The following is a 57,164-nucleotide window of genomic DNA, read 5'->3' on the forward strand; positions in this document are numbered from 1 at the left end:
TCAGCGCAACTGCCACGACGAACACCGACTTCCAGCCATAGGTCGCCGAGATCACGCTTGCGAGCGGTACCAGCAGCGAGGCGGTGCCCTTCGCGGTGTAGAGCATGCCGTTGTTGGTGGTTGCGAACTTCGAACCAAAGGTGTCGCCGCAGGTTGCGGGGAACAGCGAGTAGATCTCACCGAACACGCCGAAGTACACCGCCGTCGCGAGCACGAACACGATCGGCACGTGGCCATAGGCCGACAGCGTCAGCAGCATCAGGGCGGCCGTGCCGAAGGCGATGAACATGGTGTGCTCACGGCCGATATTGTCGGAGACCCAGCCGAAGAACGGCCGGCCGAAACCGTCGAAGATGCGGTCGAGCGAGATCGCGAAGGTCAGCGCCGCCATCTGGAAGCCGGCGAGCGTGACCGGCGTGTTGGCGATGTTGAAGTCGTGTGCGATCGGCGCGATCTGGGCCGCAGTCATCAGGCCGCCGGAGGCAACCATCACGAACACCACGTACATCACCCAGAAAATCGGGCTGCGCAGCACCTGCGGCGGGGTGAAGTCGATCTTGGTCTGCGGCAGGTTGAGCTTCTTCTTCTTCGGCGGCACGAAGATCGACGGCGGCTGGATGAAGAAGGCGAGCAGGAAAACGATCAGCCCCTGGCCGATGCCGAAGGTGAAGAATGCGCTCTGGTAGCCGCTCGAGGCGATCATGCTGGCGATCGGCACGACGGTGATCGCGGCGCCTGCGCCGAAGCCTGCGGCGGTCGCGCCGGCAGCAAGACCGCGGCGGTCGGGGAACCATTTCAGCGCGTTGCCGACGCAGGTGCCGTACACCGCGCCCGCACCCATGCCGCCGACGACCGCAGCGGCATACAGGAAGGTGAGCGATTCAGCGTAGGAGTTGAGCACCCAGGACAGCGCGATCATCACGCCGCCGAACATGATCACGATGCGTGGGCCGTATTTGTCGACGAACCAGGCTTCGATCGGCACCAGCCAGGTTTCGGTCACCACGAAAATCGTGAAAGCGAGCTGGATCGCGGCGCGACCCCAGTGATGCTTGGCGTCGATCGGATCGACGAACAGCGTCCATCCATATTGCAGGTTGGCGATCATCGCCATGCAGACGATGCCCATCACGAGCTGGAGCCAACGGAAACCACTTCGAAGAGGCGCGGCCGTGACGGCGCCGTCCGTGCTGGAAATCATCAACAACCTCCCAAGGCGCCTGTCTGTTGTTATCCACGCCGGCAAGACGGCGGAGTGTCGCAAATCTTGTGGCGTATCGTCGCAAGCGCGGCGCGCACCTTGGTATACCACATCCCAGAATGCAAGCCCTATCTTGTCATGCGTCGCAGCAAAATGCATTGGCGCCTTCGGATTATGTGAAATCGGAACCGGTCTCCAAAAAACGAAAACGCCCGGCCCCAGGGGGCCGGGCGCAACACGCAGATGGAAGAGGTAAAGTCTTACGCAGTCGCCTGCGCGACCACAGTCTTGCGCCAGGGTTTCAGCACCAGGATCGCAAGCAGTGAGGCAAGGATGTTGGCGCCGGCCGCGATGATGAAGACGTTGTCCCAATGGCCCGAGGTCTGCTGCACGTAGTTCGCGAGCGGAACAAGAAGTGCGGCTGTGCCCTTCGCAGTGTAGAGCAGGCCCGCATTGGTGGTCGCGAACTTTGCGCCGAACGTGTCGGTGCAGGTCGAGGGGAACAGCGAGTAGATCTCACCCCAGGCGAAAAACACGAAGCCCGACAGCAGCACGAACCAGACGGGATCGTGGCCCCAGAGGTAGAGCATCCAGATGCCGATGCCCTCCATGCCGAAGGCGATGAACATCGTGTTCTCGCGGCCGATCATGTCGGAGATCCAGCCGAAGAACGGACGCGTCAGGCCATTGAGCACGCGGTCGATGGTCGCCGCGAAGGTCACCGCCGTCATGGTCATGCCGACGAGCGTGACCGGAATGGCGTCGACCTTCCAGTCGACCGCGATCGGCTTCAGGTTCGCCGTCACCATCAGGCCGCCGGCGCCGACGATCATGAACATGAAGTACATCAGCCAGAAGATCGGCTGTCGCAGCACTTCGGTCGGCTGATAGTTGCGGCGGCTCTGCACCAGCGCTGCATTCTGCACCACGTTTGGCACCTGGCCCGGCTTCGGCGCGAGCAGGAAGAAGGCGAGAATGCAGATGATGATGCCTTGGCCGAGGCCGAAATAGAGGAAGGTGGACTGGAATCCTGAGTCCTTGATCATCGCCTGGATCGGCGCGACCGTGAGCGCGGAGCCTGCGCCGAAGCCGGCCGCGGTGAGGCCGGCGGCAAGGCCGCGCTTGTCCGGAAACCATTTCAGCGCGTTGCCGACGCAGGTGCCGTAGACGGCGCCGGCGCCGATGCCCGCGACGATCATGCCGAGATAGTAACCGTTCAGCGTGGTGGCCTTGGCGTTGATCACCCAGCCGATCGCGCATAGCACGCCGCCGACGAGCACGACGATGCGCGGGCCGTATTTGTCGACGAACCATCCCTCGACCGGCACGAGCCAGGTCTCGAACAGCACGAACAACGTAAAGGCCCATTGGATCGAGGCGCGATCCCAGCCGAACGTTTTCTGGATGTCGGGGACGAAGAACGTCCATCCGTATTGGTAGTTCGCGATCATCACCATCGCGGCTACGCCGATCGCGAGTTGAGCCCAGCGAAAGGTGTCGCTGACGCGAGCGGCCGCTGGGGCCGTTGTTGCGTGCACCATGTCCGTCATGAATCCTCCAGAGGCGCTTCTCTTTGTTGCGAGCGCTGTAGAGGCATTCTTGTATTCATTATGCCAAGCTTCAAGCGCCCGACGGCTCGCCGTGCGCTTATGCCGCAACCGTCTTGAATCGAGGTCGCGCAACGAGCCGTGGGCACAAATAGAAATGGCCCCGCGGAGAGGGGCCATTCATCGAAAGTCGCAATTCGGGAGATTTAAACTCGGCGCGACAATACGACGCGCTGAAGGTCTTAAAGGCCAAAGCGCGGCTGGTCGCCATTGCGAATGGAGATCTCGGCGCTCGCCATCAACAGGCGGTCGATCGCGGCCACGAGGCGGCTGATCAGAGAGCTGGAGGGCTGGAGCGCAACGGCGGCGGACTTGGACATCGGAAGTTCCCTTTCTCAAGGCGGCCAGTGTGCCGTCTCATCTTCGAAGGGCAACTTATGTATGCCAGATGCCAGAAACAATCGATTTGTTTGCATAGCAGCATTTGTCATCCTGCATTGCAGCATAACTTTCCCTTAAAGCGGCCGTTTCGGGCATAAGGATGCGGAAATGGAGCAAAGCGGGGCGGTTTCCGTTGCTCTGATCATCTCGAGCCCGATCGGCACCACCATGTTGACGCGGTGGGCGCGAGGGTCTTTATTCGCCTAACGGGGATGTGCGATCTCCCCGTGAGGCGACATGCCCAAGAATCGCGTCCTGACTTCTCGAGGACGCCGCATGTCAGCTTACATCCCGACTTCACCTGACAAACGATCCCGACTTGCCGGCAGCTCGAGCGCGCCGGCACACGTTGAGGCGCGCTGTCTCCGCGGAGCCGCGCCTGTTGCCCTGGGGCAGGACACAACCAGGAGAACACTCATGCGCAAATCCATCATCTCTTGTGCGACCCTGCTGCTGGCGGTCGTGGGCAGCCTTTCACTTGCGTGGGCGCAGGACGTCGACTGGCAGAGGATCGATGACACGCTGGGCCGAAAGCCGACGGTTGCCGGCGACGTGCATCGTTACGGCTTTCCGCGCAGCGATCTTGCCGTGACGCTCGATGGCGTGACCATCAAGCCGGCGCTCGCGCTCGGCGGCTGGATCGCGTTCAAGCCCGCGCATGGCGGCGCGATGATCATGGGCGATCTGGTGCTGCTCGAATCCGAGATCAATCCGGTGATGGCGAAGATGATCGAAAGCGGGCTCGAGATATCAGCCGTGCATAATCATCTCCTGCGCGCGAGCCCGGCGACGTTCTACATACATGTCGCCGGGCATGGCGATCCCAGCAGACTCGCCGCGGCCATCCACGATGCGCTCGCCGAGAGCAAGACGCCGCTTACCATCGCCGCGCCGGCCGGCCCGCCGCCTGCGGTCGATCTCGATACGGCGCAGCTCGATCAGATCATCGGCGCCAAGGGACAGGCTAATGGCGGCGTCTACGCGTTCACCGTGCCGCGTCGCGATCCCATCAGCGAAGGCGGCATGCCGCTCAATCCGGTGGGACCGCTGGGGGTTGCGACCGGCATCAACTTCCAGCCGACCGGCGGCGGCAAGGCCGCCATCACCGGCGATTTCGTCCTGACGGGCGAGGAGGTGAACCCGGTGATTGCGGCGCTCAGGGCGAACGGCATCGAGGTGACGGCGCTGCACAGCCACATGCTGGACGAGCAGCCGCGGCTGTTCTTCATGCATTTCTGGGCCAACGACGATGCGATCAAGCTCGCCAAGGGCCTGCGCGCCGCGATCGACAAGACCGCAAGCACGAAGAGCTGACGTACGGCACAGACGGAATTCGACATGCAAAGCGCTCCGCCACACTAGCTCGACGACGTTGGGGACATGCAGGCCTCCCCGTCAGATGGACATCCATCCAAGAGCTCGCGACCTCGTTCGGGGGGAGTGACCCTGTGGATGGACTTGCCTTCGCGCTGTTTGCATTGGCCGCGCTCGGCGGCGGCTTCGTCAGTGGCTTCTCCGGCTTTGCCATGGGCCTCGTCGTATCCGGCATCTGGCTGCACATCATCACGCCGATGCAGACCGCCACGCTGATCGCCGGCTATGGCCTGCTCACGCAGGGCTACGGCATCTTCAAGCTGCGGCATGTGCTCGACCTCAGGAAGGCCTGGCCGCTAGCGCTGGGCACCGTCATCGGCATCCCGATCGGCGTCAGCATTCTCGCCTATCTCAATCCGACGCACCTGCGCTTCGGCGTCGGCATCTTGCTGATGCTCTATGCGATCTACGGGCTGACTCGACCCGTGTTCGCTCCGATGAAGATCGGCACCGGGGCCGACATCGCGATCGGAATCTCCAACGGCCTGCTCGGCGGCCTGACCGGGCTCGGCGGCATCATCTCGACGATCTCCTGTCAATGGCGCGGATGGCCCAAGGACGTGCAGCGCGCCGTGTTTCAGCCGGTCCTGTTCGTGGCCTTCGTCGTCATCTCGCTGTCCCAGGCCGCCGCTGGCACCATCACCAGGGATACGCTGGTGCTGTACGCGCTGGGCGTGCCGTTCATGGTCGCCGGTCTTTGGTCGGGTTTCAGGCTGTTTGGAAAGATCGACGACGAGACTTTTCGCAAGATGGTGCTGGTGCTGCTGCTGTTCGCGGGACTGTCGCTGATCGTCTCGGTGCTGCCGGTTGCCTTTCGCTGACTTCACGAGGTCATCATGTCACTCAGAACTCTTGGCGTCATCGCCATACCCGACGGATCGAACAGCGACTTCGACCATGCCGCCTTCGATCCCAGAACCCGCCGCGTCTTCATCGCCCACACCGCGCGCGACTGCATCGAGGTGATCGATCACGACACGCACAAGCACATCGCGACGCTTCCGGGCTTTCCGGGGGTGGCAGGTGCCGTAGCCGATGACGGCGAAATTCTCACCACCAATCGCGGGGCGGCCACGGTCTCCTGGCTGGACGCCGCGACTTACGACATCAAAGGTGTCCTCCCGTCGGGGCCACGTCCGAACGGTGCAGCGATCGTCAGGCGCAAGGGGATCGGCATCGCCGCCTGCATCGGCGATGCGCAGCAAGGGCCGACGTTGCAATGCATCGATCTGAAGGACGTCACGCAGCGCACGATCGATCTGCCGGGTCGGCCGCGCTGGTGCGTCACGAATGCCGCCGCCGAGCGGGTGTTTCTCTGCATCCGCGAGCCCTCGATGATTTTGTCGGCCCGGCTGCCCGATCTCGGCGACGTCGTGCATTGGCCATTGCCATCAGGCGGTGCGCATGGTCTCGACATCGATCATATCAGCCACCGGCTCTACGCCGCCTGCGATGACGGCGAGCTGGTGGAGGTCGACAGCACGTCCGGAAAGGTGACCAACGTCTGGCCGATCGCGGGCGCGCCCGACGTGACCTTCTTCAATCCGGCCACCGGTCGCGTCCATGTGGCGATCGGCGAGCCCGGTGTGATCGAGACGATCGATCCGAAGACGGGTGCGAGATCACGGACCACGACCGGGGAGGGGGCACACACAACCGCGTTGGTCGCGCCCGACCAGCTCTATGTGATTTCGCCTCGCCACGGCGGAGTTCTGGTTTTGGCTGACGGATGACGGCATTTCAGTGGTGGATCGGGGACTTGGCAGGGCAGTTCAAAGCCGCTAATGGTCTGCCCCCTTTTCCAAGCATCTGTCAGAGTGGTTTATGTCGAGCGCCTCGCCCGCCGTCTCGATCGGCATCGATTTTGGGACCAGCAATACGGTCGTCGCGCTCGCGACGGACGACCGTAGGGTCGAGGCCATCCGCTTCGATCATGGCGGACAACGCCACAGCGTCTTTGTGTCGGCCCTGTGCTTCTGGGAGGATCGGCCGGGAGCGGGAGCGCAGGCTGAAGGCGGCCCGTGGGCGATCGAACAGTTTCTCGAAGGACGCCACGTCTACCGCTTCCTGCAGTCGTTCAAGACCTTCGCGGCCAGCAGCAGCTTCAATTCCACCCAGGTGTTCCGGCAGCGCTACAAGTTCGAGGATATTTTGGCGGCGTTCCTGCGCACGCTGGCGCGCCATGGCGGAGACAGGTTCGGCTTCGAGGCGGCAAGCATCACGGTCGGACGGCCGGTGCGCTTTGCCGGTGGCAATCCCGACGAGGCGCTGGCGATGCAGCGCTATCGGGCCGCGTTCGAACGCCTGGGCGCCGGCCACGCGCGCTATGTCTACGAGCCGGTGGGAGCAGCGTTCTCCTTCGCCCGCCGGCTGGAGCGCGATGCCACCGTGCTGGTTGCGGATTTCGGCGGCGGCACCAGCGATTTCTCCGTGATGCGTTTTTCGCGAACAGGCGGGGCTTTGCGCTCCGAGCCGCTCGGCCATGCCGGCATCGGGATTGCGGGCGACACGTTCGATTACCGCATCGTCGATCACGTCGTCTCGCCGCGGCTGGGCAAAGGCACCAGCTTCCGATCATTCGACAAGGTGCTGCCGATCCCCAACAGCCACTACACCAACCTCGCGCGCTGGCATCAGCTCGCGATGATGAAGAGCAACGGCGATCTGCGCGAGCTCCGGGAGCTTTCGCGCACCGCGCTGAAGCCGGCTCTGCTTCAGGATTTCATCACCATCGTCGATCTCGACCTGGGCTTTTCGCTGTACCGCGCGGTATCCGATGCCAAGGTCGCGTTGTCGACCCAGGATCAGGTGGACTTCCGCTTCAATCGCGGCGGGGTCGACATTGGCTCGACCATCACCCGGAAAAATTTCGAAGCCTGGATTGCCGACGATATCGCGAGGTTAGGGGCGACCATCGACAAGGTGCTGGGCGAGGCCGGCATCACCGCGCGCGAAGTAGAAAAGGTGTTCTTGACCGGCGGGACCTCCTTCGTGCCCGCGGTGCGGCGGCTATTCGCCGAGCGGTTCGGCAACGAACGGCTGATGTCGGGCGACCAGTTCGAGTCGATCGCTTACGGCCTCGCCCTGATCGGACACAGCCCCGATCCGGACCGCTGGGCCGCTAGCGGCGGGCTCACGTCGAGAGCGAGCGCGTAGAGCGCGATCGGATTAGGCTTGATTGTTGCCACGAAGGAAGTGTGCCCCTGCCACGTCCTGGCGCAGAATATTTCCGATCGGTCCGGGCGAGAAAGCGGCCCGGAGGGTCGGGGAGACTTCCGGGCCGAGCGTTTCCTCCACTAAAGACCCCCTCGTGCGGCGAGGAGGCTACGCTTCCATGGAAACACCAAGATGTAGCAACCGCAGATCACGCGCCGCTGCAAATATCTTTTCGGTAAGGCAGATTAACTCGCCGCAAGCTTGATCCGTTTTAGTGCACGACCAATACCGGCACGCTTCCGTCGGCCAGGACCTCCGATGTTTGACTTCCCAGGAATAGCTTCCTGAGGCCGCGACGCCCATGAGAGCCCATGACGATCAAGTCGCAGCCCCCCGACTTTGCTGTTTCTATGATCGTAGTGGCTGGGTGCGCATTCGGAACATGCAAGAGCTCTGCAGATATTCCGACCTGCTCCGCCATAGCTCGAGCTTCGCCGAGCAACTTGTCCGCGCGTTCCTTGCAGGCTGCGTCGAAGTGATCAAACTCTTCCTGCGAGGGAATCCAACCCCCGGCGTGTCCGCCCCCATAGTCGACTGGCAGCGGTTCCGTTACGGTGATCACCGTCACTTTGGCGTTCAAGGCCTTTGCCAGGGCAATTCCATGCTCAAGGCCTTTTCTCGCGACATCCGATCCATCCGTGCTCAAGAGAATATTGGCGTACATTGGGGGCTCCCTTGCTCGTCGAACATTTTGAGTGGCGCTTACTTGTATAGCCCGATCGTCGCCGTCCGCGTCTCGCTACGTTAGTGAGCGACCCCCATCAGGGCGGCGATCCGCAGTGAGTAATGGATCACGATCAGCGCGCCGATGATGAACGCCGCGACGCCGATCACACCCCACCATTTGATCCTTCTGGTCATCGGGCCCTCCATTCTGCCGATGCTACTGCGCGTCGTGGCCGCTTTGCCCGGTCATGGACCCGGCACGCAATGCGAACACTTTGGAAATGACATTGGGGCCAATGCCGCGCGGTGATCATGGGAAGCTCGAGGCGCCGCTGCTGATCATCGAAGGAGATTCCGGAGTGTTGTGTACTTACCAGAAAAGAGCGCTCCTCGCTATGGATCGAGTGCTGCTCCCGCGCGAGTGAAACGCCGGTCGCGATGATCTCGGCATTGGACGAGCCGGGCGAACCCACGGCGATGCGTCTGTCACACAAAAAGGGCCGCCTCAACAGGCGGCCCTTTCGTCTGACGTCAAAGCGGTTCAGCTCACTCCGCGGCCTACTGATTGATCTCAGGCTCGACGAGCCTTGCCAGGTTCCGCAGCGACTCCTGCCAGCCGAGATAGCAGGCCTCAGGCGGAATGGCGTCCGGTATGCCTGCCTGCGTGATATCCAGCTCGGTGCCGACCGATACTTTCTTCAGGATCACGGTCACCTGGATTTCGCCCGGCAAATTGGGATCGTCGAATTTGTCGGTGTAGCGCAGCCGCTCGCCCGGAACGAGCTCGACATATTCGCCACCAAAGGCGTGGCCGTTGCCGGTCGTGAAGTTCCGAAAGGACATTCTGAATGTGCCGCCGACCTTCGGCTCCAGGTGATGCACGGTGCAGGTAAAGCCGTTGGGCGGAAGCCATTTCGCCAGTGCGTCCGCCTCGAGGAAGGCGCGATAGATCTTCTCGGGGCTGGTCGCCAGGACGCGGTGCAGGCGTACAGTGCTAGGCATGCTCGTTAATCCTCCTTGAAGTGATGGGTCCGACGCGGACGTCCGTTGCCCATTCATAACCCGAGGACGAACGGGAGGTAGCCGGCCCGACGCGACATCTCAGATTTTTTGCTGGCTTTGTTGGGAGCCCGGCGGCGGATCGTCTGGCCGGCACTGCTAAACTGCCGCACATCCAGTGGCGTCATCGTGAACGCCGGCCTGCAGTGGCCGAACGGTTGCTCCGGCGCCTGGAGGAATTCTTCTGACCTTGCGCGCTCAAGGCAGTTGGGACGGCCGCCTCCGACGGACAATTGTCTTTAGGGACAATTGCATGCTTCATTTCCGTCGCATTTTATTGGGGGGCGTATCGGCAACCCGATACGCGTCGCACCAATGGTCCCGTAGCGGCCGCCCGTTGCGGGACCGTTGGTGCGGATCGGGACGGCTTGCCGATCCGACCATCACGGACGAACAGCGGCGGATGCCCACTCGGATTTCTGGCGTTGGAGCAGCCGAAAGACGTACCCAAAACGGAAAGCGCTCTCACGGAAAGCGCGGCGATGATCGAGGCGTAACATTTTAAGCACCGGCGGCAAATTCATCTCTCGCCATAACATCTCCAATGAAGTCGGCTCGGCCCTGGTTGAAGCTACGGGGTTGGCGCTCATGACGTTGAGCTTTGGCAGGGTAAGCAAGAAATCGCGGTCCTTTCTCGGACAGTGAGCAGATGCAGCAGTGAAGCAGAAGGAAGTGATAGTATGGCGACGGGTACGGTGAAGTGGTTTAATGGTCAAAAAGGGTTTGGATTCATCGCTCCGGACGATGGCGGCAACGATATCTTCGTTCACATCAGCGCGGTCCAACGCGCGGGTCTTTCTGGCTTGGCAGAAGGCCAAAAGATCTCTTACGAAGTCAAAGTCGACCCCAAGCGTGGCAAAAGCAGCGCGGAAAACCTGAGGGTCTGACACGCCCACTGACGACTGATCTCCGGCAGAAATAGCCAAGGCGACCAGGCTGCGGCTTCCCCCAAAGCGTGATGGGATTAGGATGAATCGTCATCGCGCTTTAGGTTGCTGTTTGGGCATGATCTCCGCGCAAACGCGTTCCGCGTTTGTCGCGAGGGAAAACCGCCTCACACCTTGCGCTAACGCGGCCTTTCGGGTCCGGATCACGTTGCCGAAGACGCAGCGAACAAGATGGGAGCCCGGGAGTGGGGAGGGGCATTCACGGTGCCGGCCTCATCCCCGACCGTTATCCTCGTCCACCACCAGCCGGCGCCGCGTCGGGAATAGCGTCAGGTCGTAATGTTCGGAGACGAGGCCCCAGAGGCCGCGCGGCGCGAACAGCATGACGAGGATGCCAAGCGTGCCCAGCAGGATGAGATACCAGGCGCCGAAATCGGCGAGATAGCGCTGCATCAGATAGAAGATGATCGCGCCGATGACAGGGCCTTCCATCGTGCCGATGCCGCCGATGACGACGATGAAGACGACGTAGGCGGTCCAGTCGAGCACCGAGAAGGCGGCGTCCGGCGAGATGCGCGCCTTCTGAAGGTAGATCAGCGCGCCGACCATGCCGGTCATCGCGGCGGTCGCGACATAGACGGTGAGCTTGATGCGCTCGATGTCGACGCCGAGGCTCGCAGCCGCGGCCTCGCGGTCGTGGATCGCGCCCAAGGCAAGGCCGCGGCGTGAGCGCAGCACGAGATAGACGAAGGCGAGCGTGCCGGCCATCAAGGCCAGCGCAAGCCAGTAGGAGGCGATGTCGCGCGCCGCCGGCGTGCGCACATCGAGCAGCGCCTTGATCCACTCGATGCCGGGCACGGAGGAGGTGACGGATGGGGAGAGCGAGGTTCCCGTGCCGCCGCCGACCGCCTTCACCTGCGCGAAAGCCAGACGGTAGACTTCGGCCACGACCCAGGTGCCGATCGCGAAATAGGCGCCGCGCAGGCGGAAGACGATCAGCGCGGTCGGCAAAGCCAGTGTCGCCGACACGATGCCCGCAACGGGGATTGCGAGTAACGGATTGACGCCGCCGATGAGCGTCAGCGTGAAGAGCACATAACCACCCAGTCCGACGAAAGCCTGCTGGCCGACCGAGATCAGGCCGGCGTAGCCCGCAAGCAGGTTCCAGCATTGCGCCAGGGCCAGCATGTAGAACAGGAAGATCAGATCCTGGATGAGATTGCGGCCGGCGAAGACCGGGAGCATTACCAGCATGAGCAGGACGATACAGGCGACAATTGCCGAGGAGCGCGAAAGTCGATCGGCGGTCTCGATGTGAAACACCCGCGTCGGCCTCGCTGCGCCCGTATCCATCATCGCGGCTCCTCAATCGACCGCGCGCGGAAACAGGCCGCGCGGCCTGATCGCCAGCACCACGAGGAAGGCGAGATGGCCGGACAGGATCTGCCATTCCGGGTCGATTCGCGCGCCGATGGTCTGGGCGAGGCCGAGCACGATGCCGCCCGCCAGCGTGCCCCAGAAGCTGCCGAGCCCGCCGATGATCACGGCCTCGAAGGCATAGAGCAGTCGCGCCGGACCGATGGTGGGATCGAAATTGGCCCGCAGGCCCAAATAGAGCGCCGCGATCGCGATTACGACGAAGGCAAGGCCCATCGCAATCGCAAAGGTGCGGTTGACGTCGATCCCCATGAGCTGCGCGACGTCGAGATCGTCAGAAGTAGCGCGGAACACTCGGCCGATCGCGGTGCGATAGAAGATGATGTTGAGGAGCACGATCACCGCGATGGCAGACGCGAGCGTCAGCAGCGGCACAACGCCCACCGCGATATCGCCACCGAGCGACACCGAGGCCGTCTCGATCGCGCCGGAGCGCAGGCGACGGCTGTCGGCGGAGAATGTCTGCAACAGCCCGTTCTGGATGATGATCGAGAGGCCGAAGGTAACGAGCAGCGGTGGCAGGAGGTCGCGTCCGAGCGTACGGTTCAACAATACGTGCTGAAGCGCAAAGCCGAGCACAAACAGGATCGGAGCTGCGACAGCGACCGCAACGAAGGGATCGAGCCCAAGCTTCTCCGTCACCACGAAAATGGCAAAGGCTGCGAGCACGATGAAGTCGCCATGGGCGAGATTGACGAGCCGCATCACGCCGAACATCAGCGAGAGCCCGGTGGCGAACAGGGCATAGAGGCCGCCGAGCAGGATGCCCTGGATGATCGCGTCGAGAAAGCCGGTCATCGCATTCAACCAAAATAAGCGCGGTGGATCTGGTCGCGCGAGAGCGCGCCGGGACGGCCCTCCAGGGAGACGCGACCTTCCTGGAAGCAGTAGACGCGATCGGCGGCCTTCATCGCCTGCACGATGTCCTGTTCGACCAGCACGACGCTGGTGCCTTCGGCCTTGATCCGCGGCAGGGCCGCGTAGATGTCGGCAATGACGATCGGCGCAAGCCCGAGGCTGATCTCGTCGCACAAGAGCACGCGGGGATTGGACATCAGGGCGCGGCCGATCGCGGCCATCTGCTGCTGGCCGCCCGACAGGATGGGCGCGGGCGACGTCCGCCGCTCCTTCAGCATAGGGAAGAGGGCGTAGACGCGATCGAGCGTCCAGGGGCCAGCGAGCTTGCGGCCGTAGCCGCCGATCAGGAGATTCTCCTCCACGGTGAGCGAGGGAAATAGCCGTCGTCCTTCCGGCACCAGCGCGACGCCAAGCTTGACGATGTCGGCAGCACGCTTTGCGCCGATCCGCAGGCCGTCGAGCAACACGCTGTCGGCCGCACCGGGAATCAGGCCCGCGATTGCTTTCAGGAAGGTCGACTTGCCTGCGCCGTTTGCGCCGATGATCGCGATGGTCTCGCTCGCCTCGAGGCTTGTATCGACGCCATACAGCGCCTGGAAGTCGCCATAGAAGGCCGTGAGCTTCTGTGTCCTGAGCAGCGGCATGCCTCACGCCTCGATGCCGATATAGATCTGATGCACGTCGGGCCGTTGCATCACCTCCTTCGGCGCGCCTTCCGCGATCTTGCGTCCGAAATTGAGCACGACCAGTCGGTCGATCACGGCAAACAAAGCATGGACGACGTGCTCGATCCACAGGATCGCGACGCCGGTCTTGCGGATTTCACCGATGGTCGCGACGAGCTCGGCGCATTCGCCCTCGGTCAAGCCGCCGGCAATCTCGTCGAGCAGCAGAAGCTTTGGCGCCGTCGCAAGCGCGCGAGCCATTTCCAGACGCTTGCGCTCGAGCAATGTGAGAGAACCCGCGAGCGTGTTGGCACGCTTGAGCAGCCCAAGCTGGTCGAGAATCTCGCCGCAGGATTGCGCGACCTCACGTTCGGTCTTGCGCTGGCCATGGACCGCGCCGACGAGCAGGTTTTCGAATACCGTGAGATTTTCGAACGGCTGCGGGATCTGGTGGGTGCGGCCGATGCCGGCGTGGCAACGGCCCTGCGGCGGCAACCCGGCGAGGTCGCTGCCGTCGAAGCGGATGTGGCCTGCGCTCGGCGACAGGCCGCCGGCGATCAGGTTGAACAATGTGGTCTTGCCCGCGCCGTTCGGACCGATGATGCCGACGGCCTCGGAAGGCGCGATCGTCAGGTCGAGATCGTCGGCGACGACGATCGACCCGAAGCTCTTCTTAAGGCCGGCGACTTCCAGCAGCATGGTTTTTCAACGCGCCGCCCGATCAGGCAATCGGCTCCATCTTGCCGCCGACCGGAATGGCCGGCGCCGTCCGGTTGTCGGTGACGACGATGTCGTATTTGCCGTCCTTGAACCGCCACTGTCCGCCGACGAGCGGCGTCTTGGCGACGTTCTTGGCGGCAAACGGCGGCAGGTTCGCAGATCCCCACTGCACCTTGCCGACGACGGTGTCGAGATCGGTCGCGGCGATCGTCGTGGCGATCGCCTTGCCGTCGCGATCGGGCGCGCGCTTCAAGACATCGACCGCGACCTCGAACAGCGCGTGGACGAAGCCGATCGGCTGCGTCCATTGCCTCTTGGTCGCGCCCTCATAGGCCGTGGCGAGATCCTTCGCGCTCATGCCCGTGAGCGAAGATTTGAACGGATGGTTTGGCGTCCACCACACCTCCGAGGACAAGTTGTGACCGTCCTTGCCGAGCGCCTCGACCGCGACGGGGAACAGGATCGCCTTGCCGACCGAGGCGACCTTGGGCTTGAAACCTTGCTGGAGCGCTTGTTTCCAGAAGGTGGTGAAGTCCGGCGGCAGCACCACGCCGGTGATGATCTCGCAATTCGCCGCTTTGAACGCGCCGATCTGTGCCGAGAAATTGTCGGTGAGATTCTGGTAGCGGCCCGGATCGGTGAGCTTGTAGCCGTCCTTCTCGAGCACTGGCGGGAAGCCGACGACCTTGTCGCCCCATGCGTTGCCGTCGCCGTCATTGGGAAAGAGACCGCCGACCGATTTGTTGGTCGCGACCTGGCTCCACATGTTGGTGAAGACGGCGATGACGTCTTCGAGCCCCCAGAAGAAATGATAGGTGTAGTTGAAGCCCTTCCACGCCGGCGGTCCGCCGCCGGGATTGGCCTGGCGGCCAATGAACCAGGGCTGCCACGGCGCAACCGTGGAGATGCACGGCACCTCCTCGATCTCGCATTGGGTCGAGACCGGATTGGTGGTCTCCGGTGTCGATGCCACCAGCATCAGATCGATCTTGTCCTGGACGATGAGATCCTTGGCGACCTCGGCGGCGCGGTTCGGATTGGACTGGCTGTCCTTGACCACCACTTCGACCGGCACGGTGGCATTGCCGACCTTGATGCCCGCCTTGGTCGCCTCCTTGAAATTGGCGAGGATGAAATTGTCGGCCTCGGCAAAGGCGGCGAGGGGGCCTGTGAGCGGGGAGACATAGCCGAGCTTGATCGCGCGCGTTTGCGCGATCGCCGGCGACTTCAATCCGACCGAGAGGGCCGCGCCCGTTGCAGCGGAGTATTTCAGGAGCGTGCGGCGATCGACGGAATGACGATGAGTCGAGCTGATCTTGCGGCAGGTCATCTGCGCGTCCTCCCCTCTGGATGCGCCGGATTCTCATCGTGGATCGATTGACACACGGGCCGGCGTTCGATATTCGAACAGTAGTTCGTAATTCGACCAGTTTCCGCCAGCGCCCAGATGGAGTCAACAGGCCGCGTCATGACGCAAGCATCCGAGCGCCACAAGGCCGACCCCGGGCATCGCAAGGGCGAGCCCGACGACAAGGAGTTTATGACGACACTCGCCAAGGGCCTGGCGGTGCTCGGCGCGTTCGGTCGTCAGCGGCCGACCATGACGCTGTCGGAAGCAGCCGTGGTTGCCGATCTCTCGCGTGCCACCGCGCGGCGGGTGCTGCGTACGCTCACCCAGCTTGGTTATGTCGTGCAGGACGGCCGGACCTTCGCGCTGTCGCCGCAGATCCTGGATCTCGGCTTCGCTTACCTGTCGACGCAGAGCTGGATCGATCGCGCCCTGCCCCTGATGCGCGAGCTCAGCGAGCGTCTCGCCGAATCCTGCTCGGCCGCTATCTTGCAAGGCAACGACATCGTCTATGTCGCCCGCGTGCCCGCAAGGCGCATCATGTCGGCTGCGTTGTCGGTCGGGAGCCGGCTGCCGGCGCTGCACACGGCGCTCGGCCGCGTGCTGTTCGGCTATCTCGACGAGGCCGAGATCTGGCGGCGGCTGAAGTCGCAGCGGATCGAGGCCTACACGCCGCAGACCATCACCGATCTTCAGGCGCTGTTCGACCGCATTCGCGCCGACCGCGCCCAAAAATTCTCCATCGTCGACGAGGAGCTAGAGCGCGGCCTGCGTGCGATCGCCGTGCCGGTGTTCGATCGCGCCGGCCAGGTCGTCGGCGCCATCAACCTGTCGACGCATTCGACGCGAACGACGCGCAATGAAATGCGCGAGCATTTCCTGCCCGAGCTCAATCGCATCAGCGAGCAGGTCTCCTCAATGACCGTCTGAGGGACGTGTCCGGCTCTTGCCATCGAGGCGGGCCGGCCGTATCGTCGCGATAAGTTCGAAATACGGACACTAGTTCGATTATCGAACGATTCCTAAAGGGGAGATCGCGCGATGGCAGGCAAGGCGCAGGCAGCGGTGGCAATTCCGCCGGAGCACACCGGCAACGTCAAAGTCACGCGTCCGCAAACAGGCGCGGAATATCTAGACTCGCTGCGCGACGATCGCACCGTCTACATCTATGGCGAGCGGGTGAAGGACGTCACCAGGCACCCGGCCTTCCGCAACACCGCACGCATGGTCGCGCGTCTCTACGACGCGCTCCACGACGACAAGCGCAAGGACAGGCTCCTGCTGCCGACCGAGACCGGCAATGGCGGCGTGACGCACGCGTTCTTCAAGGCGCCGAAGACGATGGACGATCTTCTCGCCGGCCGTAACGCGATCGCCGAATGGGCGAAGATCACCTATGGCTGGATGGGCCGGGCGCCGGACTACAAGGCCGCGTTTCTCGCGACGCTGGGTGCCAACGCGGATTTCTACGAGCCGTACCAGGACAATGCCAAGCGCTGGTACAAGTTCAGCCAGGAGCGCGTGCCCTTCATCAACCACGCCATCATCCATCCGCCGGTCGACCGCGACCGTCCGCCGAACGAAGTCGCCGACGTCTGCTGCCATGTCGAGAAGGAGACCGATGCCGGCATCATCGTCTCCGGCGCCAAGGTGGTCGCGACCGGATCCGTGCTGACGAACTATACCTTCGTCGCGCATCACGGGCTCATTCCGCTGCAAGACAAGAAGTTCGCCGTCGTGTTCATGGTGCCGACCAACGCGCCCGGCGTGAAGTTCATCTGCCGCACCTCCTACGAGATGAGTGCGAGCGTGATGGGCAGCCCGTTCGACTATCCGATCTCGAGCCGGCTCGACGAGAACGACGCCGTGTTCATCATGGACAAGGTGCTGGTGCCCTGGGAGAACGTCTTCGTCTACGGCGACATCGACAAGGCGAACAATTTCTTCCCGCGCACCGGATTCCTGCCGCGCTTCGTCGTGCATGGCTGCACGCGGCTTGCGGTCAAGCTCGACTTCATCAGCGGACTGTTGTTGAAGGCGACGGAGGCCGCCGGCACCAAGGACTATCGCGGCGTGCAGGCCAATGTCGGCGAAGTCATCGCCTGGCGCAATCTGTTCTGGAGCCTGTCGGATGCAATGGTGCGCGATCCAAAACCATGGATCGGCGATTACGTGCTGCCCAACATGGACCCCGGCAACGCCTATCAGATCATCGCCACCATGGCCTACACCAAGGTGAAATATTTGATCGAGCAGACGGTCGCCTCGGGCCTGATCTATCTCAACAGCCACGCCAGCGATTTCAAGAACGACGAGATCCGCCCCTATCTCGATCGCTATTTGCGCGGCTCCAACGGTTACAAGGCGGAGGAGCGCGTCAAGCTGCTCAAGCTGTTGTGGGATTGCCTCGGCAGCGAGTTCGGCGGACGCCACGAGCTCTACGAGATCAACTACGGCGGCTCGACCGAGGAGATCCGTCGCTACTGCCTGTTCGGCGCGCAGGCCTCGGGCAATGCCGACCGCTTCAAGGGCTTTGCCGAGGACTGCATGGCCGAGTACGACCTCGACGGCTGGAAGGTCCCGGACCTCACAGATCCCGGCGAGCTCAGCTACCACATGCTGCGAAAGTGAGATCGATGCTGAGCAGAACCGCCATCGATTCCAAACGTTTCCGGTCGGTGATGGGAACGTTTCCGACCGGCGTCGCCGTCATCGCGACCGAATGGAACGGCGAGCTGTTCGGCGCGACGATCAACTCGCTGACGTCGGTGTCGCTCGATCCCTGCATGCTGTTGTTCTGCACCAATGAGGGCAGCGCGACCGGAGCGGCGATCCGGCAGCGCGGCCTGTTTTCGGTGAATATTCTGGGCCAGCATCAATCCGACCTGTCCCGCCGCTTCACAGGGCAATCGAAGAACAGGTTCGAGGATCTGGCAGTGGCATTCAGCGCCGACGGACTGCCGCTGCTGCAGGGCGCCGCAGCCCGGCTCTGCTGCCGCGTGGCCACCACCCACAAGGCCGGCGACCACGACATCATCCTCGGTGAGGTGCTGTCGGGCGACGAATCTGCGTGTAGCCCCCTCGTGTTTCACAAGGGCAACTACGGGAGCTTTCAGCGGTCTTGAACGTCACCGCTGCGGAGTGGAAGCCGTCGGCTTCTGGTGGTCGAGCGGGAAGCCTCACTGGGCCTTGGCTACGCTCCGATCGGATTGAAAACGGCGCTTGTGCGTTGGCGCTCGATCCGTACGCCGCGCTCGGCGAGGTCGCGCAACTGCAAGAACATCATTGCAGTCATCAAGGCGTCGTCGAAAGCATCGTGCTGTGCAAGAGGAGGAATACGGAGGTCGCGGAGGATCGCGGCGAACGAGAGATCGATCGACGTGTTGGGCGGCGCATCACCGTATTTGCGATCGTAGTAGAGCCGTGAAACTTCAATCCGCTCGTTCGGCAGCTCGATCCCGACCAACGGAAGGATGTACTTGTCCAGCATGGCGATGTCGAAGTCGACGTAGTAGCCGATGAGGGGGCGCGCCCCGATGAACCGGAGAAGGCTCGGCAGCACCTTCCAGACGATCGGCGCGGCCGCGACATCGGAGTGACGCAAGCGGTGGATCTTGATTGCTTCCGCTCCCATCTCCCTGTCGGGGTGGACGACGGCTTCGAAATGCTCGCTGGTCAGAATCCGATTGCCGCGAATCCTGATGGCCGCAATGGTGACGATGTCGTCCGTCCGCACGTTGAGACCCGTGGTCTCGCAATCTAAGACGACAAAGTCGTCGTCCGGAGCTCGATCGAACATGAATCGATACGACTGATCGCTCAGGGTCGCCTGGTGAAGCAACCGTTTGATCGCGCGTGGCAACATCTTTAGAACATACCGAGCTTGAAACGATGACGAACAATTTCTCGAAACTGCTTCACGACCTGAAGCGTGTCCCGCAGCAGATGACGTTCCATGCTGGACAAATGCGCAGGTCTCACCAGAGTACCCGACGTCCCGGCGGATGCGGCCAGCTGCCCGTCGAGCCGGAGCATCAGCAAGAATCGGAAGGCCTGTTTCAGGTCGCGTCCAAAATCTGCTCGCAACACTCCCAAGTCACACAGCCGGGAGATTCGCTTGTCGGTGGAAGTCTCGCGCAAGCCCTGTTCGAGCGCCAGGCTGCGAACGCCGTGCACGATGGGAAAGATTCCGCCTTTCTTCAGGTCAAGCGCGTCTCCGCTACCCTCGGATGTGATCAGGTTGTTGAAAAGACCGATTGGCGTTTCGAAGGCGTCAACTGCGCGCGCAAAGTGGGCCAGGAACGCCTGTTCACCCCGGATCAGCTCGATCAGCGTCGACTTGGCGCTATCCAGCAGTGACGCGTTGCCGGCGATCGCCTGGGCATCATACACGATGGCTACATTCATGTGCGCGGCCTCGTCGGGGAGGGCGACCCAGCGACGGAAATCCGTCAGGTAGTCGGTGAGCGGCTTCGACCATGCCGGATTGCTCACCATGATGTTGCCGGGGCAAGGCGGAAACCCGAAACCTCCTAGCGCGCCGGAGAATTCGTTGCGGAAATGCTCCAGGGGTTTGCTCTCGACTGGACCATCGAGGATGAGACCGTTGTCCTGGTCAGTGCGCATGGTCTGCTCGCCGCGCCCCTCGCTACCCATCACGATCAGGCAACCGCTGGTCCGCAGCTCTGCCGGCGCGACCATTTCGAACAGTCTGGACAGCAGGCGCCGGTTGAGGTCCGAGACGATCTCCGCGATGACCTCGACCTTGACGCCTTGCCGCCGCAGCACCCGCGTTTGTGCTTCGATCTCGCCTGCAGCAACCGCGAGATCCTGCAGGCTGGAGCCTCGATCGATGCGACCGGCGACGACCTGAGCACTGCCTGCCAGGAAACCCAGGAGATCGATTTCCTCGAGAATACCGACGAACCGTTCGCCGTCGTGCACGGCGAGCCGCCGCTTGTTGTGCTTCGTCATGAGCAGGAGAGCCGAGGAGACGAAATCGTCGGGGCGGATCGACACGATGTCGAAGTTCGCGAGCTCGCCCACCGGTGTCTGGATAGGCAGACGCCGCAACACCACCGCTTTGGACAGGTTCATGCCCGTGATAATGCCGATCCGCTCGCCATTGCGTACGAACAGAGCGTTGCTGTTGATCTCGCGCATCAGGTGACCAGCGGCTTCAATCGTGTCGGTCGCAGCCACGAATGATGGAGGATGCAGGAATAGCTCGCCAACCCTGGCATGCATCAGCGAGCCGTAACGCCTGGCCTCTTCGTCGTTGGCAAGCTCATCCAGCTTTTGCGAGATTTCGCGGTAGAAGAATGCCGCAAATCGCGGATTGGCCTTGATCAGGTTGAGGGCGACCTTCCTGGGGATCACATAGCAAAGCGTTTCATCGCGGGCGAGAAACTTGTGACCGTTCTGGTCGTGAACGAGTGCGCGGCTATCGAATGTGTCCTTTGGACCAAGCAGCGCGAGCAGATCGGCTTCACTCCGCTCCTCGACCGTGCCCTTGATGACGACATAGATGGCATCCGCCGGAGCGTCCCCGGCGATGATTGCTTCGCCCGGACGGAAGTACGCTATGTCGAGCGCCCCTCGTAACGTCTCGGCCTCGTTCGGCGTCAGACGATCGAACGGTGGATTGTTGATGTCGAATGCCTTGGGCATTTCGGCCTCTCGAAGCCACGGACGATCCCGGCGCTGGCGACTGACCCTCGAAGCGCGGCACCGGCCGGTGCAGTGACCCGGCCGATGCCGAAGAGCCCGCCCTGTGGCCTCGTTCAGTGCGTCGTGGCAGCGGCAGCTCCGATGCCAGTCTGGGACCGAACATATTGTGCATCAAAGCCGTCACGGTCGATAGCGGCACGCTTGCTGCGGTCCAGAGTGGAGAAAAGCCAGATGCCTGCAAATGCGATGGCCATCGAGAACAGAGCCGGATTGTCCAGTTTGATCGGCGCAGATCCCTTGGCGAAGCCCAGCGTCACCTCCCAGACGGCCGGCGACAGAACGACGCCGACGACCGCGCTGATGAGACCGAGGAAACCGCCGATCAGCGCGCCCCGCGTCGTCAGGCCTCTCCAGAAGATCGACATCACGAGCACGGGAAAGTTGCAGGAGGCCGCGATGGCGAAGGCAAGGCCCACCATGAAGGCGACGTTCTGGTTCTCGAACACGATGCCGAGGAAGATCGCGAGCACGCCGAGGACCAATGTCGCGATCTTCGAGACGCGGATCTCGTCCTGCTCGTTGGCATTTCCGCCCTTGATGACCATGCTGTAGAGATCGTGGCTGATGGATGACGCCCCGGCCAGGGCTAACCCCGACACCACCGCCAGGATCGTGGCAAAGGCGACGGCCGAAATGAACCCAAGGAACAGGTTGCCGCCGACGGCGTTCGCAAGATGGATCGCGGCCATGTTGGAGCCGCCCTTGATCGCCGCGATTCCGCTCTTGGTCCGTTCAAGAATGGCCCCGTCCAGGAACATCGCATCGGTCGAAACCAGCGTGATCGCGCCAAAGCCGATGATGAAGGTCAGGATGTAGAAGTAGCCGATAAAGCCCGTCGCATAGAACACCGATTTGCGCGCGGCCTGGGCATCCTTCACCGTGAAGAAGCGCATCAGGATATGCGGCAGACCCGCCGTTCCGAACATCAGCGCAAGGCCGAGCGAGATTGCCGACAGCGGGTTGGAAATCAGGCTGCCGGGCTCCATGATCGCGAGCTTCTTGGGATGCACCTCGGTTGCCTTGGCGAACAGAGCTTCCGGACTGAACCCGAACTTGTAGAGGACGGCTCCGGCCATGAAGGTTGCGCCCGAGAGCAGCAGCACCGCCTTGATGATCTGCACCCAGGTCGTTGCCTTCATTCCACCAAAGGTCACGTAGATCATCATCAAGCCGCCGACCAGGACGACCGCGATCCAGTAGTCGAGACCGAACAGCAGCTGGATCAGCTTGCCTGCCCCGACCATCTGCGCGATCAGGTAGAACGCAACGGTCACCAGCGAGCCGCAGGCCGCCAGGATCCGGATGTCGGTCTGCCCGAGCCGAAACGACGTGACGTCGGCAAAAGTGAACTTGCCGAGATTGCGCAGCTGCTCGGCAATCAGAAACGTGACGATCGGCCAACCCACGAGCCATCCGACGGAGTAGATCAAGCCGTCGTAGCCGGATGTGTAGACGAGGCCGGAAATGCCGAGGAAGGAAGCCGCCGACATGTAGTCGCCGGCGATCGCAAGCCCGTTCTGGAAGCCCGTAATGCCGCCGCCGGCCGAGTAGAAATCTGCTGCCGACGCGGTCCGCTTTGCGGCCCAATAGGTGATGACGAGCGTCAAGCCGACGAACCCGACGAACATACCGATCGCCGACCAGTTGATCTCCTGCTTGGAGCCGCCCTCGACGGCGCCAGCGGCAAGCGCGAGCGTGGGCATGCTTGCGAGCAGGAGTACAAGCAACAGGGAGAACTTTCTCATGAGGGGTTCTCCTCAACAATCTTGCGAATGAGCACGTCGTAGCTGGAATTCGCCTGCCGCACGTAGATGCCCGTCAGCACGAAGGCGAGCACGATGACGGACAATCCGATTGGAATGCCGATCGTCGTCACGCCGTGACCAAGTGGAGCGCCCAGAAACTTGGGAGCGTAGGCTACCAGCAGGATGAAGCCGAAATAGATGACCAGCATGATCAGCGACAACGTCCAGCCCAGCGACGAACGGCGACGCACGAGCTCCTGGTAGTTCGGATCGCTTTCAATCCTTGCGAGCTTGCTCACAGCAATGATCCCTGGAGTTCTTCCCGTTGCGACAGCCCCCTGCGTGGCGAGGGCTTGACTAGAGTGTCCTGCAGACGGACCGGCTTCCATGATCCAGATCAAATCCGGCTGATCCGAGTGGGATGTCCCCCGGGCAATGCCGGGATCGATCCGAGCGGCTACTTTCGCTCAGACGTGGCCGGCCCGACGCGAGATCTCGGATTTTTTGCCCGCTTTTGTTGGGAGCGCCGGCAGTGGATCGTCCGGCCGGAACTTGCCAATCTGCCGCCAGAGCCAGCGGCCGCATCGTGAATATTGGTTGCTATCAACCCGCGTTCCGCAAGGAAGCAGCCGCCCCCTCGGGATCACGGCTGCCGGAAGTCCTCTCGCGCCATCCGGACGGACCAGTGCGAACCATCGTCACCCAAACCATAGGTCTGCCCGTGAGACGCGGCCGATCCGACACGGCGTCTCAGAGCTTCTTGGCGGCGGGGGATCGATCTGCTCGTCCGTCGCTGTGCCCGGCCTTTTCGGCACCGTACCAGGGCAGGAGCCAGCGCACCGTGCGCTCGAACAAGAGATCGGCTGCCACGCCCATCGTGCCGAGTGCGATCAGGCCTACGAACATGTGGTCGACCCGGAACACCTCCTGCGACATCTGGATAAGGTAGCCGACTCCGAAGGCGGCGCCGGCGAGTTCGGCCGCGACGAGAACGACCAGTGCGACGGACAGGCTGATCCTGAGGCCAGCGATGATGAACGGCAGTGCGCCGGGAATGATGACGAACACGAAATTGCGCCAGCCGCGCGCGCCAAGACTGGCCGCCGCCCGCCCAAGCAGCGGGCTGGCATCGCGCACGCCGATATAGGTGTTGACCCATACCGGGAAGAAGACGCCCCAGGCGATCAGGAAGATCTTGGATGCCTCGCCGATGCCGAACCAGAAGATCGCCAATGGCACGAAGGCGAGTGACGGCACGGCGCGGAACATCTGCACGAGTGGATTGAGCGTTCCGTGCAGCAGCGGCAATCGAGCCATGGCCACCCCAAGCGCGACGGCGAGCACCGATCCGCTGACGAACCCGATCGCCGCGCGCAACAGGCTTGCGGCCAGATGCCGCGGCAGCTCGCCATCGAGGATCAGCGTCCATCCGGACTGCACGATCGTGCTTGGCGCCGGGAGCATAACGTCGTTGACGAGGCCGCTGCGGCTCAGTGCCTCCCATGCGCCGAAGAAGGCGAGTGTGCCGATGAAGCCGGCGAGCGTGTGACTGCTTACGCGCAATGTCATGCTGTTACTCGGCGGTCTCCAGCCCGATTGATCTTGCCACGTGCTCGTATAATTCGTTGAAGCGCGGTGTCGTACGCCGGCGCGGACGTGGCAGGTCGACCTTGATGTCCTCGACGATCCGTCCCGGATTCGGCGACATCACGATCAGGCGCGTCGCGAGCACCAGCGCCTCCGCGATATTGTGGGTCACGAACACGATCGTGGGCTGCTCCTGCCTGTGGATATCGATCAATTTGGCCTGAAGCGAGCTGCGGGTCATTGCATCGAGGGCCGCGAAGGGTTCGTCCATCAACAACAGGGACGGGCGAGTTGCGAGGGCCCGTGCGATCGCGATGCGCTGTTTCATCCCGCCCGACAGCTCGAAGGGATATTTTGCGCCGGCGTCGGGAAGTCCGACACTGCTGAGCAATTGTCGGGCAATGTCGCTCCGCTTCGCCGCTGCCATGCCCGCCATGCGGAGGCCAAACTCGACGTTGGCCTGCGCGGTCAGCCAGGGAAAGAGGGAGTAGTCCTGAAACACCACGCCGCGTTCGGAGCTTGGGCCGTCGATGGCGTGGCCATCCACCCGGACGTCGCCATGGGCGGGCGCGACAAAGCCCGCGAGGATGTTAAGAAGCGTGCTTTTGCCGCATCCGCTCGGTCCGAGAATGCACACGAATTCGCCGCGGTCGATGGTCAGCGAGATATTGCCGAGCGCGATGGTCTTGCCGCGACCGGAATCGTAGACATGACCGAGCTCGATGCACCTGATCAGCGGCACACCGGCGTTGGTATGCGGCTTGATCTCCACCCTCGCGTCCATTGCAGCCGGCCTGGTCTATTCGCTGCGCGCCCGATCGTACAGCGACGTCACCACCACGGTGTTGAAGTCGGGAATCTTCGCATCCGGACGCACCAGCTTGTTGTCCACGGCCCATTTCGCCTGCTCTTGCAGCAGGGACACCAGCGCAGGCTTGTCCAGCGCGAGATTGAAATTGGTCCGTTTCCAGAAGGATTTTGCGATCGCGGGATCGAGCTTGATCCGCTCTGCGGTCAGTGTTGCCGCGGCATCGGGATCCTTCCTGATGGTGTCGTCCGCCTCGATCAATGCCTTCAGCGCCTTCACGAGCAGATCGGCCTTGCTGTCGATGGTCGATTGCAGGGTGATGATCGAGGAGTAGGTGTTGTAGAGCCCTTCCGAACGGATGATGTGGAACTTGTCGGTGCCTTGCGCGACGGCCTGCGATAGATGCGGCTCGGTCCAGATGAAGCCGTCGATCGCGCCGCCGGCGAGGCTGCTGACGAAGTCGCCGGGATTGAGGCTGACGGCGGTGATGTCCGACCAGGCGAGGCCCTCCTGCTTGAGCAGCTTCGACAGATAGAGATGCGCGTTCGTGCCCTGCGAATAGCCGATACGCCGGCCCTTGACGTCCTTCGCGGTCTTGATGTCCTTGATCGCGACGAGATCGAACGGTTCATGCCGGTTCAAGGTGCCGATGATCCGAACCGGCAGCCCGTTCAGGGCTGCGAAGACGACCGGCGTCTCGGCCGCTGTGCCGATCACTACGCCGCCGCCGACCAGCGCGTCCAGCACCAGCCTTCCGCTGGCGAAGGTCGAAACCTTTGGCGTCAGTCCCTGCTTCTGCCAGGTCTTGTCGTGATCGGCGACGAAGAACTGGCCCCAGCCGAGCGCAATGCCTTCGCCGATCGTAATGTCTTCAGCGTGCGATGATGCGGAGGTAAGCGACATCACGGCGGCGATTGCGGCGGCTGCGAGCCTGCCCGGCCGGAATGAGGCGGCAATGGACATCACGATACGGTCTCCTTGTGTCAATAACGATGGTTTGGATTCGCAGCCGGCCGCACACCGCGCGCGCCGAGCGGGAGTTGGCCGGCTTCGTGGAAGCGCTGCGCCAGGGAGGCTGCACGATGATCGGCGAAGGCCGGGGCAATCAGCGACAGGCCCTGCGGCAGGCCGTTCGGCAGGAAGCCGCTGGGAACCGCAACCGCCGAGAGATCGGCGAGATTGACGAAGTTCGTGTAGGTCCCGAGCCTGGCATTGAGGACGATCGGATCAGCTTCGACCTCGTCGATCCGGTAGATCGTGCCGGTGGTGGGGACGGCGAGGATATCGATCTCGTTCCAGAGCTTGTCGACCTGCCGCTTGAGAATGTTGAGCCGCTGCTGGGCCGCGAAGACGTCGCCGCCCGAGATGCCGCGGCCCCCGAACAGGATCTCGCGGGTGACCGGAAGCAGCGCCTCGGGCTGCTTGTCGGCGAAATGGCGAAGCGCTCCGTAACGGTCCGCGAGCCATGCGCCCTTGAACAGGAGATCGTTGATCTCCGCGAAGGGCGCGTAGTCGATCTCCACCTTGCGCCCGCCAAGGCCTTGCAGCCGCGCGACCGCCTTGTCGAACAGCGCGGCCGCATCCAGATCGCCAAAGAAGTCGAGCCATTGCGGGGAGGGGACGCCGAAGCTGAACTTGGCTGGCAGCGGACGTGCTTCCGTCAGCGATCCGGTGCGGGAGAACGGATCCTCCTCGTCATGGGCGCGCGCAACGTCGAACGCGGCCTGGGCGTCCGGCACCGTCAATGCGAAAATCGAGAGCGTCTCGATCGAGCGGCAGGCCGCGACGACACCGACTTCGCTGAGCAGGCCCCGGGTCGGCTTCAATCCGACGACATTGTTGAATGCGGCCGGCACGCGGCCCGACCCGCCGGTATCGTTGGCGAGCGCGAAGCTGACGAGCCCCGCGGCGACCGACACCGCCGCCCCCGAGCTCGAGCCGCCGGGAATGTAGCGAGCATCGAATGGATTGCGCGCCACGCCATAAGGCGATCGCACGCCCACGAGCCCGGTCGCGAACTGGTCCATATTGGTCTTGCCGATCAGGATCGCGCCTGCGGCGAGCAGGCGCCCCACCGCCGGGTTGTTCCTTGCCGGCGCATAGGAAAACGCCGGGCATGCCGACGTGGTCGGCAGACCGACCGTGTCGATGCAGTCCTTGACACTGAAGGGAATGCCCCAGAGCGGAAGAGCCTCGCGTTGCTGCGCCGGCAGCGCCTCTAGCTGCCTCGCCCGCGCGAGCGCGTCCTCGCGCCCGACGACGCTGATCCAGACGCCATCCTCGCCGCGGCGCGCGATTTCGTCCAGGATGCGTTCGACGACGCCCGACGGCTTGAGCGTGCCGCTCGCATAGGCGGCGGTCAATTGCGGGAGCGTGAGATCGAGCATTTGCGTTGGTCTACTCATGAAGGATCCTGCGGACGCGGAAACGGCTTCGCCTGCTCGAACGCACGCGCGGCGCGCAGGACGGTGGTATCAGCGAATTTCGCACCGATGATCTGCAAGCCCACCGGCAATCCCGCGGCAGTCAATCCCGCCGGGATCGAAGCCGCCGGCTGTTGCGTCAGGTTGAACGGATAGGTGAAGGGCGAACGGATCGGCCGAACCACGAGATCGGCCTCCGATGCGCCAATGACCGAAGCGGGATGCGCGGTCGTCGGCGTGAGCAGCAGGTCCCAGTCCTGATGGAAGCGGTTGAAGTGCCGGCCGAGCGCTTCGCGCCGGTCGACAGCCTGCAGGTAGCTGATGACATCGATGCTCCGGCCCTTTTCGGCAACGTCTTGCAAGCCTTGCTCGACCAACGCGCGGCGGGCGGGATCGAACGAGGCCAGCAGCTTCGCGGCGCCGGCGAACCAGAAGGTTTGGAAGATATCGAAGGGGTCTTCGATTTTGGGGTCGACCTCTTCGACGACCGCGCCGAGCTCGGCAAAGGTCTTGGCCGCCGCGGCGCCGATTTTCGCGACCTCCGGATCGACCTGAGCGTAGCCGAGCCCCGGGCTGAACGCGACGCGCAAGCCCTTGACGCCGCGATCGAGATCCGCCAGCCAGGGAATCTCCTGCGACGGCAGCGCGTTCCAGTCGCGTCCGTCCGGACGCGCGATTGCATCGAGCAGCAGGGCCGCGTCGTCGACCCGGCGCGTCATCGGCGTGACGTGAAACAGGGTGCCGTTCTGCGAGGGCGGATAGACGGGGACGCGGCCGAATGTCGGTTTGAACCCGAACACGCCGCTATGCGCCGCCGGCAGCCGGGTCGAACCACCGCCGTCAGTCGCGACATGCAACGGCCCGAAGTTCAGCGCCGCCGCCGCCGCCGAGCCTCCGCTGCTGCCGCCCGGCGTGTGGGCGAGATTCCAGGGATTGCGCGTGATGCCGGTCAGCGGGCTGTCGCCGAGGCCCTTCCAGCCGAATTCCGACGTCGTGGTCTTGCCGAGCAGGACGGCGCCTTGCTCGCGCAGCCTGGCTGTCGCGGGCGAATCTTCGTTCCAGTCCTGCGCCGCATCAATGGCTCGGCTGCCGCGCAACGTCGGCCAGCCCTTGGCGAGGATCAGATCCTTGAGCGCAACGGGCACGCCGTCGACGAGGCCAAGCGGCCCGCCGCGCTTCCATCGCGCTTCCGACTGCCGGGCCGCTTCGAGCGCTCTATCGGCATCGAGCAATGCGAACGCATTGACGAAAGGCTCGAGACGCTCGATGCGATCGAGCACGGCCCGAGTCACCTCGACCGGTGAAAGTGCTTTTGTCTGGTAGTGCCGGACGAGCTCGATCGCGGGGAGAAGGGCAATCTCATCGGCCTTGGCTGGTGGCAATACCGACCTCGCCAAGGGAGCATTCTGCGCGGACATCAGCAGGACCTCGTTCTTCCGGAAAAAATCTCTTTCCGAGTGAACGATGGCTAAGCGCTTGGACCGACGGGCAGCAGCAATTAATTGCGGGTGAATGCTCCGCTCATCAAGAAGGAAGAATTTAAGCGCGGGGCCCGGTGCCGCAGGAATGAAAATCTCTCCGATCGCACGGCGTCAGCAGAGTCTGACTAGATGGACTGACAGCACGCAGTCGGCCACGGCCGGATCGGGAGACCGGAGTTGGTCCGCCAACCGATTGTCGCGGGCCTAGCCGGGGTTTGGCGCGAGTCGTAAGGGCAGACCATTGCCATCCAGGAGAGCGTGATCTTGCTGGTTAATCCGCCCTGGCGCTTTCGGGGCAAGGCGGACATCGGCTAACCAAACCCGCCGCTACATTTCTCGAAATGAGCCGTTGCTGCCCTCAATGGAAGTCGCCATGCTCCGAGCCAATCACCGCACTGGAGGGTCACCAATTCCGTGAATAGTTTCATTCCCGCGATTCTTCCGCGCGGCAAAGGGCACCAGTTTGTCTTGTATGGCGACTCCTGTTCGGGCGTCCCAGGTGCATTGCACGAAGAGACCTTCGCCTCGGTCAACGCAGTTGTTCAACGTCTGCAGCCGCAGCCCGAATTCATTCTCTTTCCAGGCGATGAGATCATCGGCCTAACGCCGGATGCGGACGTTCTGCGCGCGCAGTGGCGACATTGGTTCGACACGGAAATGGCGTGGCTCGACCGTGCGGCTATCCCCATCTGGCACACAACCGGAAATCATACGACCTACGACCTGATGAGCGAGGCGGTGTTCCGCAGCTTTCTTAATTTGCCGAATAACGGACCGCCAGGGCAAGCTGGTCTCTCCTATTTCGTACGGCGCGGCGAGCTTTTGATGGTATTCGTCAACACGCTCTGGAGCGGGCTCGGAGGTGAGGGCCATGTCGAGATCGACTGGCTCGAAGCAACGCTGAGAGCTCATGGCGATGCCCGACATAAGCTCGTTCTTGGTCATCATCCGGTGTTTCCCGTCAATGGCTTTGCCGGCGCCTATCAGCGCGAGATCGGCCACGAATACGCTCGTCCGTTCTGGGACGTTCTTGTGAACGAAAACGTCCTTGCCTACCTGTGCAGCCACATCCTTGCTTTCGACGTGCAGGCGCACAGCGGCGTCCTGCAAATCTGCACCGCAGGCGCCGGAACGGCTCACAGAATGCCGGAAGGCGTTGAATATCTGCACTGCGTCCAGGCCGCGCTTGACGAGCAGGGCCTGCGTTATCAGGTGCTCGATACCGGCGGCGCCGTAAGGGAGAGGATGGAATGGCCGCTGCCCAATCCAGATCCCGCCCTGTGGAGGCAACTGCCGCTCGGAGAAGTGGAAGCGATGTTCAGTGGACGTGTGCCGAGCGGATCCAGGATTGAGCTGCGACTGGCAGGGCAGAGCGCCACGATCGACGTTGCATCGGCGCAGACAATCTTCACGGCTTTCGCGCCAAGCTCAATCGCGCCGTTCTGGTTGGGACTTCGGGGGCCGAAGCAAACCCTGACAGCCATCGTCGGTCGTGATCCGGGGCGCAGTCCGTCCTATTGGTTTGGACCTGATCTTGCAGGAGGTGAAAGTTTCGATATCCACGTCCTCATCTATCCGGATATGGGCCCTGGCGGCTTGCTGTACCGCCACCACACCACGCCGTATTGGTCGTCCTTCGACTCTGCGACCGCGCGAGGATTAGAGCAGCTTTCTTGGCCTCAGCGTTGGGCCATCGGTCAGGGACAGAGCGGCAGTGAAGACCGCCCGTTTAGAGGTACAGCGTTGAATCTCCAAATCGTGCCGACAGAGACTTCATGAGCTGCGCCGAACCGAGCCGACATGAAATTCAGATCTTTTTGCAGGGGCGTGGCGCCAAGCAGCGGCCGGGCACGTGGTGCAAATCGCACTAAGGTGCGTCCGCCTTGTGCGGATGTCGTGACGTTTGCGGACATCAGGCGGGGGAAACTCTGCGATGGTGAACTTTTGCCACTGATTTGCCCGACGCGTCAAGCGATTTCGTAAAATCAGCAGGCCGTGTGCGGGCGATCCTCGGCTACTTTGCATGGGGTTGTTTTTCAGATTTTGATGGAAGCCCCGAAGCGGGAAATCGGGTACACAAAAAAGGGCCGCCTCAACAGACGGCCCTTTCGTTTCTCGTCCAAGCGCTTCCGCTTACTCCGCGGCCTGCTTCTGCGGCGGATCGAGCGCGCCGGACTTGTGGATGTCGGCGACCTGGTGATCCGAGAAGCCGAGCACGCTGCGCAGGATCTCGTCGGTGTGCTCGCCGAGCAGCGGCGAGCGCTGCACGTCGCTCGGTGAGTCCGACAGCTTGATCGGGTTGCCGACCGAGATGTACTTGCCCCGCGTCGGATGGTCGACTTCGACCACGGTGCCGGTAGCGCGCAGCGACTGGTCTTCGGCGATCTCCTTCATCGACAGGATCGGGCCGCAGGGGATGTCGTCCTTGTTGAGGATCTCCATCGCCTCGAACTTCGTCTTCGTCATCGTCCACTGCTCGATGCGGGCGAAGATCTCGTTGAGCCGCGGCAGGCGGGCTGCGGGCTTTGCGTAGTTCGGATCGGTCTTCCAGGTCGGCTCGCCGATCACGTCGCAGATCTTCTCCCAGACCGGGGCCTGGGTGATGAAGTAGATGTAGGCGTTGGGATCGGTCTCCCAGCCCTTGCACTTCAGGATGCGGCCGGGCTGGCCGCCGCCGGAATCGTTGCCGGCGCGCGGCACGGCATCGCCGAACGGAATGCCTTCGCCGAACTGGCTGTACTCCTTGAGCGGACCGTGGGCGAGGCGCTGCTGGTCGCGCAGCTTGACGCGCGCGAGGTTGAGCACGCCGTCCTGCATCGCGGCCGTGACGCGCTGGCCCTTGCCCGAATGCGTGCGCTGATAGAGCGCGGTGACGATGCCGAGCGCGAGATGCAGGCCGGTGCCGCTATCGCCGATCTGCGCGCCGGTGACGAGCGGCAGGCCGTCGCGGAAGCCCGTGGTCGAGGCGGCGCCGCCGGTGCACTGCGCGACGTTCTCATAGACCTTGCAGTCCTCGTACGGCCCGGGACCAAAGCCCTTGATCGAGGCGACGATCATCTTCGGGTTGATCGCCTGAATCTTCTCCCAGGGGAAGCCCATGCGGTCGAGCACGCCGGGGCCGAAGTTCTCGACCAGCACGTCGCACTTCCTGATCAGTTCGGTGAGAACCTCCTTGCCCTTGGGGTTCTTGGTGTCGAGCGTGATCGAGCGCTTGTTGTGGTTCAGCATGGTGAAATACAGGCTGTCCACGTTCGGGATGTCCTGGAGCTGGCCGCGGGTGATGTCACCGACACCCGGACGCTCCACCTTGATCACGTCGGCGCCGAACCATGCCAGCAACTGCGTGCAGGTCGGCCCCGACTGGACGTGGGTGAAATCGAGAATGCGAACGCCCGTGAGCGCCTTGGTCATCGTGTCTGCTCCTTTTACTATTTGTTGCCGTCATGCCCGCGAAGGCGGGCATCCAGTATTCGCCGTCAATTCAGTCGGGCTCAGCGTTCGCCATCAGGGATGGTCCGGCGATTACTGGGTTCCCCGCCTGCGCGGGGAATGACCCGGTCGGTGCTCACTTCTTCTTCTGCAAGACGCTCTGCGGATTGAGATTGCCGATGCGGCCGCTCTCCGAGCCTGCCGCCGGATCGATCACCGCGTTGATCAGCGTCGGCTTGCCCGAGCTGATGGCCTCGTTGACTGCGCGCTTCAGCTCATCCGGCGAGGTCGCGTTCACGCCGACGCCGCCAAAGGCTTCCATCATCTTGTCGTAGCGTGCGCCCTTGACGAACACGGTGGTCGCGGGATCTGCGTTGGCGTTGTTGACGTCGGTGCCGCGATAGATGCCGTCATTGTTGAAGATGACGACGCAGATCGGCAAATTGTAGCGGCAGATGGTCTCGACCTCCATGCCGGAGAAGCCGAAGGCGCTGTCGCCTTCCACCGCGAGCACGGGGTTGCCGGTCTCGAGCGCGGCAGCAATCGCCTGGCCCATGCCGATCCCCATCACCCCCCAGGTGCCGACGTCGAGACGCTTGCGCGGCTTGTACATGTCGATGACGCCGCGGGCGAGGTCGAGCGTGTTGGCGCCCTCGTTGACGAGGATCGCGTCCGGATGCTCCTTGATGACGTTCTTCAGCACGCCGAGCGCGCCGTGATAGTCCATCGGCGACTTGTTGTTCATGAGCTTCGGCGCCATCTTGGCGACGTTCTCTTCACGCTTGGTCGAAACAGCCTTGGTCCATTCGGACGGCGGCACGGTCCAGCCCGCAGCCATCGCCTGGTTGAAGGCGGAGACGACGGAGCCGATGTCGCCGACGACCGGCGCGACGATCTCGACGTTGGAGTCCATCTCCTTCGGCTCGATGTCGACCTGGATGAATTTCTTGGGCGCTTCGCCCCAGCTCTTGCCCTTGCCGTGCGAGAGCAGCCAATTGAGCCGCGCGCCGATCAGCAGGACGACGTCGGACTCTTTCAGCACCGTCGAGCGGGCGGCTCCAGCGCACTGCGGATGGGTGTCGGGGAGGAGGCCCTTGGCCATGCTCATCGGCAGGAAGGGGACGCCGCTCTTCTCGACGAAGCTCTTGATCTCCTCGTCGGCCTGCGCGTAGGCAGCGCCCTTGCCGAGGATGATGAGGGGACGTTTCGCGCTCTTTAGAACATCGAGCGCGCGCTTGACCGACGCAGGCGAGGGGATCTGTGCGGGCGAAGCATCGATCACCTTGACCAGCGACTTCTGGCCGGCATCGGCGTTCATGACCTGGCCGAACAGCTTGGCCGGCAGGTCGAGATAGACGCCGCCGGGACGGCCGGAGACCGCGGCGCGGATGGCGCGAGCCAGACCAATGCCGATGTCCTGGGCGTGCAGCACGCGATAGGCCGCCTTGCACAGCGGCTTTGCGACCGCAAGCTGATCCATCTCCTCATAGTCGCCCTGCTGGAGGTCGACGATCTCGCGCTCGGAAGAGCCCGAGATCAGGATCATCGGATAGCAATTGGTGGTGGCGTGAGCCAGCGCAGTGAGGCCATTGAGGAAGCCGGGCGCGGAGACGGTGAGACAGACGCCGGGCTTCTTGGTGAGGAAACCTGCGATTCCCGCCGCGTAACCGGCGTTCTGCTCGTGACGGAAGGAGATCACGCGGATGCCCGCGGCCTGTGCCATGCGGCCCAAATCCGTGATCGGGATGCCCGGCACATTATAGATGGTGTTGATGCCGTTCAGCTTGAGCGCGTCGATGACGAGATGAAAGCCATCCGTCAATTCCTGCTCGGTGCCCGGTGCTTCGGACTTGGTCGCGGTATTCAGCATGGGCCTTGTCTCCCTGGTCTCAAGGTCGTTGGGGCGAATTGTTCGCCCTTCTGGTGAAGTTGCTGGCTCAACAGCTACGTGAATAGTTCCTGGCCATGCGCTTCGACGTAAGCCGCAAGGCCAAGGGTGTGATCGCGAGCGCGCTTCTCGGCGAGCTCGGTGTCGCGCGCTTCCAGCGCTTCGATGATGCCGAGATGCTCGGGCAGCGAGGTCGCGGTACGGTCCTTCCGTCCGATCGTCAGTTGCCGGTAGCCGCGCACGTGCAGCAGAAGGTCGTTGGTGAGGTCGACCAGGATCGGCGATTCCGACAGCGAGATCAGCGCCTGGTGGAAGGCGATGTTGGCGCGCGAATATTCCTCGATGTGATCCTCGGGTAGGCGATCCTTGCCGAAATCCTTGAAGTAGTCGCGCAGCGCCGAAATGTCCTTCTTGCGCGCGGTGGTGGTGATCAGGCGCGCCGCCATGCTCTCCAGCGCCGCCCAGGCGCGGATCATGTCGACGATCTCGCTCTTGGTCCTGCGCACCACCATGATACCCCGGCGCGGCACGGTCTTCACAAAACCGTCCTGCTCGAGCATCGCGATCGCTTCGCGGATCGGCGTGCGGCTCACGCCAAGGCGTTCGGACAGCGCGCGCTCGTCCAGCATCACCGGCTCGGGCGTCGAATAGATGTCCATCTTGAGGATCGCTTCCTTCAAGGCGTCATACGCCTTGTTCTTGAAGCTGCTCTCCGGGGCAATACGGACGATTGCGAGATCTGCCTCGGCCATGTTGGGCGATGCCTTGATTTGCTTCACGACGATTCTCCTCCTCAGGGGGAGTCGTCTTTTACAGGAATATTTACCGAAATGTTTTTGGCATACCACATGCCAGAATGTCAAGCTGCCTATTTTTTGCGGCGTTCGGACCCATCCCCCGCCTTGACAAGTTGGCTTCTGGCATACCAAATGCCATCGCCAGCCATTTTTGATCCAAACCGGCGGAATAAACTCGGGCTTTCTGCCCCTCCGTTCCGCGGCATGGAACAAGGCGCGGCGAATGGCAAGCATCACGGGCAGCCGCAATGTGCGCGCCTTGCAAAGCAAGATCTGAGGTCAAGGGAGAAACCACATGTCGAATTCCAAAGATGCCGTCCGCAGGGTGCTTGACCAGGTCAAGGCGGACAACCGCACCAGCCTGACGGCCCCCGAAGGCAAGCTCGTCTGCGATGCCTACGGCATTCCGGTGCCGAAGGAGGGGGTCGCGAAGTCGGCCGGTGAGGCCGGCAAGATGGCTTCCTCCATGGGCTTCCCGGTCGTGATGAAGATCGTCTCGCCCGACATTCTCCACAAGACTGAAGCCGGTGGCGTCATCGTCGGCCTCAAGACGGCGCAGGATGCCGAGAAGGCCTACGAGACCATTCTCTCCAATGCCAAGAAATACAAGGCTGACGCCAAGATCGAGGGCATCCAGGTGCAGCAGATGCTGGCTGGCGGGACCGAGGTGATCGTCGGCTCGATCACCGACGGTTCCTTCGGCAAGCTGGTCGCCTTCGGCCTCGGCGGCGTGCTCGTCGAAGTGTTGAAGGACATCACCTTCCGCCTCGCGCCCGCAACCAGGGAGGATGCGCTGTCGATGCTCGACGGAATCCAGGCGCATGAGATTCTGAAGGGCGTTCGCGGTGGCGAGCCGGTGAACCGCACGGCGCTTGCCGACGTCATCGTCAAGGTCTCGCAGCTCGTCACGGACTTCCCGGAGATCATCGAGCTCGACCTCAACCCGGTGTTCGCGACCCCAAAGGATGCGATCGCCGCCGACGTGCGCATCGTCGTCGACTTCGCCTACAAGCCAAAGCCGAAGCCGCGCCCGACCGAAGAGATCGTCGCGGCCATGAACCGCATCATGCAGCCGAAGGCGGTTGCCGTGATCGGCGCCTCGGCCGAAGACGGCAAGATCGGCAACTCCGTGATGAAGAACCTCGTCAACGGCGGCTACAAGGGCGAGATCATTCCGATCCATCCCAAGGCCCCCGAGATCCTCGGCTACAAGGCTTATAAGAGCGTCAAGGACGTGCCGGGCGTGATCGACGTCGCGGTGTTCGCGATCCCCGCAAAATTCGTCGCCGGCGCGCTGACCGAATGCGGCGAGAAGAAGATTCCGGGCGCCGTGCTGATTCCGTCGGGCTTCGCGGAGGCTGGCGCGCCGGAGCTCCAGGCCGAGATCGTCGAGGTCGGCAAGAAGTACGACATCCGTCTGATGGGGCCGAACATCTACGGCTTCTACTATACGCCTGCCAATCTCTGCGCGACATTCTGCACGGCCTATGACGTGAAGGGCCACGCGGCGCTGTCGTCGCAGTCGGGCGGAATCGGCATGGCCATCATCGGCTTCTCGCGCTCGGCCAAGATGGGCGTCTCCGCGATCGTCGGCCTCGGCAACAAGTCCGACATCGACGAGGACGATCTGCTCGCCTTCTTCGAGCAGGATCCGAACACCAATTTGATCGCGCAGCACTGCGAAGACCTCAAGGATGGCCGTGCCTTTGCGGAAGCCGCAAAACGCGTCTCCAAGAAGAAACCGGTCGTCGTGCTCAAGGCCGGCCGCACCTCGGCTGGGGCCAAGGCGGCGTCCTCGCACACCGGCGCGCTTGCCGGTAACGACAGGATCTATGAGGACGTCTTCAAGCAGTCCGGTGTGATCCGCGCGCGTTCGCTGCGGCAGCTGCTTGAGTTCGCCCGTGGCGTGCCGGTGCTGCCGACGCCGAAGGGCGAGAACGTGCTGATCATCACCGGCGCCGGCGGCTCGGGCGTGCTGCTGTCGGACTCCTGCGTCGACAACGGCTTGTCGCTGATGTCGATGCCGCCGGATCTCGATGCGGCCTTCCGCAAGTTCATCCCGCCGTTTGGCGCGGCCGGAAATCCTGTGGATATCACCGGCGGCGAGCCGCCGATCACCTACGTCAACACGGTGAAGCTCGGCCTCTCGGACGATCGCATCCACGCGCTGATCCTCGGCTACTGGCACACGATCGTCACCCCGCCGATGGTGTTCGCACGCAACATGGTCGAGGTGAAGAAGGAGATGGAGGCCAAAGGCTTCGTGAAGCCGATGGTTGCCTCGCTTGCCGGCGACGTCGAGGTCGAGGAAGCCGCCGAATATCTCTATCAGCACGGCATCCCGGCCTACGCCTATTCGACTGAGCTGCCGGTTGAGGTTTTGGGCGCCAAGTACAAGTGGGCGCGCGGGGCAGGGCTGCTCTGAGCGGTCTCTCCCTTGTCATCCCGGGGCGATGTAACGGAACCGCGCAAGCGCGGCCCGGAGCGTCGAACCCGAGATCTCGAGATTCCGGGTCTGGTGCGCCAGGCCCGGGCTTCGCGCAGTTTCGGCGCACCATCCCGGAATGACCAACGCAAAAGCGGCAGGTCGCGATGAGCAAGAACGTCATCCGGCGCAAATCGCTCGAGCCTCGATCACCATCGGAGGGCGACCACGACGCGCGCGACGGCGGCGTGCAGTCCGTCGACCGCGCGCTGTCGATCATCGAGACGTTGGCCGAGGACGACGAAGGCTATCGCCTGAGTGATCTCGCCGTCCGCACCGGATTGTCGGCCTCGACCGTGCACCGGCTGCTCGCAACGCTCGAAAGCCGTCGCTTCGTGCAGTTCGACCGCGTCGAGTCCAAATGGCACGTCGGCGTGCGCAGTTTTACCGTCGGCGCCAGCTTCGCGCGGCGGCGCAACTTCACGGCGCAGGCCATTCCCTACCTTCGGAAGCTGCGCGATCTCACCCGCGAGACTGCCAACCTCGCCGTGGTCGACGACGAGTTCATCATCGTGCTGACTCGCATGGAGAGCCGCGAGATCATGCGCTCGCTGACCAAGGTCGGCGGCCGCGTCGCGATGGTGACATCCGGTGTCGGCAAGGCGGTGCTCGCGACCTATTCGGACGAGGACGTCGGCGCAGTCATCCGGCACCACGGCATGCCGAGGCTCACGGAGAAGTCGATCGTCCGGCCGAGTGACCTGTTCAGGGAGCTCGCGACGATTCGCAAGCAGGGATATGCGGTCGACGACGAGGAGGCGGAGATCGGCCTGCGCTGCGTAGCGGCCGTGGTCTACAACGCGCTGACCGAGCCGCTCGCGGCGATCTCGGTCTCGGGCATGACCAGCCGCGTGACCGACACCCGCTTGCCCGAGATTGGTCGCATGGTGCGCGAGGTGGCCGCGGAACTTACCGCAGCGATGGGCGGGGTCGTGCCTCGGGCCGAGGATGGGGACTGAAGGTCGGGCTACTTTCGATGTGCCCAATGCGTAAGCAGGCGTGCCGTTTAATTTGAGCTTGCCCCTCGTGGCTGAGGGCGCAACCATCGCCGGGTCATTCACGCCTTGCGAGAGTCCCGATGACCCGACTGACCCGCTTTGCCGTCGCACCGCTGCATGAGATGACGCGGCGCCTTGCCGACGTTGCCTCCTCTCGCGTCGTGCCTGATCTCGTCGTCACGGGCGCGCGGGTGCTGTCGACCTATTCGGAGCGCGTCCACCCGGACCGCGAGGTCTGGATCACCGGCGGCCGGATCGCGGCGGTGAAACCGGCCGGTGCGGCTAGGAAGGTCTGGAGCAGTGTGAGGCTCTATGACGCCGCCGGTGGCATCATTGCTCCGGGGCTGGTCGATCCGCATATCCACATCGAATCCTCGATGGTGACGGCCTGCGCCTATGCGGAAGCGGCGCTGCTCAACGGCACCACCACGATCTTCTGTGACAGCCATGAGATCGGCAACGTCATGGACGTCGCCGGCGTCGAGGCGATGCTTCAGGACGCGCGCGAGGCGCCGCTGTCGATCTTTTTGACGGTGCCTTCGACCGTACCGGCGACGTCGGCCGAGTTGGAAACCGCTGGAGGAGACCTCACACCGGACAAGATCGCTGGCCTGTTCGACCGCTGGCCGGAAGCGGTGGCGCTCGGCGAGAAGATGGATTTCGTGCCGGTGACTATGGGCGACGAGCGCAGCCACGCGATCCTGGCCGCCGCGCTCAAGCGCGGGCGTCCCGTGTCCGGTCATGTCTATGGCCGCGAATTCGTCGCGGCCTATGCAGCATCCGGCGTCACTGACACCCACGAAGCAATTGATCGCGACATTGCCGACGATCTCCTTGATGCCGGCGTCTGGGTCTTCCTCCGCGGCGGGCCGCCGACCACGCCGTGGCACTCGCTGCCGCAGGCGATCCGCACCATCACCGAGCTCGGGGCCTCCCACAAGCGGACCGCGGTATGCACCGATGACCGCGACGCCGACGATCTCTTCCTGTTTGGCCTGGACTGGGTGGTGCGCGAAGCCGTGAAGGCCGGGATGTCGCCGGAGCAGGCCTGGTCGATGGGCTCGCTGCATGGCGCGACACGCTTCAACATGGAGGGTGAAATCGGCGGGCTCGGTGGCGGTCGACGCGCCGATCTCGTGCTAATGGACGACAATCTGAAGCCGCAATGCACCTGGTATGGCGGCGAGTTGGTGGTCGAGAAGGGCAAGATCACAGAGCTTCTCGATCAGGCGCTGTCGCAGCGCTATCAATATCCGAAGTCGGCCTATGCGACCGTGAAGCTGCCGGAACAGCTCACGCTGGTGCCGGAGCTTCCGGCGAAGGCTTGCACCGTCAACGCGATCAAGACCGCACTTCCCGGCATCATGCTCATCCACGAGAAGGTCAGAATCGAACCGGCGAAGGATTGGCCGACCCTGTTTGCGCGCCATGGCCTGTGCTTCGTGACGGTAGTCGAGCGCCATGGCAAATCGGCTGGCAACGTCGCCTACGGCCTCCTCAAGGATTTTGGCCTCAAGCGCGGCGCGGTGGCCTCCAGCGTCGGGCACGACAGCCACAACATCATCGTCGCCGGAACCAACGAAGCTGACATGCAACTGGCGATATCGGCCATCAAGCAGCAACAAGGCGGCGTCTGCGTCGTCGCTGATGGCAAGGTGAGGGCGCTGGTTCCGCTGCCGATCGCAGGACTGCTCTCGGACAAGCGTATCACTGAGGTGGCCGAGGAGGTGCGGGTCCTGAAGGCGGAATGGGCGCAAGCTGGCTGCACCATCCCCTATATGGGCTTCAATTTGATTCCGCTATCGGTCATTCCGGAAATTCGCATCACCGACAAGGGCCTCGTGCTGGTGCCGCAGATGGAGCTCGCGCCCTTGTTCGAGTAGCCGCTTTCATGCGTCGCTTGATGTAACCGATTGAGACCGCCGCGATTTTTCTGCGGCTGCCACATCGTGGAAAATAAAATCGATCTCGTTGAGCGCGGCCCGTGCGCAATCGATGATCACGCTCGAAGTGAGGCAACCGAGCGAGGTCCGATATGGCGAAGATGCGAGCCGTCGATGCAGCCGTGCGAATTCTGGAGAAGGAAGGCATCTCGACCGCCTTCGGCGTTCCCGGGGCCGCGATCAATCCGCTTTACTCGGCGTTGAAGAAGAGAGGCTCGATTCGCCACATCCTGGCGCGCCATGTCGAGGGCGCTTCCCACATGGCGGAAGGCTACACGCGGGCGAAGGCCGGCAATATCGGCGTCTGCATCGGTACATCAGGGCCGGCCGGCACCGACATGATCACAGGGCTCTATTCGGCGATCGCCGATTCCATTCCGATCCTCTGCATCACCGGACAGGCGCCACGGGCTCGGCTCTACAAGGAGGACTTTCAGGCGGTCGATATCGAATCCATCGCAAAGCCGGTGACGAAATGGGCGGTCACCGTGCGCGAGCCGGCGCTGGTGCCGCGCGTGTTCAGCCAGGCCTTTCACGTGATGCGCTCGGGGCGTCCCGGCCCGGTCCTGATCGACATGCCGCTCGATGTGCAGCTCGCCGAGATCGAGTTCGACGATGAGACCTACGAGCCGTTACCGGTCTACCGGCCGACCGCGACGCGCAAGCAGGTCGAGAAGGCGCTGGAGATGCTCAACGCCGCCGAACGGCCGCTGATCGTCGCGGGTGGCGGTATCATCAACGCCGATGCTTCCGACCTGCTCGTCGAGTTCGCCGAGACCGTGAACGTGCCTGTTGTCCCGACGCTCATGGGGTGGGGCGCGATCCCTGACGATCACGTGCTGATGGCCGGCATGGTCGGCTTGCAGACCAGCCATCGCTACGGAAATGCCACCATGCTCGAATCCGATTTCGTGCTTGGCATCGGCAATCGCTGGGCCAACCGGCATACCGGCTCGATCGAGACCTACACCAAGGGCCGCAAATTCGTGCATGTCGACATCGAGCCGACTCAGATCGGGCGCGTCTTCAATCCCGATCTCGGCATCGTCTCCGACGCGAAGGTCGCGCTGGAGTTGTTCGTCACCGTCGCCAGGGAGTGGCGCCGGACAGGCAGGTTGCGCGAGCGCCAGGCGTGGCCCGCGGCCTGCCGCGATCGCAAGCGTTCGATGCTGCGCAGAAGCCATTTCGACAACGTGCCGATCAAGCCGCAGCGCGTCTACGAGGAGATGACCAAGGCTTTTGGCCGCGACACCTGCTATGTCACCGTCATCGGCCTGTCGCAGATCGCCGGCGCGCAGTTTTTGGGCGTTTATAAGCCACGCAACTGGATCAATGCCGGGCAGGCCGGCCCCCTCGGCTGGACGCTGCCCGCAGCCCTCGGGGTGCGCGCTGCGTGTCCGGATCGCGACATCGTTGCGCTCTCGGGCGATTACGACTTCCAGTTCCTGATCGAGGAGCTCGCGGTCGGGGCGCAATTCAATCTGCCCTACATCCACGTCGTCGTGAACAATTCCTATCTCGGCCTCATCCGTCAGGCGCAACGCGGCTTCGACATGGACTATCACGTCCAGCTTTCCTTCGAGAATATCAATGCTCCCGAGCTCGGCGTTTACGGCGTCGACCACGTTGCGGTCGCCGAAGGCCTTGGCTGCAAGGCGATCCGCGTCACCGACCCCAGGGACGCGCAGGCCGCCTTCGCGACCGCGCGCGAGTTGATGTCCAAGCACCGCGTCCCGGTGGTGGTCGAGTTCATCCTCGAGCGCGTCACCAACGTCGCGATGGGCACCGAGATCGACAACATTGTCGAGTTCGAGGAGGTGCTTGACCTGCCGCTCGACGAGGTCGGGAGCACGCGCCCGGGCGTGCTGCAGCCGGCAGAGTAGGGAGGACAGCCTCGTGCCAAAATTCGCCGCCAATCTCACCATGCTCTTCAACGAGATGCCGTTTGTCGACCGCTTTGCCGCGGCGAAGTCGGCCGGATTCAGCGGGGTCGAATATCTGTTCCCGTATGATTTCGACAAGGCGCTGTTGCGCGAACAGCTCGACAGTCACGGGCTCACGCAGGTGCTCCATAATCTCCCGGCCGGTAACTGGGCGGGCGGCGAGCGCGGCATTGCGATCCTGCCTGATCGCGTCGCCGAATTCCGCGACGGCGTGTTCCGCGCCATCGATTATGCCAAAGCGCTTGACTGCGACCGGCTCAATTGTCTCGTCGGCATCGCGCCTGATGATGCCGATCCACGCGAGTTGAACGAGACGCTGGTCGGAAACCTGCGTTTCGCTGCCGCGGCGCTGGCGCGTGAAAACATCGAGCTGCTGATCGAACCGATCAACACCTTCGACATTCCCGGCTTCTTCCTCAACCGCACCGAGCAGGCGGTGCAGCTCATCTCCGATGTGCGCTCCAGCAACTTGTTCATCCAGTACGATATCTATCACATGCAGATCATGGAGGGCGATCTCGCCCGGACCATGCAGAAATATCTCGACCGCATCTCGCATATCCAGCTTGCCGACAATCCCGGCCGCCACGAGCCGGGCACGGGCGAGATCAACTATCCCTTCCTGTTCCGCCATCTCGACGCGATCGGCTATCGCGGTTGGATCGGCTGCGAATACAAGCCGCGCACCACGACGCTGGAAGGCATGTCCTGGCACGCGGCACAAACGTTCGAGACGTGAGGATATCGAAGCACGGTCACGGTGCGCTCCCTCTCCTGCTTGCGGGAGAGGGCTGGGGTGAGGGTGTCTCCACGACGGGGTTCATTGATGCGTGCTGCAGTAATCCCAAACGCAAGAGAACCCTCACCCGGCACTGCGTGCCAACCTCTCCCGTAAGCAGGAGAGGTGAGGCCGCCGCCCGTGGATCGGACGCCCAAAATTGAAAGGAAACGACTGACATGATCGATATCGGCTTCATCGGACTTGGCACCATGGGGCGGCCGATGGCCGGCCATCTCCTGGCGGCGGGCCATCGCCTCTTTCTGCACGACATCGCACCGATTGCGCCCACGCTGATCGCGGCCGGCGGCGTCGCCTGCAAATCGGCGAAGGAGGTCGCAGAAGAGGCGGATGCCGTCATCATCATGGTGCCGGATACGCCGCATGTGGAGGCCGTGCTGTTCGGCAAGGACGGTGTCGCGAGCGGCATCTCCAAGGGCAAGATTGTCGTCGACATGAGCTCGATCTCGCCATTGGCAACCAAGGAGTTCGCGAAGAAGATCGAGGCTCTCGGCGCCGATTATCTCGACGCGCCGGTGTCGGGCGGCGAGGTCGGCGCCAAGGCGGCGAGCCTCACCATCATGATCGGCGGTCCGGAGCGCGCTTTCAACACCATGAAGGCCGTCTTCGACAAGATGGGCAAAAACGTCACCCGCGTCGGCGCCAATGGCGACGGCCAGACCACGAAGGTCGCGAACCAGATCATCGTCGCGTTGACGATCGAGGCGGTGAGCGAGGCCCTGCTGTTCGCCTCGAAGGCCGGCGCGGATCCCGCGCTGGTGCGGCAGGCGTTGATGGGCGGCTTCGCCTCGTCGCGGATTCTCGAGGTCCATGGCGAGCGCATGGTGAAGCGCAATTTCGATCCGGGCTTCCGTATCGAGTTGCACCAGAAGGATCTCAACCTCGCACTCGAGGGGGCGCGCGCACTCGGGCTTTCGCTGCCGAGCACGGCAGTGGCGCAGCAATTGTTCTCGGCCTGCACCGCGCATGGCGGCAAGGCATGGGATCATTCGGGGATGGTGCGTGCGCTCGAGTTGATGGCGGGGCACGAGATCGCCGCGGCGTGAAACTGTTACGCAGTAACACTCTTTCGGATTGAGGCTCGTCGCGGTCACTTGGGAACCCGGAACTATCCCCGGGGTCCCGCGGTTGACCGCGCACGGACGAACAATCTGGAGAGAGGACATGAAGACAAGTCTTGTGATTTCGTTGGCTGCCGCTTCGCTGCTGGCGTCGAGCGCAGCCTTCGCGCAGTCGACCACCGCCGAGGGCGCTGCGAACGGCGCGCGGGCCGGCGGCGAGATTGGTGGTCCGGTCGGCGCGATGGTGGGCGGCACCGTCGGCGCGGCCGTTGGCGCCGGTCTCGAAATTCCGAATGCGGTGATTGGTGCGGTGCCGCGCTCCGAGCCTTCCGTCGTGGTGCATGAACGCGTGGTGGTCGGTGAGCCGCTGCCGCCGACCGTGGTGTTGCGCCCGGTGCCGAACTACAGGGAATATGACTATGCGGTCATCAACGACCGCCGTGTCATCGTCGAGCCGCGGACCCGCAAGGTCATCAGGATTCTCGAGTGATCGTCGCAAATGGAAGGCGAGGCCCCGCGGGCAGCTCTCCGCGGGGCCTTTACGCGTTTAAAGCGGCTGCCGCACGCCGAGGCCGTGCATGAAGCGCTCGCGGATCTGCACGGGGTCGCGGCGCGTGGTCCCGACTCCCGGCTTGTCGTCGATCCGCACCGCAATGAGGCTTGGTTCCGCGGCCGTCAACGACCCCTCGACCAGCCGCTCGAAATCCTCCTCGTCCGCGGCCCAGGCGCTGTTGGCAAGACCCGAACCGGTCGCGATTGCCACAACGTCGGCCACGTCAGCGGCCGGCGTCCGCTGCGAACCGGTGATCTGGTAGATACCGTTGTCCATCACGATCATGGTGAGGTTTTTCGGCTTGAGAGTTGCGATCGTCGTCAGCGCGCCGAGCTGCATCAGCAGCGAGCCATCGCCTTCGAGCCCAACCACGCGGCGTTCGGGCTGCGCCAGCGCCACCCCGAGCGCGATCGGGAAGGCGAGGCCCATGCTGCCGAGCATGTAGAAGTTTTGCGGGCGGTGGCCGGCGGCCCAGAGGTCGAAATTGGTGTTGCCGATGCCGCCGATCACGGCCTCCTCATTCCTGAGTTTCGCGAGCAGGCGCGAGGTGAGGTCGAAGCGGTTCATCACCTTGGTGTTGCGGGCGGTCGCGTTCATGACTGACCTCACTTGTCAAAAACCTTGCCGCCGGTGAGCAGCGGGTTGAGGATCAGCGCCACCGGCGCCTGTGTGGTGACCGCCTGCTTGATCGAGCGGTCGGCGATGAATTCGAGCTCGTCGAGCCGGGTGATGGTGTGATGCTCGAGCGCTAGCGAGTCCAGCACCGGCCGCATGGTGCGGCAGACCAGCGCCTGGCCATAGTTGAACTCGCCGAGCGTGCCGCGCTCGGACACGAACATGATCAGCGGGATTTGATAGGGCACGGCGAGCGAGGCCAGCACGTTCGCGAGCGTCGCAAAGCCCGAGGTCTGCATCAGCACGGCGCCCCGCCGTCCGCCCATCCAGGCGCCCGAGACGATGCCGACGGCTTCCTCCTCGCGCGCGGTAGCAAAGGTCATGAAGAAGGGATCGGCGTGCAGGGCCTTGATCAGCGGCGTCAGCACCCGATCGGGCACATAAGGCACCAGGCTGACCTCGTTCCGCTTCAGGGTTTGCAGCACGATGTCGTGCCAGCTTCGTTCGGTCGGTGACATCTGGGGCGGGGGCTGCTGCTCCGCGATCGTCATCTCGTCCTCCCTTCCGCCACATCTTCTTTGCTCTATGCAGCGGTGCTGCTTCGTAGGCGCCTTGGTGCCGAACTTGACGCGGTGGGCGGGATTGTCAACATGCCCGGACCGGCACGGTGGTCTGCGCTCGCTGCGCTGCCATGGCCGGCGTTGCCGTGTCATAAGCAACGACAACAAGAGCAACGGGAGGAGCATGGAAGGGGCGCAGTTCGCGCCACTCCTGCGATGCCTCCTTGTGAGGAGCCGGAAACATTTCGATGCCCGTCAACACCAAGCGCGTCTTCTACGTCAAGTATCTCGCACATCCGATCTACGTCGACGTCCTGAAGGCGCGGAGCGACGTCCGGATCGATCGCATCGAGAATGAAAGTCCCGAAGAATTCTACGCGCCGATCCTGGAGGCCGCGCACGTTTATCAGATCGGCGCTGCGCGCGACGAGCTCGCGCCGCATTTCCATGCCGAGGCCAGGCTGTTGAAGCGCGCGCCGAACCTCCTGATCGTTTCCTCCAACGGCGCCGGCTTCGATCCCGTCGACGTCGAGGCCTGCACGGCGGCCGGCGTGCTCGTCGTCAACCAATCCGGAGGCAACGCCCATTCGGTCGCCGAGCACGCGCTCGCGATGATGCTCACGCTGTCGAAGCGCATCATCCAGTCGGACCGCCGTCTGCGGCGCGAGCGCGACGTCAACCGCAACGATCTCATCGGCAACGAGGTTGGGGGCAAGACCGTCGGCATCGTCGGGCTCGGCAACGTCGGCCGCCGCATCGCCGCGCTCTGCAACACGCTTCTGGGCATGAAGATCCTGGCTTACGATCCCTATCTTTCGGCAGACGTGATGGCCGCGCGGGGCGGCGAGAAGGTCGATCTCGACGAGCTGCTGCGCCGGTCCGACTTCGTCTCGATCTCCTGTCCACTCACCAAGGAAAGCCGCGGCATGATCGGCGTGCGCGAATTTTCGCTGATGCAGCCGCACGCCTATTTCGTCACCACCGCGCGCGGTTTCGTCCACGATGAGGACGCGCTGCTCCAGGCCCTGCGCGACAAGCGCATCGCCGGTGCAGGTCTGGACGTCTGGTCCAAGGAGCCGCCGCCGCCCGAGCATCCGCTCCTTCAGTTCGACAACGTGTTGGCGAGCCCACACACAGCAGGCGTGACCCTGGAGGCCCGCCAGAACATGGGACGCATCGCCGCCGAGCAGGTCCTGGATGCGCTCGACGGCAAGCGGCCGCCGCGCATCATCAACCCCGAGGTCTGGTCGCATTACGCCGAGCGCTTCCGCGAGACATTTGGGATTACACCTGGATAGGGCGGGGCGACTGACGGATCGAGACGGCATGTGGCGGACCGGCACTCAGTTTGATCCCCCTCAAAATCTCCTTCCCATGAAAATGCAAAATGGGATTAGAGTGCTGCCGGGGTAGCAGGAGGTCCCATGTCACGCTATGTCGTCAGGTTCATGAAGGACGTGCTCGGTGAGTACGGCCGGCAGAGTGAGGTCTGCCAGGGAACCCTGGAAATCGACGCTTCCTGTGAAAGCGAGGCGACCGAGCAGGCCAAGCTGAAATTCTGCAAGGACCAGGCGTTGCATCACTGGTCCCTGCATGCGGATCGCATCCATGTGAAGGCTGCCGATTTTCCGTCTTGAGGCGGAGGTCCGGCGCATTCAGCGGCTGAGAATGGACGCAGGCGGTGCCGCGGTCGCGCCTGCGCCAAGCGATCGCTGCACCATGACGGTATCGGACCAGCGGCCGTAGCGGTAGGCGACCCCGCACAACAACCCGACCTGGGCAAAGCCGAATTTTTCATGCAGCGCCAGCGAAGGCGCATTGTCGGCGTCGATATAGCCGATCATCTGGCGGAAGCCCGCCGCGGCGCAGGCGTCAATCAAGTCCTTGAGCAATAGCCGTCCGACACCGCGACCGAGATGGTCGTGATGCACATAGATCGAGTGCTTGGCGGTGTAGCGATAGGCCGGCCGCTTGCGAAACAGCACGGCATAGGCATAGCCGATCACCTCGCCGCGCCAGGTCGCGACGAGGTGGGGGAGACGCGTCTGCCTCAGGTTCTTGCGCCGGTCGCGTAGATCGTCGGGCTCGGGCGCGCCGGTGCCCTCGACGTCCTTCGCCACGCCGTGGCGGACATGATGGCGATAGATCGCCAGCATCGCCTCGACGTCGCTGTCGCGCGAGGGCCGGACCAGGACCGGCTCATCGTCCGCGCACATTGCGCTTGTTTCGTTCATGCTACTCGGCCACCACGTAAGTATAGAGCCCGATCCGGCCGGCGGCGTCGACCTCCTTGTAGACGCCCTGGATCTCGACGTCGAAGCCCGGAAACGTGTTGAAGCAGGTCTCGAACATCTTGAGATAATCGATCATGGGTTTCGCGCGTTCCGTGAGCCGCTCGCCAGGCACGATGGTGGCGATGCCGGGCGGATAGACCACGAAAGGCGTAGTGGCGACCCGGCCAGCGATGGCCTCGATCGGCAGATAGTCGACGTCGTTGCGGATCAGGCAGCGTGCGGCTTCACGCGGCGACAGCGCGATCTCCGGAAGGTGCTCAGGCAGGAATTGACGCGCCTGGAGCGCGCTGACCTCGGCCTTGCGGAAGAACCGGTGCATGTCCGCGCAGAGATCGCGCAGTCGCACGCCGGCATAGCGCGCCTGCCGGCGCTGGTAGAATTCGGGGATGGCGTCCGCCAGCAGCGCATTGTCGTCGTGCAGCTTCTTGAACGCGACCAGCCCCGAGATCAGCGTGCCGGCCTTGCTCGCCTCGACGCCCGGCGTCAGCAGGAAGAGCAGCGAGTTGAGGTCGTTCTTCTCGGCAACGATGCGGTTCTCACGCAAGTACTGGGCGACGACGGGGGCGGGGATTCCATGCTCGGCATAGGTGCCGGTGGCACGGTCGAAGCCCGGCGTCAGCAGCGTCAGCTTGTTCGGATCGGTCATGGCAAAGCCCTCGGTCATGCCGGGGAAACCATGCCAGGCGCTGTCGGCGCCGAGCTGCCAAAGCGCGGGATTGGTTGCAAGCTCGTCGGTCGACAGCGTCTCCCATGCGACGTTGTGCGCCGCACCAGGCCGGCTCACGTCGGCAATGGCGACGCGGTCGGGAACGAACGGCTCGAAGAACCAGCGCCGCTCGGCGTTCTGTTCCTTCTCCTCGAACTCGCGGCGCATGGCGCGGATCTTCTTGCGCAGCTCGATGCCGAGGCGGATCGTGTCGTCCCACAGCACTTCGCCCGAGCGGCCCTTCATCATCTGCGCGCCGACGTCGAGGGAAGCGAACAGCGGATAGAATGGCGAGGTCGATGCGTGCTGCATAAAGCTCTCGTTGAAGCGGCGGTGCTCGACGCGCCGCTTCTGGCCCCGGATATGGCGGTCCCTGATGTGGATCTGCGACGCCTGCGAGAAGCTCGCGAGCTGCTTGTGGGTGGACTGCGTCGCGATGATTCCGGGTGCGTCCGGTGTCAGCTCCGACAAGCCCATGGCGAAGCGTCCGGCATAAAGTGGGTGGAATTTCATGAAGCCGGCCCAGGCCTCGTCGAACAGGATGTAGTCGCAGAGGTGGCCGATGCGCTTCAAAATCATCTCGGCGCTGTGGATGGTGCCGTCATAGGTGCACTGCTCGACGACCGCGACGCGGAACGGACGCTCCTTGCGCCAGGCGTCGCGATCCGTGACCAGCGGATGGTTGCGGATCGCCTCGCGCAGCGCCTTCTCGTCGAGCGCCTCCCAGCGCATCGGTCCGATCAGGCCCCATGCATTGCGAATGGTCGGCACGTAGACCGGTATGCCGCCATTGATCATCAGTGCGCCGTGATGCGCGGCCTTGTGATTGTTGCGGTCGAACAGCACGAGATCGCCGTCGGTGACGAGCGCGCCGAGCGCAACCTTGTTGGAGGTCGAGGTGCCGTTAAGCACGAAATAGGTCTTTTCCGCGCCGAAGATCTGGGCTGCTTCCTTCTGCGCTCTCAGCGCCGGTCCTTCGTGGGTAAGGAGATCGCCGAGATCGAGCACGGAATTGTCGAGGTCGTCGCGGAATACGGACTCGCCGAGATGCTCGACGAAGACGCGGCCGATCGGACTGCGGCTGTAGAACATGCCGCCATTGTGGCCGGGGCAGGTCCAGAGCTGATTGCCTTCCTCGGCGTAGTCGACCAGCGCTCCGAAGAACGGCGTCTTCAGCGTCTCGGCATATTGCTTGAGCCGGCTGATCAGGTTTTTTGCGATGAAGGGCGGCGTCTCCTCGGAAAGGAAAACGTAGCCGTCGATGAAGTCGAGTACCTCGACCGGCAGATCCTCGAACCGCTTCCGACGGATCAGGAGGATGATCGGGAAGTCGAGGCCGCGCCGCCGCATCAGGTTGATCAGGGCAGCGGTCTTACCCTCCAGCCCCTTCTTGCCCCAGTCGACCACCATGCAGCCGATGGCAGCGTCTGTCTGTACCGCGATCTCGGCGTCCTCCAGCTTGCGGGCCCTCACGACCTCGAAGCCGGAGCGCTGGATCTCCTCAATGATCTGGTTGAAACGGATGCCCTCGAGGTCGTCGGCATCGAACACTGGGGCGGCAAACAGGAAGTTGAAGCGCTTGAAATAGTCCATGGTGGGTCCCGAAGATGCGAAGCCAACAGCTCTCGGCACATTCGATGACAGTTCGATGACAGCGCTCAGCGCTTCATCTCGCCGAACACAACCGTCGGCACGGCCCGGTTGACGACTTCGCGCAGTGCGAAGCTCGATTGCACCCGGGCGACGCGAGGCAGGCGCGACAGCTCGGTGCGGTGAATGCGCTCGAAATCCTGGATGTCGCGCGCGAGCACGATCAGGATGTAGTCGTCGGTGCCCGACATCAGGAAGCAGCGCACGACGGAGGGGCATTTCACCACCTCGGCCTCGAAGGCCTTCAGCGCCTCCTCGCTCTGGCTCTCCAGCGCGATCCGTACCAACACCGTCGTGGTGAGGCCGAATTGCCCGAGATCGAGCGCGGCCTGGTAGCCGTGGATATAGCCGTCATCCTCCAGCGCCTTCTGCCGTCGCGCCAGCGCAGTGCTCGAGAGGCCAACCTTGTTGGCGAGCTCGGTGTGACTGGCTCGCGCATTGGTAGTGAGTTCCGCCAGGATGGCGAGATCTTTTCGGTCGAGGGCCAAGGTTTCGTTTCCAGCGTGGAAGGGGCGATCGACGCCGGAAACCGGCGTCCAGATGCCGAAACTAGCTGATATTTGCACGAAACCAAACCGGCACGGCCGCTAACATGAGGTGGAGAATCAAGACGTTAGGTAAGGAGCTCGCTATGCGCGTTGGTGTTCCCAGGGAGATCAAGGTGCAGGAATATCGCGTCGGGCTCACCCCGGGCGCAGTTCGCGAATATGTCGCGGCCGGCCATGAGGTCTGGGTTGAGGCCGGTGCGGGCGAGGGCATAGGTGCGTCCGACGACGTCTATCGCAAGGCGGGCGCCGCGATTGCGGACAGCGCGCGGGAGATCTTCGCCAAGTCCGAGATGATCGTGAAGGTGAAGGAGCCGCAGCAGAGCGAGTGGACACAACTTCGCGAGAACCAGATCCTCTTCACTTATCTTCACCTCGCGCCGGATCCCGCACAGACCAAGGGTCTGCTCGCCTCCGGCTGCACGGCCATTGCCTATGAAACCGTCACTGACGCGGGTGGCCACCTCCCTCTGCTCGCGCCGATGAGCGAAGTCGCCGGGCGTCTCGCGATCGAGGCGGCCGGCGCCGCGCTCAAGCGTTCGGCGGGCGGACGCGGCGTGCTGCTCGGCGGTGTGCCCGGCGTGCAGCCGGCGCGGGTCGTCGTGCTGGGCGGCGGGGTCGTGGGAACTCAGGCGGCACGCATGGCCGCGGGCCTCGGGGCGGAGGTCACCGTCATCGATCGTTCCATCCCGCGCCTGCGTGAGTTGGACGACATGTTCCTCGGGCGCGTGCGCACGCGCTTCTCCACGATCGAGTCCGTCGAGGACGAGGTGTTTTCCACCGATGTCGTGATCGGCGCGGTGCTGGTGCCGGGTGCGAGCGCCCCGAAACTGGTTACGCGTGCGATGCTCAAGTCGATGCGGCCGGGGGCCGTGCTGGTCGACGTTGCGATCGACCAGGGCGGCTGCTTCGAGACCTCGCGTCCGACGACCCATGCCGAGCCGACCTACGAGGTCGACGGCGTCGTGCATTACTGTGTCGCGAACATGCCGGGCGCAGTGCCAGTAACGTCGAGCCAGGCGCTGAACAATGCCACGCTGCCGTTCGGGCTGATGCTCGCGGCCAAGGGCTTTGCCGCCGTGCTCGAGAATCCGCATTTGCGCAACGGCCTCAACGTCTACCGCGGCCGCATCACCAACGAGGCGGTGGCGGAGAGTCTCGGTCTGCCATTCTCGCCGGTCGAGAGCAGCCTGGCGGCGTGAACGGTGCCGTCATATCGGGCTCGATGATCGCGCATTGGACAATGCGCCTTCTAAACAGTCACTCGATGTTAGTAGATCTCACAATGCGCTCGCTTCGTGTCCCGCGCAAATGTTCCTCGCGCGCGAGAAAAAAAACATGCGATCACGGATTAGTTCACGTCGTCTCTAAATTTCCTCGAAATGGTCACCTCGGGGTTAGCTTGCTGGCATTGGTAGGCGGGATCCGAATCCTCGTACGGAACAGCCCGAATGCTTGGCATTCTCATCCTCGTCCTGGTTGCCGCGATCTCGTTTGCGGCGGGGTATGTCACCCGCGATCGCATTTCGCGAAAGCGCCGCGTCAGGTATCTGAAATGGGAACCTTACGTTCGACCGAGCCAACGGCCGGCGCAGCCGCCTGCGTTTCTGGTTCGCGCGCCGAAGACTCAGGCACCGCGCATCAGCGCGGTCGACGGCGCCGGTTCGGCGCCGCCTCCCATCTCGCAAGCCCCCGTCGCGCGGCCGCGAGCCGACGCCGAGCGCCGTCAGGTTCATGCTTTCGTCAGGCGGTAGTCGCCGAGATCGGGGTCGTGCGTCATCCGCCAGTAGTCCACGAACCGCCACGGCATCGCAGAGAACACCCGGCCACTTGTGTTGCGGTAGTAGGTGGTCATGCCCGGGTGGGTCCAGATCATCGCCTCGTGCTCGGCATCGACCTTCCGGATGTAATCGTCGTGCACATCCTGGCGGACGTCGATGGCGGCGACACCGTTCTCCATCATCTCGACGAGACAGGCCGAGATGTAGCGGCTCTGGCATTCCGACTGGAAGATCACGCTGCCGCCATGCGCGGGGCCTGAGTTCGGGCCCAGCATGCAGAAGAAGTTCGGGAAGCCGGGGACGGCGAGGCCGAGAAACGCGGTTGGATTGTCGCCTGCCCAGGCGTCGCGGAGATTCCTGCCGTCGCGGCCGGTGATGTCCAGGCGGGCCGCCATCTCCGTGACCTTGAAGCCGGTCGCGACCACCATGATGTCGGCCGGGCGGCTCTCGCCGTCGGATGTCACGATGCCATCGCGATCGACATGATCGATTGCGTCGGTGACCAGCTCGACATTGCCGCGCGTGAGCGTCTTGAACCAGTCGTTGTCGAGCAGGATGCGCTTGCCGTAAGGCGGGTAGGTCGGCACGCATTTGGCGATCAGGTCAGGGCGGTCCTTCAGCTCGGAGAGGATGAAGTCGGTCAATTCCTGACGATGCCGGTCATTGCCCTTGTTGACCGCGCGCTCCGGATGCGGCCAGACGGGATCCTTGCGCAGGAACGGCAACAGCCCGTCGCCATAGCGCCAGAACATGTTGAAGCGGTACCACTGCACATAGAACGGCAGGTGCGCGAGCAGCCAGCGCGCGCCCGATGTGATTGGATCGGAATAGCCCTTCACCGGGCGTGCCCATTGCGCGGAGCGCTGATAGACGGTGACGGAGGCGACGCGGGGCGCGATCGACGGCACGAGCTGCATCGCGGTCGCGCCGGTGCCGATCACCGCGACATGCTTGCGGTCGATATTGATGTCGTTCGACCACAACGCGGAATGGAGGATCCGGCCCTTGAAATCCTCCTCGCCTTTGAAGGAGGCGCGGGAGGGATCGTTGAGCTGGCCTATTGCGCTGACGAGTGCCGTGGACTCTAACGTTTCTTCGCCGCTGCTCGTTCTCAGCGTCGAGATCCAGCGGCGCTTGCTCTCGTCCCATCGCGACGAGGTCAGTTGCGTGTTCAGCCGCAGATGCTTGCGCAGGCCAAATTCGTCCGCGACCTTCTTGAGGTAATCGAGCAACTCCTCGCGCTGGCAGAAATAGCGCGTCCATTCATTACGCGCGCCGAAGGAGTACGAATAGGAATGGTTGGGCGTATCGACGCCGCAGCCGGGATAGCGGTTGATCCACCAGGTGCCGCCGAGCTCGGCGTTCTTCTCAACGATGGTGTAGGGGATGCCGAGATGGCCGAGCGCCACGCCAAGCGCAATGGCGCAGACGCCGGCGCCGACGATCAACACGTGCTGCTGCGCCAATTGCGCGTCGGACGGACGTCTGCTCCAGCGCGCCTCGCGCGGCACAAAGCCCATCTCCTCGCGCATCAGCGGCGCATATTCCGGCGCGACATTCTCGCCGAGGCAGGCACGCATCATCTTCAGAAGCAGCTCCTCGCCGGGATCGGTGATCACTGGCGTTGGATGGCCATCGGCAAAGAGTTGGACCACGGCCGCGCGGATTTCGTCCTGCACGTCCCTCGGCACGCCGGCCTCGGGATCCGGGATGAGACGGATGTCGCGCTTCGGCAAATAGGGAGGGGCGAGCCAGCGCTCGTCGCCGGTCGCGTGAACGAGCACCATCAGGAGGCAGCGAATGTCGCCCTCGGCGATTGCCGAAGCGAGGTCGAGGTGCTGCCCCGGCAGTTCGATGTTCATGAATAGTCCCAAGTCCGGCATAGCGACCAATGCGATCGTCGCACTTTACCGTCGAACCGGGCAGGGGGCTTGGGCCCAGACGCCGCAAAGAAGAAAGCTATCGCCGTAGTCTGCCTTGACGGAAGGAATTTCCCGCACGAGGCCTAAAAAAGCCAATCAGTTCCATTGCCGAAAGAGGCGGAAACGACGATATTTCGTGAGAATTCAGTGGATTGGCCTCGCGATGGAACGCGCAAATTACGAGCCTTTTGGCGAGCGACTGGGCCCGGGAAGGGACGACCGGCCGCAGTCGCGCGCCTCCAAATATCTGCTGTGGGCCGGCACCGGCGTGTTCTGGTCGCTGGTCGGGGCTATCGTGCTCGCCCGCGCGGCCTTCTTCGAGCCGGGCGTTTTTGACGGCTTTAGCCGCGTCGCCTCCCTCGCCAAGGGCCTGATTTTCTAGTCCATCCGAGCAACCGCTCCCTTCTGCCTGCAAGGTGCTCGAACGCCGTCCTTTGGGCCGCAGCTTAACTGCGCGCGCAGGAGAATCGTCTTTAAGGACATTACTTGCTTCCGCTCGCCGGAATCGAAAATATATTGCCCTCTTGCGCCCTCTCGCGCATAAAATCTTCTCCTTCGGGAGATTTGAGTGGCCCAGAACAAAGCATCCTCTCCAGCCGGCGCAAGACCGGTAACCACTGCCGGCCGCATTGTGGCGCTGATTCCAGGCATTCTCCTTTGCATTGGCATTGCCGGCATCTCGGCTGCTCTTGAAGTCACGGAACGGCACGCCTTCGCACATCCCTATGTGGAGGCGCTGGTGATGGCGATCCTGCTCGGCATGGCCGTACGCAGCTTCTGGAAACCTTCCGAGCGCTGGCAGGCGGGTGTCGCGTTCAGCGCCAAGCAGCTCCTCGAAGTCGCGGTGATGCTGCTCGGGGCCTCCATCAGCTTTGCCGCGATCGCCGCGTCCGGCGTGACGCTGCTCGCTTCGATCGCCGCCGTGGTCGTGGTCGCGCTTTGCGTGTCCTTCGGCCTCAGCCGCATGCTCGGCCTGTCCACGCGGCTGTCGATCCTGATCGCCTGCGGCAATTCCATCTGCGGCAACTCGGCGATTGCCGCCGTGGCACCGATCATCGGGGCCAACAATGACGAGATCGCATCCTCGATCTCCTTCACCGCGATCCTCGGCGTGATGATGGTGCTGGGCCTGCCACTGCTCATCCCGCTCCTGCAACTGACGGCGACGCAATATGGCATCCTCGCAGGTCTGACCGTTTACGCCGTGCCGCAGGTGCTCGCGGCCACCGTGCCGGCGGGGCTGGTCAGCACGCAGATCGGAACGCTCGTGAAGCTGATGCGCGTGTTGATGTTGGGACCCGTCGTCGTCGGCCTCTCGCTCGTTGCCTCGCGCCAGCAGGGCGGAGCCAAGAAGACCAGCGTCGGCTTCTTCCGGCTCGTACCCTGGTTCATCCTCGGCTTCCTCGCGCTCGCCACGCTCCGTTCGCTCGAAATCGTTCCCTCAACCGTAGTCGGTCCGGTGACGAAGATCACCACGTTCCTCACCGTCGTCTCCATGGCCGCGCTCGGCCTTGGCGTCGACGTGCGTGTGCTGGCCAACGTCGGGGGACGCGTGACGGCGGCGGTGACGCTGTCGCTGATGCTGCTGCTCGGGATCAGCATCGCGCTGGTACACTGGTTCAAGTGAGGGACACGAAACTGTCGTAGAATGGGCAAAGGCGAGAAAGCGTCGTGCCCACCAATCGGTACGGCATGTGACCAAGATGGTGGGCACGCTTCGCTTTGCCCGCCCTACGAGACTGCCTTCCCCGCTCGAGCGAGGTGAATCAAATCACGTCCGCCAGCGAATGGCCGTGCAGCTCGATGTTAAGCCCTTGCATGCCCAGATCGTTGATCTCGCCGCCCATCGCTTTCAGGCTCTCCTCGCGGATCAGGGACATCAGGCCGCGGCGCAGTGCCAGGAACTCCGAGGACATCATCATCGATTGCTGGCGCGGCCGCTCCAGCGGGATCGGAATCTCCGCCTTGATCGAGCCGGGCCGCGCAGTCATGCAGTAGACGC

At 63.2% G+C, this 57,164-nt stretch carries 51 protein-coding genes (1 of these 51 running past the window's edge); 22 read left to right on the forward strand and 29 right to left on the reverse strand.

Translation table 11 applies throughout. The features are described 5' to 3' along the window. The 3 genes from oxlT (SO180_RS08005) to SO180_RS08015 form a co-directional block, all read right to left on the reverse strand. The coding region (oxlT, locus tag SO180_RS08005) for an oxalate/formate MFS antiporter (RefSeq protein WP_449378270.1) at nt 1-1,201 on the reverse strand (1,201 nt) is incomplete at its 3' end. A gap of 260 nt (nt 1,202-1,461) precedes the next feature. After that, nucleotides 1,462-2,751, reverse strand: a complete 1,290-nt coding sequence (gene oxlT, locus SO180_RS08010; protein WP_449378271.1) for an oxalate/formate MFS antiporter — start codon at nt 2,749-2,751, stop codon at nt 1,462-1,464. A gap of 239 nt (nt 2,752-2,990) precedes the next feature. Continuing rightward, on the reverse strand, nt 2,991-3,128 hold the full coding sequence (locus tag SO180_RS08015) for a hypothetical protein (RefSeq protein WP_198031694.1): 138 nt from the start codon (nt 3,126-3,128) through the stop codon (nt 2,991-2,993). 478 nt (nt 3,129-3,606) lie between these two features. Between SO180_RS08015 and SO180_RS08020 the strand changes: the two genes are divergently transcribed. The 4 genes from SO180_RS08020 (at nt 3,607) to SO180_RS08035 (ending at nt 7,719) form a co-directional block, all read left to right on the forward strand. Then, nucleotides 3,607-4,503 (forward strand): DUF1259 domain-containing protein, encoded by an 897-nt coding sequence (locus tag SO180_RS08020; RefSeq protein ID WP_449378272.1) that lies wholly within the window; start codon nt 3,607-3,609, stop codon nt 4,501-4,503. Between the two features lie 134 nt (nt 4,504-4,637). Further along, the gene (locus tag SO180_RS08025; protein ID WP_449378273.1) at nt 4,638-5,384 is read left to right on the forward strand and encodes a sulfite exporter TauE/SafE family protein; all 747 of its coding nucleotides are present in this window, start codon (nt 4,638-4,640) and stop codon (nt 5,382-5,384) included. A gap of 15 nt (nt 5,385-5,399) precedes the next feature. Beyond that, nucleotides 5,400-6,296: a YncE family protein gene (locus tag SO180_RS08030; RefSeq protein WP_449378274.1), complete on the forward strand. Its 897-nt coding sequence runs from the start codon at nt 5,400-5,402 to the stop codon at nt 6,294-6,296. Between the two features lie 91 nt (nt 6,297-6,387). After that, a complete protein-coding gene (locus tag SO180_RS08035) occupies nt 6,388-7,719 on the forward strand; it encodes an Hsp70 family protein (protein ID WP_449378275.1) in 1,332 nt (443 codons plus the stop codon). A 271-nt stretch (nt 7,720-7,990) separates the two neighbouring features. On the opposite strand, the gene SO180_RS08040 is transcribed toward SO180_RS08035, so the two are convergent. Both SO180_RS08040 and SO180_RS08045 read right to left on the reverse strand, forming a co-directional pair. Further along, complete coding sequence (locus SO180_RS08040) at nt 7,991-8,443, reverse strand: universal stress protein (RefSeq protein WP_449378276.1); 453 nt, start codon at nt 8,441-8,443, stop codon at nt 7,991-7,993. Nucleotides 8,444-9,003: 560 nt separating this feature from the next. Then, a complete protein-coding gene (locus SO180_RS08045) occupies nt 9,004-9,447 on the reverse strand; it encodes an SRPBCC family protein (protein ID WP_449378277.1) in 444 nt (147 codons plus the stop codon). A 737-nt stretch (nt 9,448-10,184) separates the two neighbouring features. On the opposite strand from SO180_RS08045, the gene SO180_RS08050 reads away from it, so the two are divergent. Beyond that, nucleotides 10,185-10,391 (forward strand): cold-shock protein, encoded by a 207-nt coding sequence (locus SO180_RS08050; protein ID WP_449378278.1) that lies wholly within the window; start codon nt 10,185-10,187, stop codon nt 10,389-10,391. A gap of 273 nt (nt 10,392-10,664) precedes the next feature. Here SO180_RS08050 and SO180_RS08055 read toward each other — a convergent pair whose 3' ends face one another. Genes SO180_RS08055 through SO180_RS08075 form a run of 5 tightly spaced genes read right to left on the reverse strand, consistent with a single transcriptional unit; the run spans nt 10,665 to nt 15,401 of the window. Beyond that, a complete protein-coding gene (locus SO180_RS08055; protein WP_449378279.1) occupies nt 10,665-11,747 on the reverse strand; it encodes a branched-chain amino acid ABC transporter permease in 1,083 nt (360 codons plus the stop codon). A gap of 9 nt (nt 11,748-11,756) precedes the next feature. Beyond that, a complete protein-coding gene (locus SO180_RS08060) occupies nt 11,757-12,626 on the reverse strand; it encodes a branched-chain amino acid ABC transporter permease (protein WP_449378280.1) in 870 nt (289 codons plus the stop codon). Between the two features lie 5 nt (nt 12,627-12,631). Further along, nucleotides 12,632-13,330, reverse strand: coding sequence for an ABC transporter ATP-binding protein (locus tag SO180_RS08065; RefSeq protein ID WP_449378281.1), 699 nt, complete (start codon nt 13,328-13,330; stop codon nt 12,632-12,634). A 3-nt stretch (nt 13,331-13,333) separates the two neighbouring features. After that, a complete protein-coding gene (locus SO180_RS08070; RefSeq protein WP_449378282.1) occupies nt 13,334-14,050 on the reverse strand; it encodes an ABC transporter ATP-binding protein in 717 nt (238 codons plus the stop codon). A gap of 22 nt (nt 14,051-14,072) precedes the next feature. Then, nucleotides 14,073-15,401, reverse strand: a complete 1,329-nt coding sequence (locus SO180_RS08075) for an ABC transporter substrate-binding protein (protein WP_449378283.1) — start codon at nt 15,399-15,401, stop codon at nt 14,073-14,075. 138 nt (nt 15,402-15,539) lie between these two features. On the opposite strand from SO180_RS08075, the gene SO180_RS08080 reads away from it, so the two are divergent. From SO180_RS08080 to SO180_RS08090, 3 genes are all read left to right on the forward strand, one after another. Continuing rightward, nucleotides 15,540-16,349 (forward strand): IclR family transcriptional regulator domain-containing protein, encoded by an 810-nt coding sequence (locus SO180_RS08080; protein WP_449378284.1) that lies wholly within the window; start codon nt 15,540-15,542, stop codon nt 16,347-16,349. 111 nt (nt 16,350-16,460) lie between these two features. Then, nucleotides 16,461-18,050 (forward strand): 4-hydroxyphenylacetate 3-hydroxylase N-terminal domain-containing protein, encoded by a 1,590-nt coding sequence (locus tag SO180_RS08085; protein ID WP_449378285.1) that lies wholly within the window; start codon nt 16,461-16,463, stop codon nt 18,048-18,050. Between the two features lie 5 nt (nt 18,051-18,055). Further along, nucleotides 18,056-18,544: a flavin reductase family protein gene (locus SO180_RS08090; RefSeq protein ID WP_449378286.1), complete on the forward strand. Its 489-nt coding sequence runs from the start codon at nt 18,056-18,058 to the stop codon at nt 18,542-18,544. Between the two features lie 68 nt (nt 18,545-18,612). On the opposite strand, the gene SO180_RS08095 is transcribed toward SO180_RS08090, so the two are convergent. The 9 genes from SO180_RS08095 to SO180_RS08135 form a co-directional block, all read right to left on the reverse strand. Continuing rightward, nucleotides 18,613-19,284, reverse strand: coding sequence for a 3'-5' exonuclease (locus tag SO180_RS08095; RefSeq protein WP_449378287.1), 672 nt, complete (start codon nt 19,282-19,284; stop codon nt 18,613-18,615). A 2-nt stretch (nt 19,285-19,286) separates the two neighbouring features. Then, the gene (locus tag SO180_RS08100) at nt 19,287-21,089 is read right to left on the reverse strand and encodes a putative nucleotidyltransferase substrate binding domain-containing protein (protein ID WP_449378288.1); all 1,803 of its coding nucleotides are present in this window, start codon (nt 21,087-21,089) and stop codon (nt 19,287-19,289) included. A gap of 113 nt (nt 21,090-21,202) precedes the next feature. Further along, the gene (locus tag SO180_RS08105) at nt 21,203-22,894 is read right to left on the reverse strand and encodes a cation acetate symporter (RefSeq protein WP_449378289.1); all 1,692 of its coding nucleotides are present in this window, start codon (nt 22,892-22,894) and stop codon (nt 21,203-21,205) included. Next, entirely contained in the window at nt 22,891-23,193 is a 303-nt protein-coding gene (locus SO180_RS08110; RefSeq protein ID WP_449378290.1) for a DUF485 domain-containing protein, read from the reverse strand. Before SO180_RS08110 ends, SO180_RS08105 begins: the two co-directional genes overlap by 4 nt. Before the next feature lie 451 nt (nt 23,194-23,644). Beyond that, nucleotides 23,645-24,463, reverse strand: coding sequence for an ABC transporter permease (locus SO180_RS08115; RefSeq protein ID WP_449378291.1), 819 nt, complete (start codon nt 24,461-24,463; stop codon nt 23,645-23,647). A gap of 4 nt (nt 24,464-24,467) precedes the next feature. Continuing rightward, on the reverse strand, nt 24,468-25,265 hold the full coding sequence (locus SO180_RS08120; protein ID WP_449378292.1) for an ABC transporter ATP-binding protein: 798 nt from the start codon (nt 25,263-25,265) through the stop codon (nt 24,468-24,470). A 15-nt stretch (nt 25,266-25,280) separates the two neighbouring features. Continuing rightward, nucleotides 25,281-26,252, reverse strand: coding sequence for an ABC transporter substrate-binding protein (locus SO180_RS08125; protein WP_449378395.1), 972 nt, complete (start codon nt 26,250-26,252; stop codon nt 25,281-25,283). Between the two features lie 20 nt (nt 26,253-26,272). After that, nucleotides 26,273-27,694, reverse strand: coding sequence for an allophanate hydrolase (gene atzF, locus SO180_RS08130; RefSeq protein ID WP_449378293.1), 1,422 nt, complete (start codon nt 27,692-27,694; stop codon nt 26,273-26,275). Continuing rightward, nucleotides 27,691-29,130 carry an amidase gene (locus SO180_RS08135; protein WP_449378294.1) on the reverse strand — a complete coding sequence of 480 codons (1,440 nt, stop codon included), beginning with the start codon at nt 29,128-29,130 and terminating at the stop codon, nt 27,691-27,693. The genes atzF and SO180_RS08135 overlap by 4 nt, the downstream gene beginning before the upstream one ends. A 477-nt stretch (nt 29,131-29,607) precedes the next feature. Between SO180_RS08135 and SO180_RS08140 the strand changes: the two genes are divergently transcribed. Then, nucleotides 29,608-30,972 carry a metallophosphoesterase family protein gene (locus tag SO180_RS08140; protein ID WP_449378295.1) on the forward strand — a complete coding sequence of 455 codons (1,365 nt, stop codon included), beginning with the start codon at nt 29,608-29,610 and terminating at the stop codon, nt 30,970-30,972. Nucleotides 30,973-31,326: 354 nt separating this feature from the next. On the opposite strand, the gene frc is transcribed toward SO180_RS08140, so the two are convergent. The 3 genes from frc to SO180_RS08155 form a co-directional block, all read right to left on the reverse strand. Next, on the reverse strand, nt 31,327-32,604 hold the full coding sequence (gene frc / locus SO180_RS08145) for a formyl-CoA transferase (RefSeq protein WP_449378296.1): 1,278 nt from the start codon (nt 32,602-32,604) through the stop codon (nt 31,327-31,329). A gap of 154 nt (nt 32,605-32,758) precedes the next feature. Continuing rightward, the gene (gene oxc / locus SO180_RS08150; protein ID WP_449378297.1) at nt 32,759-34,492 is read right to left on the reverse strand and encodes an oxalyl-CoA decarboxylase; all 1,734 of its coding nucleotides are present in this window, start codon (nt 34,490-34,492) and stop codon (nt 32,759-32,761) included. A 74-nt stretch (nt 34,493-34,566) separates the two neighbouring features. Beyond that, a complete protein-coding gene (locus tag SO180_RS08155) occupies nt 34,567-35,262 on the reverse strand; it encodes a GntR family transcriptional regulator (protein WP_051389613.1) in 696 nt (231 codons plus the stop codon). A gap of 340 nt (nt 35,263-35,602) precedes the next feature. Between SO180_RS08155 and SO180_RS08160 the strand changes: the two genes are divergently transcribed. The 7 genes from SO180_RS08160 (at nt 35,603) to SO180_RS08190 (ending at nt 45,026) form a co-directional block, all read left to right on the forward strand. Beyond that, entirely contained in the window at nt 35,603-37,732 is a 2,130-nt protein-coding gene (locus SO180_RS08160; RefSeq protein WP_449378298.1) for an acetate--CoA ligase family protein, read from the forward strand. Between the two features lie 167 nt (nt 37,733-37,899). After that, a complete protein-coding gene (locus SO180_RS08165; RefSeq protein ID WP_449378299.1) occupies nt 37,900-38,751 on the forward strand; it encodes an IclR family transcriptional regulator in 852 nt (283 codons plus the stop codon). A gap of 119 nt (nt 38,752-38,870) precedes the next feature. Then, entirely contained in the window at nt 38,871-40,673 is a 1,803-nt protein-coding gene (locus SO180_RS08170) for an adenine deaminase (protein ID WP_449378300.1), read from the forward strand. Nucleotides 40,674-40,825: 152 nt separating this feature from the next. After that, nucleotides 40,826-42,616 (forward strand): glyoxylate carboligase, encoded by a 1,791-nt coding sequence (gene gcl / locus SO180_RS08175; protein ID WP_449378301.1) that lies wholly within the window; start codon nt 40,826-40,828, stop codon nt 42,614-42,616. Nucleotides 42,617-42,629: 13 nt separating this feature from the next. Further along, nucleotides 42,630-43,415: a hydroxypyruvate isomerase gene (gene hyi / locus SO180_RS08180; protein ID WP_449378302.1), complete on the forward strand. Its 786-nt coding sequence runs from the start codon at nt 42,630-42,632 to the stop codon at nt 43,413-43,415. 218 nt (nt 43,416-43,633) lie between these two features. Continuing rightward, on the forward strand, nt 43,634-44,521 hold the full coding sequence (locus tag SO180_RS08185) for a 2-hydroxy-3-oxopropionate reductase (protein ID WP_449378303.1): 888 nt from the start codon (nt 43,634-43,636) through the stop codon (nt 44,519-44,521). Between the two features lie 118 nt (nt 44,522-44,639). Further along, on the forward strand, nt 44,640-45,026 hold the full coding sequence (locus tag SO180_RS08190; RefSeq protein ID WP_449378304.1) for a DUF1236 domain-containing protein: 387 nt from the start codon (nt 44,640-44,642) through the stop codon (nt 45,024-45,026). 57 nt (nt 45,027-45,083) lie between these two features. Here SO180_RS08190 and SO180_RS08195 read toward each other — a convergent pair whose 3' ends face one another. After that, nucleotides 45,084-45,686, reverse strand: coding sequence for a thiamine pyrophosphate-dependent enzyme (locus tag SO180_RS08195; RefSeq protein WP_449378305.1), 603 nt, complete (start codon nt 45,684-45,686; stop codon nt 45,084-45,086). Between the two features lie 8 nt (nt 45,687-45,694). After that, nucleotides 45,695-46,255, reverse strand: coding sequence for a thiamine pyrophosphate-binding protein (locus tag SO180_RS08200; RefSeq protein ID WP_449378306.1), 561 nt, complete (start codon nt 46,253-46,255; stop codon nt 45,695-45,697). 257 nt (nt 46,256-46,512) lie between these two features. On the opposite strand from SO180_RS08200, the gene SO180_RS08205 reads away from it, so the two are divergent. Together SO180_RS08205 and SO180_RS08210 are read left to right on the forward strand one after the other, a co-directional pair. Next, a complete protein-coding gene (locus tag SO180_RS08205) occupies nt 46,513-47,562 on the forward strand; it encodes a hydroxyacid dehydrogenase (protein WP_449378307.1) in 1,050 nt (349 codons plus the stop codon). Between the two features lie 126 nt (nt 47,563-47,688). Continuing rightward, nucleotides 47,689-47,901: a hypothetical protein gene (locus tag SO180_RS08210; RefSeq protein ID WP_283036214.1), complete on the forward strand. Its 213-nt coding sequence runs from the start codon at nt 47,689-47,691 to the stop codon at nt 47,899-47,901. Between the two features lie 18 nt (nt 47,902-47,919). Here SO180_RS08210 and SO180_RS08215 read toward each other — a convergent pair whose 3' ends face one another. The 3 genes from SO180_RS08215 to SO180_RS08225 all read right to left on the reverse strand — a co-directional run bounded on the left by SO180_RS08215 (nt 47,920) and on the right by SO180_RS08225 (nt 51,402). Beyond that, nucleotides 47,920-48,480, reverse strand: a complete 561-nt coding sequence (locus SO180_RS08215) for a GNAT family N-acetyltransferase (protein WP_449378308.1) — start codon at nt 48,478-48,480, stop codon at nt 47,920-47,922. A gap of 19 nt (nt 48,481-48,499) precedes the next feature. Beyond that, nucleotides 48,500-50,857, reverse strand: a complete 2,358-nt coding sequence (locus tag SO180_RS08220) for an Orn/Lys/Arg family decarboxylase (RefSeq protein ID WP_449378309.1) — start codon at nt 50,855-50,857, stop codon at nt 48,500-48,502. Nucleotides 50,858-50,922: 65 nt separating this feature from the next. Continuing rightward, nucleotides 50,923-51,402, reverse strand: coding sequence for an Lrp/AsnC family transcriptional regulator (locus SO180_RS08225; RefSeq protein ID WP_254096171.1), 480 nt, complete (start codon nt 51,400-51,402; stop codon nt 50,923-50,925). A gap of 143 nt (nt 51,403-51,545) precedes the next feature. On the opposite strand from SO180_RS08225, the gene ald reads away from it, so the two are divergent. Together ald and SO180_RS08235 are read left to right on the forward strand one after the other, a co-directional pair. Beyond that, nucleotides 51,546-52,661, forward strand: a complete 1,116-nt coding sequence (gene ald, locus SO180_RS08230) for an alanine dehydrogenase (RefSeq protein ID WP_449378310.1) — start codon at nt 51,546-51,548, stop codon at nt 52,659-52,661. A 249-nt stretch (nt 52,662-52,910) separates the two neighbouring features. Next, on the forward strand, nt 52,911-53,213 hold the full coding sequence (locus tag SO180_RS08235; protein WP_449378311.1) for a hypothetical protein: 303 nt from the start codon (nt 52,911-52,913) through the stop codon (nt 53,211-53,213). Here the strand turns inward: SO180_RS08235 and SO180_RS08240 are convergent. Continuing rightward, entirely contained in the window at nt 53,192-55,102 is a 1,911-nt protein-coding gene (locus tag SO180_RS08240; protein ID WP_449378312.1) for a flavin-containing monooxygenase, read from the reverse strand. The two genes, SO180_RS08235 and SO180_RS08240, sit on opposite strands and share 22 nt — an antisense overlap. A 223-nt stretch (nt 55,103-55,325) precedes the next feature. On the opposite strand from SO180_RS08240, the gene SO180_RS08245 reads away from it, so the two are divergent. Next, nucleotides 55,326-55,544, forward strand: a complete 219-nt coding sequence (locus SO180_RS08245) for a hypothetical protein (protein ID WP_449378313.1) — start codon at nt 55,326-55,328, stop codon at nt 55,542-55,544. 186 nt (nt 55,545-55,730) lie between these two features. Continuing rightward, complete coding sequence (locus tag SO180_RS08250; RefSeq protein ID WP_449378314.1) at nt 55,731-56,789, forward strand: YeiH family protein; 1,059 nt, start codon at nt 55,731-55,733, stop codon at nt 56,787-56,789. Nucleotides 56,790-56,928: 139 nt separating this feature from the next. Here the strand turns inward: SO180_RS08250 and SO180_RS08255 are convergent, their stop codons facing one another. Continuing rightward, nucleotides 56,929-57,164, reverse strand: the 3' end of a protein-coding gene (locus tag SO180_RS08255) for an ABC transporter ATP-binding protein (protein ID WP_449378315.1). It continues 637 nt past the right edge of the window; only the last 236 of its 873 coding nucleotides appear in the window; its start codon lies beyond the right edge, outside the window — the gene reads right to left on this strand; it ends in the stop codon at nt 56,929-56,931.

The organism is Bradyrhizobium sp. UFLA05-112, assembly GCF_053572325.1.

Bases quoted from the DNA above. Each gene is read 5' to 3' on its own strand.
- SO180_RS08240 (WP_449378312.1), bottom strand. From the start codon at position 55,102: ATGAACATCGAACTGCCGGGGCAGCACCTCGACCTCGCTTCGGCAATC.
- SO180_RS08235 (WP_449378311.1), top strand. From the start codon at position 52,911: ATGCTTGGCATTCTCATCCTCGTCCTGGTTGCCGCGATCTCGTTTGCG.
- SO180_RS08220 (WP_449378309.1), bottom strand. From the start codon at position 50,857: ATGGACTATTTCAAGCGCTTCAACTTCCTGTTTGCCGCCCCAGTGTTC.
- SO180_RS08125 (WP_449378395.1), bottom strand. From the start codon at position 26,252: ATGTCCATTGCCGCCTCATTCCGGCCGGGCAGGCTCGCAGCCGCCGCA.
- SO180_RS08045 (WP_449378277.1), bottom strand. From the start codon at position 9,447: ATGCCTAGCACTGTACGCCTGCACCGCGTCCTGGCGACCAGCCCCGAG.
- SO180_RS08105 (WP_449378289.1), bottom strand. From the start codon at position 22,894: ATGAGAAAGTTCTCCCTGTTGCTTGTACTCCTGCTCGCAAGCATGCCC.
- oxc (WP_449378297.1), bottom strand. From the start codon at position 34,492: ATGCTGAATACCGCGACCAAGTCCGAAGCACCGGGCACCGAGCAGGAA.
- SO180_RS08070 (WP_449378282.1), bottom strand. From the start codon at position 14,050: ATGCTGCTGGAAGTCGCCGGCCTTAAGAAGAGCTTCGGGTCGATCGTC.
- SO180_RS08035 (WP_449378275.1), top strand. From the start codon at position 6,388: ATGTCGAGCGCCTCGCCCGCCGTCTCGATCGGCATCGATTTTGGGACC.
- SO180_RS08055 (WP_449378279.1), bottom strand. From the start codon at position 11,747: ATGATGGATACGGGCGCAGCGAGGCCGACGCGGGTGTTTCACATCGAG.
- atzF (WP_449378293.1), bottom strand. From the start codon at position 27,694: ATGAGTAGACCAACGCAAATGCTCGATCTCACGCTCCCGCAATTGACC.
- SO180_RS08160 (WP_449378298.1), top strand. From the start codon at position 35,603: ATGTCGAATTCCAAAGATGCCGTCCGCAGGGTGCTTGACCAGGTCAAG.
- SO180_RS08080 (WP_449378284.1), top strand. From the start codon at position 15,540: ATGACGCAAGCATCCGAGCGCCACAAGGCCGACCCCGGGCATCGCAAG.
- SO180_RS08030 (WP_449378274.1), top strand. From the start codon at position 5,400: ATGTCACTCAGAACTCTTGGCGTCATCGCCATACCCGACGGATCGAAC.
- oxlT (WP_449378271.1), bottom strand. From the start codon at position 2,751: ATGACGGACATGGTGCACGCAACAACGGCCCCAGCGGCCGCTCGCGTC.
- SO180_RS08115 (WP_449378291.1), bottom strand. From the start codon at position 24,463: ATGACATTGCGCGTAAGCAGTCACACGCTCGCCGGCTTCATCGGCACA.
- SO180_RS08100 (WP_449378288.1), bottom strand. From the start codon at position 21,089: ATGCCCAAGGCATTCGACATCAACAATCCACCGTTCGATCGTCTGACG.
- SO180_RS08210 (WP_283036214.1), top strand. From the start codon at position 47,689: ATGTCACGCTATGTCGTCAGGTTCATGAAGGACGTGCTCGGTGAGTAC.
- SO180_RS08120 (WP_449378292.1), bottom strand. From the start codon at position 25,265: ATGGACGCGAGGGTGGAGATCAAGCCGCATACCAACGCCGGTGTGCCG.
- SO180_RS08075 (WP_449378283.1), bottom strand. From the start codon at position 15,401: ATGACCTGCCGCAAGATCAGCTCGACTCATCGTCATTCCGTCGATCGC.
- SO180_RS08200 (WP_449378306.1), bottom strand. From the start codon at position 46,255: ATGACGATCGCGGAGCAGCAGCCCCCGCCCCAGATGTCACCGACCGAA.
- gcl (WP_449378301.1), top strand. From the start codon at position 40,826: ATGGCGAAGATGCGAGCCGTCGATGCAGCCGTGCGAATTCTGGAGAAG.
- SO180_RS08015 (WP_198031694.1), bottom strand. From the start codon at position 3,128: ATGTCCAAGTCCGCCGCCGTTGCGCTCCAGCCCTCCAGCTCTCTGATC.
- SO180_RS08050 (WP_449378278.1), top strand. From the start codon at position 10,185: ATGGCGACGGGTACGGTGAAGTGGTTTAATGGTCAAAAAGGGTTTGGA.
- SO180_RS08095 (WP_449378287.1), bottom strand. From the start codon at position 19,284: ATGTTGCCACGCGCGATCAAACGGTTGCTTCACCAGGCGACCCTGAGC.
- SO180_RS08020 (WP_449378272.1), top strand. From the start codon at position 3,607: ATGCGCAAATCCATCATCTCTTGTGCGACCCTGCTGCTGGCGGTCGTG.
- ald (WP_449378310.1), top strand. From the start codon at position 51,546: ATGCGCGTTGGTGTTCCCAGGGAGATCAAGGTGCAGGAATATCGCGTC.
- SO180_RS08185 (WP_449378303.1), top strand. From the start codon at position 43,634: ATGATCGATATCGGCTTCATCGGACTTGGCACCATGGGGCGGCCGATG.
- SO180_RS08085 (WP_449378285.1), top strand. From the start codon at position 16,461: ATGGCAGGCAAGGCGCAGGCAGCGGTGGCAATTCCGCCGGAGCACACC.
- SO180_RS08245 (WP_449378313.1), top strand. From the start codon at position 55,326: ATGGAACGCGCAAATTACGAGCCTTTTGGCGAGCGACTGGGCCCGGGA.
- SO180_RS08155 (WP_051389613.1), bottom strand. From the start codon at position 35,262: ATGGCCGAGGCAGATCTCGCAATCGTCCGTATTGCCCCGGAGAGCAGC.
- SO180_RS08195 (WP_449378305.1), bottom strand. From the start codon at position 45,686: ATGAACGCGACCGCCCGCAACACCAAGGTGATGAACCGCTTCGACCTC.
- SO180_RS08065 (WP_449378281.1), bottom strand. From the start codon at position 13,330: ATGCCGCTGCTCAGGACACAGAAGCTCACGGCCTTCTATGGCGACTTC.
- frc (WP_449378296.1), bottom strand. From the start codon at position 32,604: ATGACCAAGGCGCTCACGGGCGTTCGCATTCTCGATTTCACCCACGTC.
- SO180_RS08215 (WP_449378308.1), bottom strand. From the start codon at position 48,480: ATGTGCGCGGACGATGAGCCGGTCCTGGTCCGGCCCTCGCGCGACAGC.
- SO180_RS08090 (WP_449378286.1), top strand. From the start codon at position 18,056: ATGCTGAGCAGAACCGCCATCGATTCCAAACGTTTCCGGTCGGTGATG.
- SO180_RS08170 (WP_449378300.1), top strand. From the start codon at position 38,871: ATGACCCGACTGACCCGCTTTGCCGTCGCACCGCTGCATGAGATGACG.
- SO180_RS08135 (WP_449378294.1), bottom strand. From the start codon at position 29,130: ATGTCCGCGCAGAATGCTCCCTTGGCGAGGTCGGTATTGCCACCAGCC.
- SO180_RS08040 (WP_449378276.1), bottom strand. From the start codon at position 8,443: ATGTACGCCAATATTCTCTTGAGCACGGATGGATCGGATGTCGCGAGA.
- SO180_RS08190 (WP_449378304.1), top strand. From the start codon at position 44,640: ATGAAGACAAGTCTTGTGATTTCGTTGGCTGCCGCTTCGCTGCTGGCG.
- SO180_RS08165 (WP_449378299.1), top strand. From the start codon at position 37,900: ATGAGCAAGAACGTCATCCGGCGCAAATCGCTCGAGCCTCGATCACCA.
- SO180_RS08205 (WP_449378307.1), top strand. From the start codon at position 46,513: ATGCCCGTCAACACCAAGCGCGTCTTCTACGTCAAGTATCTCGCACAT.
- SO180_RS08060 (WP_449378280.1), bottom strand. From the start codon at position 12,626: ATGACCGGCTTTCTCGACGCGATCATCCAGGGCATCCTGCTCGGCGGC.